The 55,162-nt window shown below is 73.1% G+C and carries 59 protein-coding genes; 33 read left to right on the forward strand and 26 right to left on the reverse strand.

Annotated features, from left to right (window positions below; genetic code table 11):
* Positions 1-45: 45 nt before the first annotated feature.
* The gene (locus IE317_RS33175; protein WP_191315320.1) at positions 46-1,320 is read right to left on the reverse strand and encodes an ATP-grasp domain-containing protein; all 1,275 of its coding nucleotides are present in this window, start codon (positions 1,318-1,320) and stop codon (positions 46-48) included.
* 84 nt (positions 1,321-1,404) lie between these two features.
* Here IE317_RS33175 and IE317_RS33180 point away from each other — a divergent pair, with 84 nt between their 5' ends.
* Positions 1,405-2,907 carry an FAD-dependent oxidoreductase gene (locus IE317_RS33180; RefSeq protein WP_191315321.1) on the forward strand — a complete coding sequence of 501 codons (1,503 nt, stop codon included), beginning with the start codon at positions 1,405-1,407 and terminating at the stop codon, positions 2,905-2,907.
* A 34-nt stretch (positions 2,908-2,941) separates the two neighbouring features.
* Here IE317_RS33180 and IE317_RS33185 read toward each other — a convergent pair whose 3' ends face one another.
* Together IE317_RS33185 and IE317_RS33190 are read right to left on the reverse strand one after the other, a co-directional pair.
* Positions 2,942-3,466: a DUF1360 domain-containing protein gene (locus tag IE317_RS33185; protein WP_191315322.1), complete on the reverse strand. Its 525-nt coding sequence runs from the start codon at positions 3,464-3,466 to the stop codon at positions 2,942-2,944.
* The gene (locus IE317_RS33190; protein WP_191315323.1) at positions 3,463-4,257 is read right to left on the reverse strand and encodes an SDR family NAD(P)-dependent oxidoreductase; all 795 of its coding nucleotides are present in this window, start codon (positions 4,255-4,257) and stop codon (positions 3,463-3,465) included. The genes IE317_RS33185 and IE317_RS33190 overlap by 4 nt, the downstream gene beginning before the upstream one ends.
* A 92-nt stretch (positions 4,258-4,349) precedes the next feature.
* Here IE317_RS33190 and IE317_RS33195 point away from each other — a divergent pair, with 92 nt between their 5' ends.
* Both IE317_RS33195 and IE317_RS33200 read left to right on the forward strand, forming a co-directional pair.
* Entirely contained in the window at positions 4,350-5,363 is a 1,014-nt protein-coding gene (locus IE317_RS33195) for a DNA topoisomerase IB (RefSeq protein WP_191315324.1), read from the forward strand.
* A gap of 81 nt (positions 5,364-5,444) precedes the next feature.
* Positions 5,445-5,774 (forward strand): hypothetical protein, encoded by a 330-nt coding sequence (locus IE317_RS33200; RefSeq protein ID WP_191315325.1) that lies wholly within the window; start codon positions 5,445-5,447, stop codon positions 5,772-5,774.
* 90 nt (positions 5,775-5,864) lie between these two features.
* On the opposite strand, the gene IE317_RS33205 is transcribed toward IE317_RS33200, so the two are convergent.
* Together IE317_RS33205 and IE317_RS33210 are read right to left on the reverse strand one after the other, a co-directional pair.
* Entirely contained in the window at positions 5,865-6,245 is a 381-nt protein-coding gene (locus tag IE317_RS33205; RefSeq protein WP_191315326.1) for a VOC family protein, read from the reverse strand.
* Positions 6,246-6,249: 4 nt separating this feature from the next.
* On the reverse strand, positions 6,250-7,263 hold the full coding sequence (locus IE317_RS33210; RefSeq protein WP_191315327.1) for a YihY/virulence factor BrkB family protein: 1,014 nt from the start codon (positions 7,261-7,263) through the stop codon (positions 6,250-6,252).
* 53 nt (positions 7,264-7,316) lie between these two features.
* On the opposite strand from IE317_RS33210, the gene IE317_RS33215 reads away from it, so the two are divergent.
* Positions 7,317-7,784 (forward strand): SRPBCC family protein, encoded by a 468-nt coding sequence (locus IE317_RS33215; protein WP_191315328.1) that lies wholly within the window; start codon positions 7,317-7,319, stop codon positions 7,782-7,784.
* 249 nt (positions 7,785-8,033) lie between these two features.
* Here IE317_RS33215 and IE317_RS33220 read toward each other — a convergent pair whose 3' ends face one another.
* From IE317_RS33220 to IE317_RS33245, 6 genes are all read right to left on the reverse strand, one after another.
* Positions 8,034-9,626: a phytoene desaturase family protein gene (locus tag IE317_RS33220; RefSeq protein ID WP_191315329.1), complete on the reverse strand. Its 1,593-nt coding sequence runs from the start codon at positions 9,624-9,626 to the stop codon at positions 8,034-8,036.
* An 18-nt stretch (positions 9,627-9,644) separates the two neighbouring features.
* Complete coding sequence (locus IE317_RS33225; RefSeq protein WP_191315330.1) at positions 9,645-10,718, reverse strand: NAD-dependent epimerase/dehydratase family protein; 1,074 nt, start codon at positions 10,716-10,718, stop codon at positions 9,645-9,647.
* Between the two features lie 76 nt (positions 10,719-10,794).
* Positions 10,795-12,819 carry a CocE/NonD family hydrolase gene (locus IE317_RS33230; protein WP_191315331.1) on the reverse strand — a complete coding sequence of 675 codons (2,025 nt, stop codon included), beginning with the start codon at positions 12,817-12,819 and terminating at the stop codon, positions 10,795-10,797.
* A 22-nt stretch (positions 12,820-12,841) separates the two neighbouring features.
* Positions 12,842-14,026: a zinc-dependent alcohol dehydrogenase gene (locus IE317_RS33235; protein WP_191315332.1), complete on the reverse strand. Its 1,185-nt coding sequence runs from the start codon at positions 14,024-14,026 to the stop codon at positions 12,842-12,844.
* 66 nt (positions 14,027-14,092) lie between these two features.
* A complete protein-coding gene (locus tag IE317_RS33240) occupies positions 14,093-15,088 on the reverse strand; it encodes an inorganic phosphate transporter (RefSeq protein ID WP_191315333.1) in 996 nt (331 codons plus the stop codon).
* Entirely contained in the window at positions 15,089-15,703 is a 615-nt protein-coding gene (locus IE317_RS33245; RefSeq protein ID WP_191315334.1) for a DUF47 domain-containing protein, read from the reverse strand. It lies immediately after the preceding gene.
* Positions 15,704-15,796: 93 nt separating this feature from the next.
* On the opposite strand from IE317_RS33245, the gene IE317_RS33250 reads away from it, so the two are divergent.
* The gene (locus tag IE317_RS33250; protein ID WP_191315335.1) at positions 15,797-16,738 is read left to right on the forward strand and encodes a glycosyltransferase; all 942 of its coding nucleotides are present in this window, start codon (positions 15,797-15,799) and stop codon (positions 16,736-16,738) included.
* Between the two features lie 23 nt (positions 16,739-16,761).
* Complete coding sequence (locus IE317_RS33255) at positions 16,762-17,970, forward strand: glycosyltransferase family 4 protein (protein WP_191315336.1); 1,209 nt, start codon at positions 16,762-16,764, stop codon at positions 17,968-17,970.
* Positions 17,971-18,024: 54 nt separating this feature from the next.
* Here IE317_RS33255 and IE317_RS33260 read toward each other — a convergent pair whose 3' ends face one another.
* From IE317_RS33260 to IE317_RS33270, 3 genes are read right to left on the reverse strand one after another with little or no spacing between them, the layout of a single operon-like run.
* Positions 18,025-18,915 carry a glycosyltransferase family 2 protein gene (locus IE317_RS33260; protein ID WP_191315337.1) on the reverse strand — a complete coding sequence of 297 codons (891 nt, stop codon included), beginning with the start codon at positions 18,913-18,915 and terminating at the stop codon, positions 18,025-18,027.
* A complete protein-coding gene (locus IE317_RS33265) occupies positions 18,894-19,760 on the reverse strand; it encodes a glycosyltransferase family 2 protein (protein WP_191315338.1) in 867 nt (288 codons plus the stop codon). The genes IE317_RS33260 and IE317_RS33265 overlap by 22 nt, the downstream gene beginning before the upstream one ends.
* Complete coding sequence (locus IE317_RS33270) at positions 19,757-20,614, reverse strand: polysaccharide pyruvyl transferase family protein (protein WP_191315339.1); 858 nt, start codon at positions 20,612-20,614, stop codon at positions 19,757-19,759. Before IE317_RS33270 ends, IE317_RS33265 begins: the two co-directional genes overlap by 4 nt.
* A 73-nt stretch (positions 20,615-20,687) precedes the next feature.
* Here IE317_RS33270 and IE317_RS33275 point away from each other — a divergent pair, with 73 nt between their 5' ends.
* From IE317_RS33275 to IE317_RS33315, 9 genes are all read left to right on the forward strand, one after another.
* Positions 20,688-21,653: a UDP-glucuronic acid decarboxylase family protein gene (locus IE317_RS33275; protein ID WP_191315340.1), complete on the forward strand. Its 966-nt coding sequence runs from the start codon at positions 20,688-20,690 to the stop codon at positions 21,651-21,653.
* Positions 21,654-21,765: 112 nt separating this feature from the next.
* On the forward strand, positions 21,766-23,439 hold the full coding sequence (locus IE317_RS33280; protein WP_191315341.1) for a carbamoyltransferase family protein: 1,674 nt from the start codon (positions 21,766-21,768) through the stop codon (positions 23,437-23,439).
* A complete protein-coding gene (locus tag IE317_RS33285) occupies positions 23,439-23,999 on the forward strand; it encodes a D-sedoheptulose-7-phosphate isomerase (RefSeq protein ID WP_191315396.1) in 561 nt (186 codons plus the stop codon). Before IE317_RS33280 ends, IE317_RS33285 begins: the two co-directional genes overlap by 1 nt.
* Positions 23,996-25,363 carry a PfkB family carbohydrate kinase gene (locus IE317_RS33290; protein ID WP_191315342.1) on the forward strand — a complete coding sequence of 456 codons (1,368 nt, stop codon included), beginning with the start codon at positions 23,996-23,998 and terminating at the stop codon, positions 25,361-25,363. Before IE317_RS33285 ends, IE317_RS33290 begins: the two co-directional genes overlap by 4 nt.
* Before the next feature lie 36 nt (positions 25,364-25,399).
* On the forward strand, positions 25,400-26,086 hold the full coding sequence (locus IE317_RS33295; protein ID WP_191315343.1) for an SDR family oxidoreductase: 687 nt from the start codon (positions 25,400-25,402) through the stop codon (positions 26,084-26,086).
* Positions 26,077-27,027, forward strand: coding sequence for a glycosyltransferase family 9 protein (locus IE317_RS33300; protein WP_191315344.1), 951 nt, complete (start codon positions 26,077-26,079; stop codon positions 27,025-27,027). Before IE317_RS33295 ends, IE317_RS33300 begins: the two co-directional genes overlap by 10 nt.
* Complete coding sequence (locus IE317_RS33305) at positions 27,020-28,330, forward strand: UDP-glucose dehydrogenase family protein (protein WP_191315345.1); 1,311 nt, start codon at positions 27,020-27,022, stop codon at positions 28,328-28,330. Before IE317_RS33300 ends, IE317_RS33305 begins: the two co-directional genes overlap by 8 nt.
* The gene (locus tag IE317_RS33310) at positions 28,327-28,932 is read left to right on the forward strand and encodes a flavodoxin family protein (RefSeq protein ID WP_191315346.1); all 606 of its coding nucleotides are present in this window, start codon (positions 28,327-28,329) and stop codon (positions 28,930-28,932) included. The genes IE317_RS33305 and IE317_RS33310 overlap by 4 nt, the downstream gene beginning before the upstream one ends.
* Positions 28,933-29,030: 98 nt before the next feature.
* Complete coding sequence (locus IE317_RS33315; protein ID WP_191315347.1) at positions 29,031-29,210, forward strand: hypothetical protein; 180 nt, start codon at positions 29,031-29,033, stop codon at positions 29,208-29,210.
* A gap of 39 nt (positions 29,211-29,249) precedes the next feature.
* Here the strand turns inward: IE317_RS33315 and IE317_RS33320 are convergent, their stop codons facing one another.
* Together IE317_RS33320 and IE317_RS33325 are read right to left on the reverse strand one after the other, a co-directional pair.
* Positions 29,250-30,590 (reverse strand): FUSC family protein, encoded by a 1,341-nt coding sequence (locus IE317_RS33320; RefSeq protein ID WP_229903042.1) that lies wholly within the window; start codon positions 30,588-30,590, stop codon positions 29,250-29,252.
* Positions 30,587-31,936 carry an aldehyde dehydrogenase family protein gene (locus tag IE317_RS33325; RefSeq protein ID WP_191315348.1) on the reverse strand — a complete coding sequence of 450 codons (1,350 nt, stop codon included), beginning with the start codon at positions 31,934-31,936 and terminating at the stop codon, positions 30,587-30,589. The genes IE317_RS33320 and IE317_RS33325 overlap by 4 nt, the downstream gene beginning before the upstream one ends.
* Before the next feature lie 90 nt (positions 31,937-32,026).
* On the opposite strand from IE317_RS33325, the gene IE317_RS33330 reads away from it, so the two are divergent.
* Both IE317_RS33330 and IE317_RS33335 read left to right on the forward strand, forming a co-directional pair.
* Positions 32,027-33,499, forward strand: coding sequence for an HAD-IIIA family hydrolase (locus IE317_RS33330; RefSeq protein WP_191315349.1), 1,473 nt, complete (start codon positions 32,027-32,029; stop codon positions 33,497-33,499).
* The gene (locus tag IE317_RS33335) at positions 33,496-34,539 is read left to right on the forward strand and encodes a glycosyltransferase family 9 protein (RefSeq protein ID WP_191315350.1); all 1,044 of its coding nucleotides are present in this window, start codon (positions 33,496-33,498) and stop codon (positions 34,537-34,539) included. The genes IE317_RS33330 and IE317_RS33335 overlap by 4 nt, the downstream gene beginning before the upstream one ends.
* A 52-nt stretch (positions 34,540-34,591) precedes the next feature.
* Here the strand turns inward: IE317_RS33335 and IE317_RS33340 are convergent, their stop codons facing one another.
* Positions 34,592-34,780 (reverse strand): DUF2795 domain-containing protein, encoded by a 189-nt coding sequence (locus tag IE317_RS33340; protein WP_043778588.1) that lies wholly within the window; start codon positions 34,778-34,780, stop codon positions 34,592-34,594.
* A gap of 188 nt (positions 34,781-34,968) precedes the next feature.
* Between IE317_RS33340 and IE317_RS33345 the strand changes: the two genes are divergently transcribed.
* From IE317_RS33345 to IE317_RS33365, 5 genes are all read left to right on the forward strand, one after another.
* Positions 34,969-35,793, forward strand: coding sequence for an SDR family oxidoreductase (locus IE317_RS33345; RefSeq protein ID WP_191315351.1), 825 nt, complete (start codon positions 34,969-34,971; stop codon positions 35,791-35,793).
* A 150-nt stretch (positions 35,794-35,943) separates the two neighbouring features.
* Positions 35,944-36,387: a DUF4383 domain-containing protein gene (locus tag IE317_RS33350; protein ID WP_191315352.1), complete on the forward strand. Its 444-nt coding sequence runs from the start codon at positions 35,944-35,946 to the stop codon at positions 36,385-36,387.
* Positions 36,388-36,451: 64 nt separating this feature from the next.
* Positions 36,452-36,619 carry a hypothetical protein gene (locus IE317_RS33355; RefSeq protein ID WP_191315353.1) on the forward strand — a complete coding sequence of 56 codons (168 nt, stop codon included), beginning with the start codon at positions 36,452-36,454 and terminating at the stop codon, positions 36,617-36,619.
* A complete protein-coding gene (locus tag IE317_RS33360) occupies positions 36,616-37,044 on the forward strand; it encodes a hypothetical protein (RefSeq protein ID WP_191315354.1) in 429 nt (142 codons plus the stop codon). Before IE317_RS33355 ends, IE317_RS33360 begins: the two co-directional genes overlap by 4 nt.
* A complete protein-coding gene (locus IE317_RS33365) occupies positions 37,041-37,403 on the forward strand; it encodes a VOC family protein (protein WP_191315355.1) in 363 nt (120 codons plus the stop codon). Before IE317_RS33360 ends, IE317_RS33365 begins: the two co-directional genes overlap by 4 nt.
* 1 nt (position 37,404) lies before the next feature.
* On the opposite strand, the gene IE317_RS33370 is transcribed toward IE317_RS33365, so the two are convergent.
* The 4 genes from IE317_RS33370 to IE317_RS33385 form a co-directional block, all read right to left on the reverse strand.
* A complete protein-coding gene (locus IE317_RS33370; RefSeq protein WP_191315356.1) occupies positions 37,405-37,827 on the reverse strand; it encodes a DUF6292 family protein in 423 nt (140 codons plus the stop codon).
* A gap of 83 nt (positions 37,828-37,910) precedes the next feature.
* Positions 37,911-38,552, reverse strand: coding sequence for a phosphoribosyltransferase (locus IE317_RS33375; protein ID WP_191315357.1), 642 nt, complete (start codon positions 38,550-38,552; stop codon positions 37,911-37,913).
* A 4-nt stretch (positions 38,553-38,556) separates the two neighbouring features.
* Positions 38,557-38,895 carry a DUF6221 family protein gene (locus tag IE317_RS33380; protein ID WP_191315358.1) on the reverse strand — a complete coding sequence of 113 codons (339 nt, stop codon included), beginning with the start codon at positions 38,893-38,895 and terminating at the stop codon, positions 38,557-38,559.
* Between the two features lie 29 nt (positions 38,896-38,924).
* The gene (locus IE317_RS33385; protein ID WP_191315359.1) at positions 38,925-39,461 is read right to left on the reverse strand and encodes a copper resistance CopC family protein; all 537 of its coding nucleotides are present in this window, start codon (positions 39,459-39,461) and stop codon (positions 38,925-38,927) included.
* A 372-nt stretch (positions 39,462-39,833) separates the two neighbouring features.
* On the opposite strand from IE317_RS33385, the gene IE317_RS33390 reads away from it, so the two are divergent.
* From IE317_RS33390 to IE317_RS33415, 6 genes are all read left to right on the forward strand, one after another.
* A complete protein-coding gene (locus IE317_RS33390; RefSeq protein ID WP_191315360.1) occupies positions 39,834-40,433 on the forward strand; it encodes a hypothetical protein in 600 nt (199 codons plus the stop codon).
* Positions 40,434-40,435: 2 nt separating this feature from the next.
* The gene (locus IE317_RS33395; RefSeq protein WP_191315398.1) at positions 40,436-41,344 is read left to right on the forward strand and encodes a CopD family protein; all 909 of its coding nucleotides are present in this window, start codon (positions 40,436-40,438) and stop codon (positions 41,342-41,344) included.
* 23 nt (positions 41,345-41,367) lie between these two features.
* Complete coding sequence (locus tag IE317_RS33400) at positions 41,368-42,366, forward strand: cupredoxin domain-containing protein (RefSeq protein ID WP_191315361.1); 999 nt, start codon at positions 41,368-41,370, stop codon at positions 42,364-42,366.
* Positions 42,367-42,425: 59 nt separating this feature from the next.
* A complete protein-coding gene (locus tag IE317_RS33405; RefSeq protein WP_191315362.1) occupies positions 42,426-42,878 on the forward strand; it encodes a hypothetical protein in 453 nt (150 codons plus the stop codon).
* The gene (locus IE317_RS33410) at positions 42,875-43,501 is read left to right on the forward strand and encodes a cupredoxin domain-containing protein (RefSeq protein WP_191315363.1); all 627 of its coding nucleotides are present in this window, start codon (positions 42,875-42,877) and stop codon (positions 43,499-43,501) included. Before IE317_RS33405 ends, IE317_RS33410 begins: the two co-directional genes overlap by 4 nt.
* Positions 43,502-43,595: 94 nt before the next feature.
* Positions 43,596-45,026, forward strand: a complete 1,431-nt coding sequence (locus tag IE317_RS33415) for a glycoside hydrolase family 76 protein (RefSeq protein ID WP_191315364.1) — start codon at positions 43,596-43,598, stop codon at positions 45,024-45,026.
* A gap of 56 nt (positions 45,027-45,082) precedes the next feature.
* Here IE317_RS33415 and htpG read toward each other — a convergent pair whose 3' ends face one another.
* On the reverse strand, positions 45,083-46,972 hold the full coding sequence (htpG, locus tag IE317_RS33420) for a molecular chaperone HtpG (protein WP_191315365.1): 1,890 nt from the start codon (positions 46,970-46,972) through the stop codon (positions 45,083-45,085).
* Between the two features lie 156 nt (positions 46,973-47,128).
* On the opposite strand from htpG, the gene IE317_RS33425 reads away from it, so the two are divergent.
* The 4 genes from IE317_RS33425 (at position 47,129) to IE317_RS33440 (ending at position 50,408) form a co-directional block, all read left to right on the forward strand.
* Positions 47,129-48,067, forward strand: a complete 939-nt coding sequence (locus IE317_RS33425) for an alpha/beta hydrolase family esterase (RefSeq protein ID WP_229903043.1) — start codon at positions 47,129-47,131, stop codon at positions 48,065-48,067.
* A gap of 63 nt (positions 48,068-48,130) precedes the next feature.
* Positions 48,131-48,592, forward strand: coding sequence for an HNH endonuclease (locus IE317_RS33430; RefSeq protein WP_191315366.1), 462 nt, complete (start codon positions 48,131-48,133; stop codon positions 48,590-48,592).
* 107 nt (positions 48,593-48,699) lie between these two features.
* Complete coding sequence (locus tag IE317_RS33435; protein WP_191315367.1) at positions 48,700-50,058, forward strand: protein kinase domain-containing protein; 1,359 nt, start codon at positions 48,700-48,702, stop codon at positions 50,056-50,058.
* Between the two features lie 14 nt (positions 50,059-50,072).
* Positions 50,073-50,408 (forward strand): hypothetical protein, encoded by a 336-nt coding sequence (locus tag IE317_RS33440; RefSeq protein ID WP_191315368.1) that lies wholly within the window; start codon positions 50,073-50,075, stop codon positions 50,406-50,408.
* On the opposite strand, the gene IE317_RS33445 is transcribed toward IE317_RS33440, so the two are convergent.
* Positions 50,365-51,291 (reverse strand): LysR family transcriptional regulator, encoded by a 927-nt coding sequence (locus IE317_RS33445; protein ID WP_191315369.1) that lies wholly within the window; start codon positions 51,289-51,291, stop codon positions 50,365-50,367. The genes IE317_RS33440 and IE317_RS33445 overlap by 44 nt on opposite strands.
* 71 nt (positions 51,292-51,362) lie before the next feature.
* Between IE317_RS33445 and IE317_RS33450 the strand changes: the two genes are divergently transcribed.
* A complete protein-coding gene (locus IE317_RS33450; protein ID WP_191315370.1) occupies positions 51,363-52,286 on the forward strand; it encodes a DMT family transporter in 924 nt (307 codons plus the stop codon).
* Between the two features lie 411 nt (positions 52,287-52,697).
* Here the strand turns inward: IE317_RS33450 and IE317_RS33455 are convergent, their stop codons facing one another.
* Genes IE317_RS33455 through IE317_RS33465 form a run of 3 tightly spaced genes read right to left on the reverse strand, consistent with a single transcriptional unit; the run spans position 52,698 to position 54,985 of the window.
* Complete coding sequence (locus IE317_RS33455) at positions 52,698-53,351, reverse strand: LuxR C-terminal-related transcriptional regulator (RefSeq protein ID WP_191315371.1); 654 nt, start codon at positions 53,349-53,351, stop codon at positions 52,698-52,700.
* Positions 53,352-53,355: 4 nt separating this feature from the next.
* The gene (locus IE317_RS33460) at positions 53,356-53,745 is read right to left on the reverse strand and encodes a hypothetical protein (protein ID WP_191315372.1); all 390 of its coding nucleotides are present in this window, start codon (positions 53,743-53,745) and stop codon (positions 53,356-53,358) included.
* Positions 53,746-53,776: 31 nt separating this feature from the next.
* The gene (locus tag IE317_RS33465) at positions 53,777-54,985 is read right to left on the reverse strand and encodes a cytochrome P450 (RefSeq protein ID WP_191315373.1); all 1,209 of its coding nucleotides are present in this window, start codon (positions 54,983-54,985) and stop codon (positions 53,777-53,779) included.
* Positions 54,986-55,162: the final 177 nt, after the last annotated feature.

Consider the following 55,162-nt stretch of genomic DNA (forward strand, 5'->3'; position numbering starts at 1 on the left):
GTTCGGACTGTCCGAACGCGACCCCCGCCTTTGCGCGCCCGCGGGTCAGTCCTGCGCGAACTCGAACGGCAGCGCGTCCACGCACGCCTGGTACTTCTGCACCATCTCGTGTTCGGTGTGCCCCGCAACGAACAAGTGCGCCAGCTCGAAGCTGTAGCTGTCCTGCTCCGGCAGGTCCGACAGCCGCTGCCCCACCTCCGGCACGATCTCGATCTGGGTGCCGTCGATGCGGTTCTGCACCGTCGCGATCTCCTCGGGCGTCGGCACGCGCGTCACCACGCCGTCCTCGAACCGGCGCAGGTACCACTTGCCGGCGATCTGGTAGGTGCCCTTGTGCGGACGGCGGCCGGGGTCCTGGCCCAGGCCGAGCTGCACCATGATCTCGTGGTTGGCGACACCGTCGACGAACTCGAACAGTTCCGCGTGCGACTGCGAGTGCCGCGGGTTGATCTCGAGCAGCGCCACCTGCCCCGACTCCGGGTCGCAGAAGAACTCGATGCTGAAGGTCGCGTTGTCGAAGCCGATCTGCTTCATCACCCGCTCGGCGACGTCCCGCATCCGCTGGATGGGCTCCTCCGGCAGCTGCGACGGGTACTGGTGGCGCAGGAACGAGGAGCTGTCCGGGTAGTTGATCGAGTCGAGGGCGCCGTAGACGGTCACTTCGCCCTGGTGGACATAGCCTTCGATGGCCGCCTGGACCCCGTGCAGCGCTTCTTCGGCCAGGCACGCCGCGCCACCCACGCGGGCGATCTCCGGCGGCAGGTCGACCTGGTCGAGCACGTAGCCGAACGGCTCCCCCACGCGACCGACCCCGGCCCGGATCTCGGCCACGGCGTCGGCGAATTCGGTGTCGTTCTCGGCCTTGAAGGCGAGTTCGGAGGAGAAGGACTTGACCGGCTTCAGCCACATCGGGTAGCCGACGCCCTCCGGCGGGGTGGGTTTCTCGTCGTCGAGGTCGACGATGCCGAAGTTCGGCAGCTCGTCGATCACCTTTCTCTGCTCCAGCCGGCTCCAGTACTTGTGCTCGCACTTCAGCACCGCCTCCAGCGAAACGCTGGGCAGGCCGTACCGGGCGCACAGGATGGGCACGAGCGACGCGGCCGGGAAGTCCCAGTAGCTGACGATCGCGCCGACCTCCCCGTCGAACGCGTCCAGTTCGTGCTGCGCCGTCTTCAGCAGCGCTTCGAAGTCGATGTCGCCGTGTTGTAGCTCTTCGGGGGTCAGGAGGCCGTGGAACCGGTAGCTCCCGGCCCACGGCAGGCGATCCAGTACGCGCTGGTTCTCCTCGTCCAGGCCGATCACGAAGATGTCGGTACTCATGCCGAAGGGCTACCCGAGGTGCCGAGCGGCCGAAACGGGGCCGGATGGCCCGTTTCGCGGCGCCCGCAGCGGGCATCCGCAGGTATGACAGCCCTGCCCGAACCACTTTCCCTGTGGGTCGAAACCGCTCCTGCCCCGGATCGCACCGGCGTCCCGGTGCCGGAGTCCGCCGACGTCGCGGTACTCGGCGCGGGCATCGCCGGGCTCACCACCGCGCTGTTGCTCGCGCGGGCCGGCCGATCGGTCGTCGTGCTGGAGGCCGAGCGGGTCGCGGCCGGGGTGTCCGGCCACACCACCGCCAAGGTCAGCGCCCAGCACGGCGCCAAGTACGCGGATCTGACCTCCCGCCACGGCGAGGGCGCCGCGAAGGTCTACGCCGGAACGCAGGCGGCGGCGTGCGAGTGGATCGCGGCCACCGCGGCCGAGCTGGGCATCGACTGCGGCTTCACCCGCGCGGACAGCTACGTCTACACGACGCAGGAAAAGACGGTGGACTCCCTCAAGCAGGAAGCGGATGCGGCCGCCGCGGCCGGCCTGCCGGCGTCGTTCACCGAGGACGTCGCGCTGGACGTGCCCGCGCTCGGCGCCGTGCGGACCACCGGGCAGGCGCACTTCCACCCGCGCCGGTGGCTGCTCGGCCTGGCCGCCGAGATCGAGCGGGCGGGCGGCACGATCGTCGAACACGCCCGGGCGACCGCGCTCAACGGGCAGACCGTCCGGACCTCGCGCGGTGACGTCGTGGCGGGTGAAGTCGTCGTGGCGACCCACTACCCGGTGCTCGACCGCGGGCTGTACTTCGCCCGGCTCGACCCGGTGCGCGACCTCGTCGTCGCGGGCCCGGCGGACGGCGGCACCGCACCGGAGGGCATGTTCCTCGACGCCGACACGCACCACTCCGTGCGCGGGTACACCGAGCAGGGCACGCCGATGGTGATCGCCGGCGGCGAGCACTACCGGGTGGGCGCGCACGTCAACGTCGAACGCCGGTACCGGCGGCTCGCGGACTGGGCGGACGAGCACGCCGGCCTGCACCGCGTCACGCACCGCTGGTCGGCCCACGACATGTCCACGCCCGACCTGATGCCCTACGTCGGCCGGTACCTGCCGGGGACGAAGAACCTGTGGGTGGCCACCGGGTTCGGCCAGTGGGGCATGACCGGCGGCACGGCCGCGGGCCACGTGCTGGCGGCGCGGATCCTCGGCGAGGCGCACCCGGCCGCGGACCTGTTCGACCCCAACCGCTTCGACGCGCGTTCCGTGCTGGAGGTGGCCCAGGACAACCTGACCGTCGCGAAGTACCTGGTCGGCGACCACGTCGCCGCGCTGTGGCGGTCCGAGAAGCTGGACGACCTGCAGCCCGGCGAGGCCGAGGTCGTCCGCGTCGGCGGGGAGCTCGTCGCGGCCCACCGCGACGAGGCCGGGAAGCTGCACACCGTCGGCGCCCACTGCACCCACCTGGGCTGCCTGGTTTCGTTCAACGACGCGGAGAAGACCTGGGACTGCCCCTGCCACGGCTCACGCTTCGGCGTCGACGGCGAAGTGGTGCAGGGCCCGGCGGTCCGCCCGCTGCGCCGCGGCCCGGAATGAGCCGGCGGGGGACGTCCCCCGCCGGCCCGCCCGGCTAACCGGAAGCCAGCTTCTTGCCCGCGTCGTAGAGCAGGTGCAGGGCGTCCGCCAGGCCCACGGCGGTCAGCACCGTGGCTGCCAGCCGGGTCGCCCGCGGGGCGATCACCAGGCCGGCGGTCAGGCCGGTGCCGATCCAGACGTTCAGGCAGAACGGGCACGACACGAGCTCACCGACCGCGTGCTCGACGTGCCCCTTGCCCGGGACGGACTCGTTCAGCTCCGTCGCACCCGCGGACTCCTCGTAGCGGGTGAACGGGGCCCGCAGGGGGCTGGTGACGGCCGCCTTGCCCAGCATGCGGCTGGCCTTGAACGTCGCCGCACCCAGCAGCGCCGTGTCGCCGGCCCCGAACCGGTCCGGCAGCCGGGCCCCGAGCGCGCGGCCGAGCACGGTGAGCCCGCCCACCAGCGCACCGTAGGCACCCATCGCGCCCAGGTAGCCGGCCAGCGGCCGATCCTCGTCACCGGCGTAGCTGCGTTGAACGTCCTTCGCCTTCTCGGTGACGTCCTCGATGACGCTCATTCGTCCGCCGATCCGGGCTGCATCATCTTGCCCTGTTGCTTCGCCTTGGCCTCGTCCGGCAGGAAACGGGAACCGGCTGCCTGGAGCTTGTTCTTCACCGCGCCGGGGACGATCTTGTCCTTCCCGGCCATCAGCGCTTCGTAGCCGGCTTCGGCGATCTCGGCCGGGGTGTCCTTGTCGCCGGCGGCGAGCTTGGTGTCCTCCATGTCGGCGCGTTCGAAGAACTCGGTGTCGACCGGGCCGGGCAGCATCGCGGTGACGGTGACGCCCTTGTCCTTCACCTCGGCGCGCAGGCCCTCGGAGAACGACGTCAGGAACGCCTTCGAAGCGGCGTAGACGGCCTGGTAGGGCGCCGGCGAGGTGCCGGCGATCGAGGAGGTGAACAGCACCCGGCCGTGGCCGCGGCCGACCATCCCGGGCACGACCCGCTTGGTGAGGTGCACCGCCGAGCGGACGTTCAGGTCGACGACCGTCAGCTGGTCCTCCAGCCGGGTGTCCCCGGCGAACTCGCCGTTGATGCCGACCCCGGCGTTGACCGCCAGCGCTTCGACCGGGCGGTCCGCGAGCCGGCGCACGAGCTCTTCCACCCCGTCCGGGGCGGCGAGGTCGGTACGGACCGCCTCGACCTGCGCGCCGCACGCGCGGACCTCGGCGGCGGCCGTGTCGAGCTCGGCGTCTTCGGCGGCCAGGACCAGGTCGAAGTCGTGCCGGGCGAACTGCTTGGCCAGCTCCAGCCCGATGCCGCTCGACGCGCCGGTGACGACGGCCAGTGGCTTGGTTGCGGTGGTCATCCATGCTCCTTCCGGTGCTCCGGTCGTCGGCTACCCACCGCCGCGGGCGGCAATCATGGTTTCCCGGTACGCGGGGTGGGTATTTCGCGGCGGTGGGACGCACCAGACTCCGGCGCAGTGACCTGCGCGGCCCGGGCATCAGGCGGATCCGCCGCGGCCGCGGGTTCTCCTATGCCATGCCCGACGGCTCGCCGGTGACCGACGAGGAGATCCTGACCCGGATCAAGGAGCTCGTCATCCCGCCGGCCTGGAAGAAGGTGTGGATCTGCCCCTACCCGAACGGGCACGTCCAGGCGGTCGGGACCGACGACGCCGGGCGGCGCCAGTACCTCTACCACGAGCAGTGGCGGCGGGACCGCGACGAGGAGAAGCACGACCGCGTGCTGCAGATGGCCCGCCGGCTGCCGCAGTGGCGCGAGTCGGTGGCGGCGGACCTGGCCGGTCGCGGCCTGACGCGCAAGCGGGTCCTCGCGGCGGCCCTGCGCATGCTCGACCGGGGCATCTTCCGCACCGGCGGCGAGGAGTACGCGGAGGAGAACGGCACCCACGGCGCCGCGACCCTGCTGCGTGAACACGTGGCCGTCCGCGGAAACGAATGCCGGTTCTGCTACATCGCCAAGGGCGGCCTGAATCGCGAGGTGGCCATCTGCGACGCGGAGCTCGCGGCGGTGATGAAGGCGCTGCTGCGCAGCCGGTCCGGCAGCGACCGCCTTCTGGTCTACCGCGAGGGCGGCACGTGGCACGAGGTGCACGCGGCCGACATCAACGAGCGGTTCAAGGAGCTCGCGGGCGAGGACTGCACGGCGAAGGACATGCGGACCTGGAACGCGACGGTCCTGGCGGCGGCCGCCTTCGCGGCCGCGGACCCGCCGACGTCGGAGACGGCCCGCAAGCGCGCGGAGGCGAAGGTGATGAAGGAGGTCTCCACGGCGCTGGGGAACACGCCGGCGGTCTGCCGGTCGTCCTATGTGGACCCCCGGCTGGTGGAGGCGTACCGGGCGGAGCGCACGATCGCCCCGGCGCTGAAGCGCGCGGCGCGGTTGGACGGTGACGAGGCCAGGGCGGTGCTGGAGAGGGCGTGCGCGCGGCTGCTGAACGCGTCGTGACGGTGTGGAGTGGGAGGAACGGTGGGATCCATCCGAACGTGTACTGGCCCGGGGCGGCTCCGGTCGGGGAACCTGGAGGGGATGACAACTTCCGCAGTCCGCTGGCGCGCGTCGATCGCCCTCACCGTGGGCGGCGACGGCCCGGTGTCGAGCATCGTCGAATCCGACCACGGGAGCGAAGGGTCGGCGCGGGAGTGGGTCGAGCGGAAGCTGCCCCGGACACGGTTCCCGGCGTGGATCCCGGCGGCCCGGCGGAGTGACGGGGTCGAGCTGTTCGGGCGGGTGGCCCGGGGCCGGGTGCTGGCCGACCAGCTCCTACCGATGTGGGAGTCGGAGGCGACCCCGGTGTGGCACGCCGACCGGGCGGGCGACCAGGTCCAGTGGCGCCGGTGCGCGGCCGGGGAGAGCTGAACTCGGTTCCGGCAGCCGGAACATGCCCCCGAAGAACTTTCGGTGCTTCGGTCCGCACTGTCCCCGACGCCCCGAGCGCCGCAGCCGGGCTCAGGCCGGGCCCACGTCCTTGCGCAGCAGGCAGAACTCGTTGCCCTCCGGATCCTGCAGGACCACCCAGGACTCCTCCCCCGTCTGCCCCACGTCCGCCGGGCGGGCGCCCAAGGCCGTCAACCGCGCCAGCTCCGTCTCCTGGTCCGTCCCCGCCGGGCTCACGTCGACGTGCAGGGGAAGCTTGCCGGCGCGCGGGTTGTCCGTCTGGGCCAGGATCAGCGTCACCGCCCCCTCGCCGAACCGGGCGCCCGCCGGACCCAGCGCGAGGCCGTCCGGCTCGTGGCCGATCACCTCGTAATCGAGGACCGCGCACCAGAACTCCGCCAGGCGGTCGGGGTCGTGGCAGTCCAGCACCAGTTCGGTGATCCGGCAGGCCATCGGCTCACTTCCGTTCGGACTCCGCCACCGCCGCGGCTTCGTCGTCGTCCATCGCCTTCGTGTCCCGCGGCGGCAGGAACGGCTCCTCCTGGTCGTCCGCGTGGCCCGCTTCGATCGTGCGGCCGCGGGCCAGCTCCGCGTCCAGCTCGGCCCCCAGCAGGATCGCGAGGTTGGAGATCCACAACCATACAAGGAACGCGATCACCCCGGCGAGCGAGCCGTAGGTCTTGTTGTACGAACCGAAATTCGCGACGTACAGCGCGAAACCGGCCGACGCCAGCACCCACAGCACCACCGCCAGCAGCCCACCCGGCGTCAGCCACTTGAACCCCGGCAGCCGCACGTTCGGGCCCACCCAGTACAGCAGCGCGAACGCCAGGCTGACGAGCAGCGCGATCACCGGCCACTTCGCGATCTCCCACACGAGCACACCCGTCGAGCCGAGACCGATCAGGTCACCGAGCCGGCGGGCCACCGAACCCGTCGCCACCACGCCCAGCGCGCACGCCGCCAGCAGCACCACGATGCCGATCGTCAACGCGATCCGCAGCGGGATCGTCTTCCACACCGGCCGCCCTTCCGGCATGCCGTAGATCGCGTTCGACGCCCGCATGAACGCGCCGATGTACCCCGACGCCGACCACAGCGCCCCCAGCAGGCCGATGATCGCCAGCGGGCCGGCCAGGCTGCGCGAACCCGCCAGCTCCTTGATCGCGCCGACGAGGATGTCCTTGCCCTGGCCGGGGACGATCTGGTTGACGTTGTCGATCACGGTCTGGATCTTGTCCGGACCGAGCAGGCCGAGGATCGCGGTGAGCACGATGATGCCGGGGAACAGCGACAGCACGCCGTAGTAGGTGAGAGCCGCCGCCCAGTCGGTGAGGTTGTCCCGGTTGAACTGCTTGAACGTCCGCTTGAGGGCCGCACCCCACGACCGCTTCGACAGCTGTCCCGGTCCTTCGGGTTCTTTTTCGTGTCTGGCCACCGCAGCCACCTCCTGCTCAGTCCCGGCGGGCATACCCCGTCCGGGAGTGGGTATGCCTGTTTCGTCACCCGAACCAGGAGGAAGCCGTGCCCGAGGTCAGCCGCGTGATCGACGTACCACCCGACGCCGTGTTCGCCGTACTGGCCGACGGCTGGCTCTACGCGGGCTGGGTGGTCGGCAGCTCCCACATCCGAGACGTCGACGAGGACTGGCCCGCGGTCGGCTCCCGGATCCACCACAGCGTGGGCCCGTGGCCCCTGCACATCCAGGACGTGACGGTGGTCCGCGCGGTCGAGCCGGGCCTGTCCCTGTCACTGGAGGCCCGCGGCTGGCCCCTGGGTGCGGCCGCGGTGGGCCTGACCCTGGTCCCCCACGGCGACGGGCAGACGCTGGTCCGGATGACCGAGCACATCATCCGCGGGCCCGGCAAGGTCCTCCCGGAGGCGGTCCAGGCGCTCATCGCCAAGCCCCGCAACACGGAGTCCCTCGCCCGCCTCGACGACCTGGCCAGCGGCAAGTACGCCCGCGCCCAGCACGGCCACCCGAACCCGTAGCCGGATCCGCGCGAGCCGGGCGGCCCGGCCGGTCGGCCCGCGTGGTTGAACGGTCGGCTTGCGTACCGGAACCGTCGGCTTGCGTACCGGAACCGTCGGCTTGCGTACCGGGAGGGTCGGCTTGCGTACCGGGAGGGTCGACTTGCGTGCCGGGAGGGTCGACTTGCGTGCCGGAACGGTCGGCTTGCGCGATGGGGTGGTCGATACCGCGCGGGCCGACGCGCCTGTGACCCGCGCTCCGGCGCGGACTCAGCCGTAGATGGCGCGATGGGCCGCTCGGATCACCGCGGCGTAGCCGCCGCCCAGCAGGCCCGCCCTGGCCAAGGCGGCGCGGGCCGCGTTCGCTCCCGGGCCGCCGTGGACCGCTCCGCCCGGGTGGGCCGAGGCGCCCGCCAGGTACAGCCGGTCGACCGGGGTGTCCGCGCGGCCCGTCCCCGGCACCGGGCGGAAGAACAGCTGCTGGTGGATCGCCGTCGTCCCCGCGTTGATCGCGCCGCCGACCAGGCCCGGGTTGTGGCCCGCCAGCTCCGCCGGCCCCTGCACGTACCGGGCCTTGATCAGCCCCGTGAACCCCGGGGCGTTCGCCTCGACCGTCTCCTCCATCCGCTTGACTCGCCGCTCCAGCGCGCCCCGGTTCTCCATCGCGCCGCGCGGTACGTGGGTGTACGCCCACGCCGCTTCCGTGCCCGCCGGCGAGCGCGAGGGGTCGCTCGTCGTCATCTGGCCCAGCAGCAGGAACGGCCGGCGCGGGGTCCGGCCGCGGGCGAGCTCGCCGCCGAACGCCGAGAGGCCGTCGAGGTCCGTTCCGAGATGGATCGTGCCCGCGCCGCGGGCCGCTTCGGCCGTCCACGGGATCGGGCCGGACAGCGCCCAGTCGACCTTCACCGTCCCGCTGTCCCATTCGAACTTGCCGAGATCGGAAACCAGCCGGGACGGCAGCCACTCCTCCCCCACCAGTTCGCGGTACAGCACCGGCGCGGGAACGTCGGCCAGCACCGCCTTGCGCGCCCGGACCGGATCGCCCGAGGCGTCGCGCACCCCGAGCGCGCGCCCGCCGCCGACGAGCACCGAACGCACCGGACGTCCACAGTGGATTCGCCCGCCCCGCGACTCCAGGCGGCGGACCAGCGCCGCGGCCAGCTCCCCCGCGCCGCCTTCGGGGACCGGGAAACCCTCGTCCTGGCCGATCATCGCCAGCAGCCAGCCGAACACCGCGCTGCCGGCGTTGTCCACGGACAGGTCGCTGTGCGCGGAATTCCCGGCCACCAGCAGCTTCGCGCCTTCGCCGGAGAACAGCTCGTCGCCGAAGCGGCGCGCGGGCAGCGTCAGCATCCGGGCCAGCCGCAGCGCGTCGCCGGTTCCGGTGCGGCGCAGCAGCTTCAGCGCCGGGCGGACCGGCGGGAACGGTGTGAACAACGCGTTCAGCAGCGGCTCGCGGATTTCGCGCCACTGCGCGAACAACTCCCGCCACGCGTCGCCGTCGCCCGGGGCGAACTCGTCGGCCGACGCCGCCGTGCGGTCGAGGTCGCGGGAGAGCACCGCGCACCGGTCGTCGGGCAGCACGTGCGCCAGCACCTCGGGCGCGTGCCGCCAGCGCAGGCCGTACTCGTCCAGCCCGAGGCCGCGGATCACCGGCGACACCGCCGAGAGTGGGTAGAAGGCGCTGAAGAGGTCGTTGCGGAAACCCGGCTCGGTGACTTCGGCGGTCCGGACCGAGCCGCCGGTGTGCTCGGTCGCCTCCAGGACCAGCACCGACCAGCCCGCGTCGGCCAGGAGGTTCGCCGCCACCAGGCCGTTGTGCCCGGCGCCGATCACCACCGCGTCGACGGCTTCCGTACTCACTGCGGCCTCCCGGCTGCCTCAGGCTTGCGACTGGTGGCTCGGCCCGACCCGGGTGAGCGAGCGGAGCCGGGCCAGGACCCCGTCGCGGCGCGGCGGGGCCAGGGGCGGGCTCGCCGCTCCCGCGCCCGACCGGAGCCCGGTGACCAGGTCGGCGAGCGCGGCCGCGGCGTCATACCGAGGTTGCCAGCCCAGCGCGGTCTCCGCCAGGCCCGGGTCGGCCAGCGCCGCGCGGTCGGCCAGTTCGAGCCAGCCGGGATGCACCGGCAGCAGCCCGCCCAGCCAGGCCGCCCGGGTGGCGAGCTGGACCACCGGCTTCGGCACCGGGACCCGGGTGCCGCCCAGGACACCGGCCAGCGCGTCGGCGTCGAGCACCTGCGGCGCCGCCAGGTTGACCGGACCGGTGAAACCCCGCTCCAGGATCAGCCGGATCGCTTCGGCGACGTCGGTGGTGTGCACCACCTGCGCCCGCAGGTCCGTCCACAGCGGAACCGGCAGCCGCCGGCCGCCGACGAGGTGGGCGGGCACCGCCGGGCCGAGCAGCCAGCGCGCGAACTCCCCCGCCGCGTCCCGGTGCAGGATCGCGCACGGCCGGATCCGCGCCACCTTGACCTGCGGATACTTGACCTCGAACCGGTCCAGCAGGGTCTCCAGCGCGGCCTTGCCGCGGCTGTAGGCGCTGCCGGCGATCCCGTCGCACGGCCAGTCCTCGGTCACCTTCTCCCAGCGCGGCGCCGGGCCGTAGGCGGCCACGGACGAGGCCACGACCACATGCGGCACGCCGGCGGCGGCCGCCGCGGCGAGCACGTGCCGGGTGCCGTGGTCGTTCGTGCGCCACATCGGCGGGTCACCGCGCACCGGCGAGATCGCCCACGCGAGGTGGACGACGGCGTCCGCACCCGCGAACACTTCCGCCAGTTCCTCCTCCGCCCCGGGCAGGCCGACGTCGAGGGCCCGCCAGCCCGCCCGGCGGTAGGGCTCGACGGCCGTGTCCGGCAGCCGCCGCGCGAGCCCGACCAGGTCGTGGCCGGGCTCGAGCGCGTGCAGCAGTGCCGTTCCGACGTTCCCGGTGGCTCCGGTGATCACGATGCGCACCCGAACGGCTTACCCCGTGTCGCCGTCGCGAAACTCAGTGACAACCGGGGCTTCGCCACCCGGACCCCCGAAAGACTCAGACCAGGTCACGGGGAATCCGCCGGTGCCAGTTCCGCGAAACGATCCGGCGGGCTCCGTCGTAGCCGTCGAGCTGCGCGTCGATGACGAACTCGGTGTCCGTGCACGACACGCGGGTGCGGGTCTCGCTGCGCGCCACCCAGTCCCCGCGCGCGAAGGTGACGTCCCACGCGGCTTCCGCCACCGGCGAGCAGAAGTCGTCGGCGACCCAGGTGTACCGCTCGCGGACGTCCCGGGTGACCTCGAGGTCAAGGTCGTCGTACCGGACGGTCCCCGCGTCCTTCACGATGTCCAACGCCGACTGGTAGTCGACCAGGTCCCGTGAGACGGTCCAGCGCTGCTCCCCCGGCGTCAGCGCCGTCACCGACATCGGCGGCGCGCCTTCGGGTTCGCCGAACGGCCGGGCCGGCAGCTCGTCCGGCTCGGCGACCGGGCGCACCGGCAGCTCCAGCGCGCTCTGTGCGGTGTGGACACTCAGCAGCACCGGTGTCGGCGGCGGCCAGGCCAGCGGCCAGTACGACGTGGACAGCGAAAGCCGGATCCGGTGCCCGGCCGGGAAGGCCTGGGCCACGGCGTTCAGCTCGATCTCCACCGGGCACCGCTGCCCCGGCTCCATCGGCGCCGGCTCGTCGTGGCCGTCGCGGTGGGTCAGGTTGAGCAGGCCGTAGGTGACGCGGGTGGCCCGCCCGTCCGGCGCGACGTCGGAGATCCTCGCCGCGATCATCGCGACCGGCTGGTCGGCCGAGACCTCCAGCCGCACCTTCGGGGAGCCGAGGATCTCGCAGCGCTCGGTCAGCACGTCGGTGTCGAAGACCAGCGACCCGCCGTCCTCTTCGCGCTGGTCGTAGGGCAGGTCCGGCGGGGCGCTGTAGGACGCCCACTTCCCGGAGAACTGCCCGACCGACAGCGGCGACGACACGGTCAGGGCTTCGTCGGCGACGTCCTCGCCGGGCCGCGCGAGGCGGTGCGGGGCCAGCGGCAGCTCCTGGGGCTTGACGTGCGGCGACGGCCAGGTCGCCTCGCCGACCCAGCGGCCGGGGCGGTCTTCGTACGACGTCGACGGCGGGACGCTCTCCTGCATCCAGGTGCGCAGCATCGGCCCGTCCATCGCGCCGTTCTCCTCGCCGCGCAGCCAGTGGTCCCACCACTGCACGACCTCCTGGAGGTAGCCGATCGCCGGGCCCGGCTCGCCGAGGTGCGGGTACTTGTGCGACCACGGCCCGATCAGCCCGCGCCGGGGGACGTCGAGGTGGGCCAGCAGCCGGATGACCGCGTTGGAGTAGCCGTCGGCCCAGCCGCTCGAAGCCAGCACCGGGACCTGGACGTCGCTGTAGTTCTCCGACACCGACGCGTGCCGCCAGTAGTCGTCGCGGCGCTGGTGACCGAGCCAGTTCTCGATCCACAGGCTGCAGTTGTCCAGCCGCTCCCGCCACATCTCTCGCCACCGCTCCCCGACAACGGCCGGGTCGGGTGGCAGCGTGGCGTAGGCGAACATCGTGCCGGACTCGGCGACGTTGTCCGACAGCAGGCAGCCGCCCATGTAGTGCATGTCGTCGGCGAAGCGGTCGTCGGTGAACGACGAGATCACGATCGCACGCAGGCTCGGCGGTTTCCGGGCCGCGACCTGCAACGCGGCGAACGCGCCCCAGGAGATCCCCATCATCCCGGTGTCGCCGGTGCACCACGGCTGCGCCGCGATCCACTCGAGGACCTCTTCGGCGTCGAGCTGTTCGCGTTCGAGGTACTCGTCGGCCAGGACGCCCTCGGACTCGCCGGTGCCGCGGATGTCCACGCGCACGCAGGCGTACCCGTGCCCGGCGAGGTAGGGGTGGTGGATGGAGTCGCGGGGCGCGGTGAGATCGCGCTTGCGGTAGGGGATGTATTCGAGGATCGCCGGCACCGGATCGGTGTCCGACGAGACCGGCCGCCAGATACGGGCGGACAGCACGGTCCCGTCGGACATCGGGATCCGGACGTGGTCGGATTCGGTGATTTCGTACGGCAGCGAGGTGACAGCTCGCAAGAGTCGGTTCCCTCCCAGGGGGTCAGGGCTGCAGCAGGATCTTCTGGGCGCCGTCGAGCTTCTTCTGGAAGATCTCGTACGCGCGGGGCGCCTCTTCGAGCGGCAGCTTGTGCGTGGCGAAGCCTTCGACGCCGAGCGGGTCGCCGTCGGCGGTGAGCACCGGCATGATGTCGTCGAGCCAATGCCGGACGTTGGCCTGGCCCATCCGCAGCTGGATCTGCTTGTCGAACAGCTCCATCATCGGCATCGGGTCGACCATCCCGCCGTAGACACCGGACAGCGAGATCGTGCCGCCGCGGCGGACGCTGTCGATGGCCGCGTAGAGCACGCTGAGCCGGTCGATCCCGGCCTTCTCGGTGATCTTCTCGCCGAGCGGCTGCGGCAGCAACCCGACGAGCGTGTGCGCCAGCTTGCCGACCGGGGCGCCGTGCGCCTCCATGCCGACCGCGTCGATCACCGAGTCCGCGCCGCGCCCGTTGGTCAGCTGGCGGATCGAGTCGCCGATTTCCTTGTGGTCGCGGGTGTCCAGCGCGGTGGCGCCGTGTTCGCGGGCCCGGGCGAGGCGCTCGGGCACCAGGTCGACGCCGATCACCTGGCCGGCCCCGCGGTGCCGGGCGATCCGGCAGCACATCTGCCCGATCGGGCCGAGGCCGAAGACCACGACCGTGCCGCCGTCGGGGACGTTCGCGTACTCGACGGCCTGCCACGAGGTCGGGACCACGTCGGAGAGGTAGACGAACCGCTCGTCCGGCGGGCCGTCCGGGACCTTGATCGGCCCGTAGTGGGCCTGCGGCACGCGCAGGAACTCGGCCTGGCCGCCGGGGACCTGGCCGTAGAGCTTGGTGTAGCCCAGCAGCGCGGCGCCCTTGCCCTGCTCTCTGACCTGCGTCGTTTCGCACTGCGACTGCAGGCCGCGCTCGCACATCCAGCAGTGGCCGCAGGAGATGTTGAACGGGATGACCACGCGGTCACCGGGCTTGAGGTTCGTGACCTCCGGCCCGACCTCCTCGACCACGCCCATCGGCTCGTGGCCGAGGATGTCGCCCTCGGTCATGAACGCGCCCAGCACCTCGTACAGGTGCAGGTCGGAGCCACAGATCCCGGTCGAGGTGATCCGCACGACCGCGTCGGTCGCCTCCTCGATCTTCGGGTCCGGCACCTCTTCGACGCGGACGTCGCGTTTGCCGTGCCAGGTCACTGCCTTCATGGCTCTCCCTTTCCGCGGGCGGGGGGTTTCTCCGCCCCGGCTTCCCGCCCGCGGCGAGGGACAAACTCAGGTCAGCAGATCGGCGACCAGGTACACCGCCGCAGCCACCGCGGCGGCGGCCGGGAAGGTGAGCACCCAGCCCAGCACGATGTCCCGCGCGATCCCCCACCGCACCGCCGACAGCCGCCGGGTCGCGCCGACGCCCATGATCGCCGCCGTGATGACGTGGGTGGTCGAGATCGGCGCCTTCACCGCGAACGCCGTCACGTACAACACCGACGACGCCACCGATTCCGCGACGAACCCGTGCGGCGGGTCGAGGGGGAACACCCGCCTGCCGAGCGTGCGCATGATCCGCAGGCCACCCGAATAGGTGCCCAGCGACAAGGCCCCGGCGCAGGCGAGGGTCACCCACAACGGCACCGAGAACGTCGACTGCTGCCCGGCCGCCACCAGCGCCAGCACGATCACGCCCATGCCCTTCTGGGCGTCCTGCAGGCCGTGGCCGAGGGCGAGCGCCGAGGCGGAGACGATCTGGAAGCGGCGGAACACGCGGCCGCTGCGGTGCGGGTTCGCCCTCCGCAGCAGCCACAACGCGGCGACCATCGCGAAGTACCCCAGTGCCAGCCCGAGCAACGGCGAGGCCACCATCGGGATCAGCACCTTTTCGGCGATCCCCGCCCAGTGCACGGTGCTCGCGGCGGCCAGCGCCGCGCCGACCATGCCGCCGATCAGCGAGTGCGAGGACGACGACGGGAGCCCGAAGTACCAGGTGATCAGGTTCCAGGTGATGGCCCCGGCCAGCGCCGCGAACACCACGGTGAGCGCGTCGGGTCCGGCCGGGACGTCGATGATGCCCTTGGCCACCGTCGCGGCGATGCCGGTGGACAGCAGCGCGCCCGCCAGGTTCATCACCGCCGCCAGCACGAGGGCGGCGCGCAGGGTCAGCGCCCGGGTCGACACCGCGCTGGCGATGGCGTTGGCCGCGTCGTGGAACCCGTTGGTGTAATCGAAGACCAGTGTCAGCACGATCACGGTGACCAGGGCGGCGGTCCCCGTCACTCAGGACTCCTTGACGGCGATGGTCTGCACCACGTCGGCCAGGTGCTCGAACGCGTCGGCGGCCAGCTCGAACTGCTCGACGACCTCCTTGGTCTTCAGCACCTCGAGGGCGTCCCCGCCCGGCTCGAACAGGTGGGCCAGGATCCGCCGGTAGACCCGGTCGGCCTCGTTCTCCAGCTCGTTGATCTCGATCCAGAAAGGCTCGAGGTCACCCACCTTGGCCAGGCCGGGCATCGACGACGCCGTCAGCTCGGCGGCCCGGCAGAGCACCCGCATCAGCACGTCGGTGCCCGGCGGGAAGGTGCCGATGCGGTAGAGCACGGCCAGGTCCGCCGCGGTGTCCATGAAGTCCAGCACGTCGTCGATCTTGGCCGCGAGGGCCTGGATGTCTTCGCGGTCGAACGGCGTGACGAACGAGCTGTTGAGCTCCACCATGATCGTGTGGGTCAGCTCGTCGCCCTGGTGCTCGACCTCGTGCAGGCGTTTCGCGAGCGGTTCCCGCTCGGCCGGATCGGCGGCCACGAGTTCCCTGAGCAGCGCGGTCGCGGAGACGAGATTCTTCGCCGCGTCGGCGAGCAAGTCGAAGAACCGGGTGCCCCGTGGGGTGAAGCGCATGGATGGATGTCCCTTCTTCGCGCACGCCCGTCCGGGGCCGAGTACCCCGTCCGGCCGCACGTTTAACAGCCGATCTCCGGGAAATCAGGAGGCATGACCGATCCCGGATCCCGGCGCCTGAGAGTACTGCTCTGGCACGTGCACGGCTCGTGGACCGACGCTTTCGTCCGCGGCCGCCACGACTACCTGCTGCCGGTGTCCCCCGAGGGGGCGCCCTGGGGGCTCGGCAAGGCGGGGCGGAACTGGCCGTCGGTGACCGAAGTGCCGCTCGACCGGCTGGCCGAGGCCGAGCCCGACGTCGTCGTGCTGCAACGCCCGGAGGAGCTGGACTTCGCCGCCCGCCTGGGCGTGCCGGCCGTCTACGTGGAACACAACGCGCCCCGGCCGTACGCGGCCTCCAGCGAACACCCGCTCGCCGGCCGCTCCGACATCACCGTCGCGCACGTGACCCACTTCAACGCGGCGACGTGGGACTGCGGCCGCGCGCCGGTCACCGTCGTGCCGCATGGCATCCCCGATCCGGGGCCGCGCTACACCGGGGAGCTCGCCGCCGGCGTGTCGATGATCAACGAGCCGGTGCGGCGGGAGCGCGTCACCGGCGCCGACCTGCTCGGCACGCTCGCCGAGGCGGCTCCGGTCGACGTCTTCGGCATGGGGACCGAGGAGCTCGGCGCGCCGCTGCGCGGCCTGGGCGACGTCCCGGCGCCGAAGCTGCACGACGAAATCGCCCGCCGCCGCGTCTACCTGCACACCGCCCGGTGGACGTCGCTGGGACTGTCCCTTTTGGAGGCCATGCACCTGGCCATGCCGGTCGTCGTCTTCGCCGCCACCGAGGCGGTCGAGGCGGTGCCGGACGACGCGGGCGTGCTCTCCACCGACGTCTCGGTGCTGGCGCGGGGTTTCCGCGAATTGCTGCATGAGCCGGACTTCGCCGCGCTCGCCGGCAAGAACGCCCGCGAACACGCCCTGAAGCACTACGGGCTGGACGCCTTCCTGACCGCTTGGGACCACCTCCTCGCCGAGACGGCCCGTTGACCTGTGAAGGGAACGCCTCACCGATGAAGATCGCGATGGTGTCCGAGCACGCCAACCCCCTCGCCGCGTTGGGCGAAGCCGACGCCGGCGGCCAGAACGTGCACGTCGCGGAGCTGTCGGCCGCACTGGCGCGCGCCGGCCACGACGTGTCCGTCTACACGCGCCGGGAGAGCCGCGACGAGCCGCCGGAGGTCCGGACGCCGCAGGGCTACCGCGTCGTGCACGTGCCCGCCGGCCCACCGCGCAAGCTGCCGAAGGACGACCTCCTGCCCCACATGGGCGAGTTTGGCAGCTTCCTGCGTGACCAGTGGGCGCTCGAGCGGCCGGACGTCGCGCACGCGCACTTCTGGATGTCCGGGCTCGCGACCTCGCTGGCCGCGAGCGCGACCGGGACGCCGGTGGCCCAGACCTTTCACGCCCTCGGCGTGGTCAAGAGGCGCTACCAGGGCGACAAGGACACCAGCCCGGCCGACCGCATCCGGCTGGAGCGGATCATCGGACGGCAGGCCGGGCGGGTGATCGCCACCTGCTCCGACGAGGTCTTCGAGCTGTCCCGGCTCGGCGTGCCGCGGTCGCGGATCTCGGTCGTCCCCTGCGGTGTCGACCTCGACCGGTTCTCCCCCGACGGGCCGATCGCCCGCCGCCGGCTGCCGCACCGGCTGGTCGCCGTCGGCCGGCTGGTCCCGCGCAAGGGGTTCGACATCGCGATCACCGCGCTTGCGCAGCTGCCGGACACCGAGCTCGTCATCGCGGGCGGCCCGGAGCGGGGCCGGCTGTCCCAGGACCCGGAGGCCGGACGGCTGCGGCAGCTGGCCGAGCGGCTCGGCGTCGGCGACCGCGTCCGCTGGCCCGGCCAGGTGTCCCGGGAGAGCATGCCGGCGCTGCTGCGCTCGGCCGACGCCGTCGTGTGCACGCCGTGGTACGAGCCGTTCGGGATCGTGCCCCTGGAGGCGATGGCCTGTGGCGTTCCGGTGGTCGCGGCCGCGGTGGGCGGCCTGACCGACACCGTCGTCGACGGCGTCACCGGGCTGCTGGTCCGCCCGCACCAGCCGAAGGAACTCGCGTCCCGGGTCCGGCGGCTGATCGACGACCCGGCACTCTGCCACGCCTACGGCACCGCGGGCCACGACCGCGCGGTCGCCCGCTACTCGTGGGACCGCGTCGCCGCCGACACGCTGCGCGCCTACCACAAGCTCGTCCCCCAGGCCGCGGCCACCGCCGAAGCCCGCTGACCCCCTCGTGAGTGGTAAGGCGGGTTGGAACCCGCCTTACCACTCACGAGCGCGTCAACCCACGTAGCGGCGGGCCTTGGACTCGCGTTGCGGGGCTTCCAGCAGGCGCAGGCCGTGTTCGACGTGCTCCGGGACCACGCGGCGGTCCGCGAGGACCCACGGCAGGCCGCGGAGCACGTCCAGGAGGGCCGCCGCGGTGGCGGCATCGCGCGGGGCGGTGCGCAGGACGTCGCGGCCGCGGCGGAAGACCGCCGGCCAGGGGCGGCGCAGCAGGAGCGTCCACAGTGTGTTGCGGATGCCCAGCCGACGGCGGTGGCGCGGGTCGCGCAGCTTCGAGGGCGCGTGGTGGATCACGACGTCCTCCGCCCAGCACATCCACCACCCGCGCGCGGCGAGGTCCAGGGCGAACAGCTCCTCCTCGCCGCCGAGCCACATCCGCGTCGAGAAGCCGCCGACCTCGCGGAACGCGCTGACGCGCACCGCGGTCAGGCCCGCCATGATGCCGAGCAGCGCCGGTCCCGGCAGCCAGTCCGGGCCGGGCACCGGCGATTCGCGCAGCTCCGGCGTGATCGGGTCCTCGGCCAGGCCGGGTTCGACCAGGCAGCGCCCGGTCACCGACCCGAGACCCGGATACGCGTCCAGCAGGTCGGCGGCCCGGGTGAGCGCGCCGGGCTGCCACGTCGTGTCGTCGTCGCAGAAGGCCACATACGGCGAAGTCACCTCCTCGACGGCGACGTTGCGGGCCACCGCGCCGAGGTTCTCCGCCAGCCGGAACAGGCGGACACCCGGGAACTCCCGGGCGACCATGTCGGCCGTGCCGTCCGCGGAACCGTTGTCGGCGACGAATACCGGCGCCGCGTCCGGTAAGGACGTCATGTGCGCCAGGGTTTCGCGCAACTGCTCGCGGCGGTTGCAGGTGATGATCACGACCGAGATTCGCGCCATTCGGCGGTCCTTTCCAGAGTCCGGGCCTGGTGTTCGACGTGGGCGGGCAGGACGCGCCGGGAGCTCAGCGCGCGCGGCAGCCGCGGGACCGCCCCGAGGACGGCGCCGGGCGCCCGCACCAGCGTCCGCGCCACCTCGCGGCGGCACACCCGCGGTGGGCGGCGCAGGACGGCGATGAGCAGCCGGTTGCGCAGTTCGGCCCGGCGGCGCCACGACGACGGCGGCCGCGACCGCGACGGGTGGTGGTGGGCGCGCAGGTGCCCGACGTAGCAGACCTCCCAGCCGCGCGCGGCCAGGTCGTAGGCCAGCAGCTGTTCCTCCGCGCCGAAGTGCAGCAGCGGGCTGAACCCGCCCACCTGCAGGTACGCCGTGCGGCGCACGATCGCCGAGCAGGCCAGGAAGCCGAGCACCAGTGGCCCGGGCGCGCCGTCCGGGTGCCCCAGCGGGCTGCGCTCCATCTCGGGCGTCACCGGGTCGTCGCGGCATTCCGGGCCGACGAGGGTCCGCGCGGCCAGCAGGCCGGTCCGCGGGTGTTGGTCGAAGATCCGCTCCGCCTCGGCCAGCGCGTCCGGCGCCCACCACGAGTCGTCGTCGCTGAAGGCGACATACGGCGTGTCGGCCACGATGACGCCGAGGGTGCGCGCGGCGGCGCCGAGGTTCTGCGGCAGGCGGATCACGCGGACCCATCCGTGCCGCCCGGCGACCTCGGCCGTGTCGTCCTCGGACGCGTTGTCCAGCACGATGACCGGCGGCCGTGGCTCCAAAGAGGACAGTCGGCCGAGGGTGCGGGCCAGCTCGGCGGCGCGGTTGCGGGTCGCGATGACGACGGTCGTGCGCGCGCTCACCGCGGCCCCACCAGCTCGTCGACCAGCGCGGCCAGGGACGCGGGGTGCGCGGGCGGGCGCACCGGCGCGGGCAGGCACCACTTCAGGCGGGCGTCGAGCAGCGCGGTGTCGTGGACGTCTTCGGCGGCCACCACCGGCCAGTCCAGGGCCTTCCCCTGCGCGGTCACCTTCCCGCCGCCGGCCACCGGGTCGACGGCGAGCACCGGCACGCCGGTCTTGAGCCCGAAGACCAGCCCGTGCAACCGGGTGGTCACCACGGCGTCCATTTTGGACACCAGCGCGGCGAACTGGTCCGGCGTGGCGCACCGCTCCCAGTCCTCGTGCGCCAGCCGGGTGTCCAGCGGGACGCGGGCACAGTCCAAACCGGCGAGCCAGCCGGTCAGTGCCTCGTGGACGTCGCCGTGGCGCCCCGCACCACCGTATTCCGGCTGGTGCGGCGCGAGGATCACGCCGAGCACCGGAGTGGGCGAGACCGGTGCCCCCAGCGCGAGGTCGAGTTCGGCGGTGGCGCCGTCGTCGCGCGGGAGCACCCGGTGGAAGCCCGTCACCGCCGGGTCCTCGGCGTCCGGGACGGACACGCCGACCGCGATCCGGCGGCACGCGGCGTAGCGTTCGTGCAGCGAACGCACCTGCGGCCCGTGAACCGGGCCGCAGACGAAGACGACGTGCGTGTAGTCATCGGGTGGCGCGTCGGGCAGGTGCAGGGTGCCGGGCCGGAAGCCGGGACTCCACGCGACCCGGTGGTCGATCCCCGCCTCCGCCAGCGCGGTCCCGGCCGCGCGCAGGCTCAGGACGTCACCCGCCGTGGCTTCTCCGTGCAGAAAACTGGCCCAACCGGTGAGCAGAACTCGCATGGTACGAACGCTTACCCGCTCTTCACCCCGTTACACGGTTTTGCGGTCACCGGAGCCGGGTAGCCGCCACGGCATGACGAATCCGGGAGTGACCAGGCGGTTCGAGCGTGCGGTGGTGACCGGGGGTGCCGGCTTCGTCGGCGCCCACCTGTGCGAGCTGCTGCTCGAAGAGGACATCGAAGTGATCGCCGTGGACAACCTCGCGACGTCCTCGGCGGACTCCCTGGACCACCTGCGCCGCCACGACGGGTTCCGGTTCGTGCGCCACGACGTCACGCAGCCGCTGCCGCCGGGCTGCGAGGCCGACGTCGTGTTCCACCTGGCGTCGGCCGCCTCGCCCCGCGACTACCTGGCCTTGCCGCTGGAAACCCTGCGCGCCGGCTCGTACGGCACCGAGAACGCGCTCGAGCTGGCCCGCCGCTCTCGTGCCCGGTTCGTGCTCGCCTCGACCAGCGAAGTCTACGGCGATCCCTTGGAACACCCGCAGCGTGAAGGGTATTGGGGCAACGTCAACCCGATCGGCCCGCGCAGTGTCTACGACGAAGCCAAGCGTTACGCCGAAGCGCTGACCTCGGCCTACCGCCGCGAGTTCGGCGTCGACACCGGCATCGCGCGGATCTTCAACACCTACGGCCCCGGCATGCGCGCCCACGACGGCCGGATGATCCCCGCGTTCCTGGACCAGGCCCTCAAGAACGAGCCGATCACCGTCACCGGCACCGGCGAACAGACCCGGTCGATCTGCTACGTCGAGGACACCGTCCGCGGCCTGCTGCACCTCGCGCGGTCGGGCCACGCCGGGCCGGTCAACATCGGCAACCCGCACGAGCTGACCGTCCGCCAGGTGGCGGAGCTCATCAAGGACCTCACCGGCTCCGGTTCGCCCATCGAGTACATCGACGCGGTGGTCGACGACCCGCAGCGCCGCTGCCCCGACATCACCCTCGCCCGCGAAGCCCTCGGCTGGGAACCGAAGGTCGACGCCGACGACGGCCTCCGTCGCACAGCGGCGTGGTTCCGGCGTGCGCCGTCGCGCTGAGTAGCGACGCCCAGGGCTTTTGCTCGCGATCGTTTATCAACGACTTCACCGGGTAGCGCTATAGGTGAGAGCGGGCCTCACGAGTCCGCGCCGAAACGCCAGAGGCAGGTCGATGCGCATACTCGGGATCAACGCCGTCTTCCACGACCCCGCCGCAGCGCTGGTGGTGGACGGGGAGATCGTCGCCGCGGCGGAGGAAGAACGCTTCAGCCGCCGCAAGCACGGCAAACAGGCAGTGCCGTTCTCCACGTGGGAACAGCCCGCGCAGGCGGCCGCCTGGTGTCTGGCCCAGGCGGGCTTGTCCGCGAAGGACCTCGACGCCGTCGGGTACTCCTACGACCCCGCGCTGGTCGAGCCGGGACTGGCCGGCCACGACCCGAGCGGCGAGGAGCTGCGGACGGAGTTCGCCAAGCGGGCGCCCCTGTTCCTGAAGTCCGCTTTGCCCGGACTCGACCCGGGCATCGTCAAGTTCGTCCGGCACCACGTCGCGCACGCCGCGTCGGCCGCGCTCGCCGCGCCGTTCGGCGACTGCGCCGTGCTCGTCGCCGACGGACGCGGCGAGAGCACGTCCTACCTGGCCGGCGAGTACCGCGACGGGCGGTTCAAGGAACTGGCGGCGCAGAAGCTGCCGCACTCGCTCGGCCTTCTCTACGAAGACCTCACCGAGCACTGCGGCTTCGCGCGGTCCAGTGACGAGTACAAGGTCATGGCGCTCGCCTCCTACGGCAAGCCGGAGTTCCTCGACGAACTCTGCGAGCACGTCCACGTCACCGGCGACGGCGGCTTCCGCGCCGCCGGCGTCGACCTGGAGGCGCTGGCCCCGCGCCGTAAACCCGGCGAAGAACTCACCCGGCGGCACGCCGATCTAGCCGCGAGTGTCCAGAAAGTCCTCGAAGACATCCTGCTCGAATTGACGGACTGGCTGCACGAGGCCACCGGCCAGCGCGACCTGGCGCTGGCGGGCGGGATCGCGCTCAATTGCGTCGCCAACACGCGGCTGCACGCCGAAGGGCCGTTCGAGCGGATCTGGGTGCAGCCCGCCGCGGGTGACGCGGGCACCGCGCTCGGCGCGGCCCTGCAGCTGGCGGCCGACGCCGGGGAACGCGGTGCCCCGATGGGAGACGCGGGTCTGGGTCGCGGGTGGACCGACGACGAGCTCGAGGAAATCCTCATCAAGGCGAAGCTGCCGTACGAACGGCCGGACGACCTCGCCGAGACCGTCGCCGAAGCGCTCGCGAACGACGAAGTGATCGCCTGGTTCCAGGGCCGGGCCGAGTTCGGCCCGCGGGCGCTCGGGCACCGGTCGTTGCTGGCCCACCCCGGCCGCAAGGCGAACCTCGAGCGGCTCAACGACGTCAAGGGCCGCGAGCAGTTCCGTCCGGTGGCGCCGATGGTGCGCGCCGAGCGGGCGGCCGAGATCTTCACCCGTGGCCCGCTGCCCAGCCCGTACATGCTGTTCGTGCACGACGTCGCCGAAGCCTGGCGCGACCGGATCCCGGCCGTCACCCACGTCGACGGCACGGCTCGCGTGCAGACCGTCGAAGAACGCGAAAACCCGGTGCTGGCGCGGATGCTGGCCGGTTTCGAGCGCCGGACCGGCCTGCCGGTCGTGATCAACACCAGCCTCAACACCGCGGGCCGTCCGATGGTCGACTCGCCGCGGGACGCGCTGGAGTGCTTCGGCTCGGCCCCGATCGACCTGCTGGCGCTGGGGCCGTTCGTGCTCCGGCGGCCCCGATCCACCCGAACCGGCGCGGCGTCGCCGGAGGAGAAGGAGGTGCCGTGATGGAAGACCATCTCGCCGCGTTGGCCCAAGCCGCCGAGCGGACCCGCGAATCCGCCCCCAAGATAACCGCGTGGGGACGGCACCTCGCCGGCGTGTTCGAGGCCGGCGGCAAGCTGCTCGCCTGCGGCAACGGCGGCAGCGCGGCCGAGGCCCAGCACCTGACCGGCGAGCTCGTCGGCCGGTTCCGCCACGAACGCCGACCCCTCTCGGCCATCGCGCTGCACGCGGACACGTCCGCCACCACCGCGATCGTCAACGACTACGGGGACCACGAGGTCTTCGCCCGCCAGGTGCACGCGCACGGGCGCCCGGGCGACGTGCTGGTGTGCCTGTCCACCAGCGGCGGCAGCCAGAACGTCGTCGCCGCGGCGAAGGCCGCGCACGAGCTGGGCGTGACGACGTGGGCCTTGACCGGCCCGGCGCCCAACCCGCTCGCCGCCCTGTGCGACGACGCCGTGACGGTCGAAGCGCCGACCGTCGCGACCGTGCAGGAAATGCATCTGGTGCTGGTCCACGGCCTCTGCGCGGCGCTCGACGACGCGCTCGGGGTGACCGCGTGAAGCCGCTGGTCGTCCTCGGCGACACGCTGCTGGACGTCGACGCCGAAGGCACCGCCGAACGGCTGTGCCCGGAGGCGCCGGTCCCGGTGGTCGACCTGACGGCCCGGCGCCGGCGTCCCGGCGGGGCCGGCCTGGCCGCGCTGCTGGCGGCGCGGTCGGCGGCCGAGGTCGTGCTGGTCACGCCGCTCGGCGCCGACGAGGGCGGCCACGCGCTCACCGGGCTGCTGGAACCGGACGTCACCGTGCTGCCGCTGCCGCAGCGCGGCACGACGGTGTGCAAGACCCGCGTCCGCGCGGGCGGCCAGTCGTTGCTGCGCCTGGATTCCGGCGACGGCACGGCGACCACCGACCCGCTGCCCGCCCGGGTGCACGAAGTCCTCGAAGACGCCGGCGCGATCCTCGTCGCCGACTACGGCCGTGGCCTCACGCGCCATTCCGACGTCCGGCGGCTGCTGCGGGAGCTGGCCGAGCGGATCCCGATCGTGTGGGACCCGCACCCCCGCGGTGCCCAGCCGGTGCCCGGCACGCGGCTGGTCACCCCGAACCTCGCCGAGGCGCGCGCGGTGCTGGCCGGCCACGACGAACCGGCCGAGCTCGCCAAGCTGCTGCGCGGCCACTGGCACGCCGACGCGGTCGCGGTGACCGTCGGGTCCCGCGGTGCGGTGCTCGCCGACGGCCTCGGCGAGACGACCGTCCCGGTCCCGGTCGCGGCGCGGACACCGGGCCACACCGCACCCGACACGTGCGGGGCGGGCGACCGGTTCGCCGCCGCGGCCACCGCGGCCCTGCTGGGCGGCGCGGACACGACCGAAGCCGTGGTGACCGCGGTCGAGGCGGCCGCCCGGTTCGTCGCCGCGGGTGGCGCGACCGCGCTGTCCACCGACGACGGCCCGGTGCCCGACCCGCAGCCGGCGACCGATGCCTTCGGCCTCGCCGAGCGGATCCGCGAAACCGGCGGCCGGCTGATCGCCACCGGCGGGTGCTTCGACCTGCTGCACCCCGGGCACGTGAGCCTGCTGCGGCAGGCGCGCGCCCTCGGCGACGCACTCGTCGTCTGCCTCAATTCCGACGCTTCGGTGCGGGGCCTGAAGGGCCCCGGCCGCCCGCTGGTCCGCGACCGCGACCGCGCCCGGCTGCTCACCGCGTTGTCCTTCGTGGACGCCGTCGCCGTCTTCGACGAGCCCTCGCCCACCGCCGTCCTGGAGAAGCTGCGCCCGGACGTGTGGGTGAAGGGCGGCGACTACGCGGACGCGGACCTGCCCGAACGCGAAGTGGTCGAACGGCACGGCGGCGAGGTCGTGCTCGTCCCGACCGTGCCCGGCTACTCGACCTCCCGGCTGGTCGCCGCGGCGGCCAGTGCCTGACCCCAGCGCCTGATCCTCTGCCCGCGAAGGAGAGCGATGCGACCCCTCGGCAACATCCTGATCACCGGTGGCGCGTCCGGTCTCGGCGCCGCCACCGTCGACGCCGTCCGCAAGGCGGGCGGCACCCCGTACATCCTCGACCGCGTCCGTCCCGAGGACCCGGCGGAGTACGTCGAAGCCGACCTGACCGACACCGCCGCCACCGAGGCCGCGGTGCGTGAGCTCGCCGAACGCGCGGGCGGCCTCGACGGCGTCTTCACCGCCGCCGGCACCGACGCCTGCGGGCCACTCGGCGAAGTGTCCACAGAGGACTGGGAGCGGGTCGTCAAGGTGAACCTGTTCGGCACGGCCGCGGTGATCCGCGCCGCGCTCCCCTTCCTCGAGCGCTCGCACGGCACGGTCGTCACCGTCGCGTCCACCCTGGGCATCAAGGCGGTGAGCGACGCGACCGCCTACTGCGCCTCGAAGTTCGGCGTCGTCGGCTTCACCCGGGCGCTGGCCGCCGAGCTGGCCGGGCGGGTCGGCGTCACCCTGCTCATCCCGGGCGGGATGTGGACGCACTTCTTCGACGACCGCACCGACCAGTACAAGCCGCCGCCGGACGCGAAGCTCAACCAGCCCGAGCACGTCGCGAACACGGTGGTCTTCGCGTTGCAGCAGCCGCCCGGCGCCGAGGTGCGCGAGCTGGTCGTGTGCGCGTCCGAGGAGGGGTCGTGGCCGTGAGCTCCGCGGTCCTCGTCCTGCGCGCGCTCGGCGTCGGGGACCTGCTGACGGCGGTCCCCGCGCTGCGCGCCCTGCGGGCGGCGTACCCGGGCGAACGGCTGGTGCTGGCCGCGCCGGAGCAGCTGCGCGACCTGGTCGGGCTGATCGACGCGGTCGACGAGCTGCTGCCCACGCCCGGGCTCGGCGAACTCGCCTGGCCCGGCCCGCCGCCGCGGCTCGCGGTGAACCTGCACGGCAGCGGCCCCGAGAGCATCCACGACCTCCTGGACACCGACCCGGCGGAGCTGCTGACCCACCGCCACCCGGACTTCCCCGACGTCCCCGGGCTCGACTGGCGCGACGACGTGCACGAAGTCGACCGCTGGTGCCGGCTCGTCGAGTACCACCACGTGGAGGCCGACCGCTCCGCCCTGCACCTGCCGGTGCCGCCGGGCCCGAGCCCGGCACCGGACGCCGTCGTGGTGCACCCCGGCGCGGCGTTCCCGGCCCGGCGCTGGCCGCCCGAGCGGTTCGCGACCGTCGTCCGGGACCTCGCCGCCCGCGGGCACCGCGTCGTGCTCACCGGCAGCGCCGCCGAACGCGACCTGGCCGTTTCGATCGCCGAAGCAGCCGGGCTCGGCGAAGACGCCGTGCTGGCGGGACGCACGGGCCTGGCGGAACTGGCCGCGCTGGTGGCCGGGGCGGCGCTGGTCGTCTGCGGCGACACCGGCGTCGGGCACCTCGCCACCGCGTTCGGCACGCCGTCGGTGCTGCTGTTCGGCCCGACCCCGCCCCGGTTGTGGGGCCCACCGCCGTCGGCGCGGCAGCACGTCGTGCTGTGGGCCGGAAACGTCGGCGACCCCCACGGCACGGAACCCGACGGCGGGTTGCTGCTGCTCGGCGAAGAGCGCGTGCTGGCCGCGACGCGGTCGGCCCTGGAGATGCGGGTGGCCCATGGGTGAGCACATCGGGATCGTCGGCGCGGGTTACGTCGGCCTGACCAGTGCCGCCTGTTTCTCGCGTCTCGGGCACCGCGTCACCTGCGTGGACGCCGACGTGTCCAAAGTGGACGAACTGGGCCGGGGCGTGGTGTCGATCGCCGAGCCCGGCCTGGCCGAGCTGGTCGGCCAGGGACTCGCCGATCGGACGCTGAGCTTCACCACCGCGCAGGCCGAACTCTACGGCGCGGACCTCGTCTTCCTGTGCCTGCCGACGCCGCCCGCCGAAGACGGGCGCCCCGACCTCGGCGTGCTCGAACAGGTCGTGCCCCAGCTCGGGCGGCTGCTGCGGCCCGGCTGCGTGCTGGTCACCAAGTCGACCGTGCCGGTCGGCACCGCGGCCCGGCTGCCCCGCCTGCTGGGCCGGGACGACCTGCCGGTGGTGGCCAACCCGGAGTTCCTCCGCGAAGGTCACGCCGTCGAAGACTTCCTGCACCCGGACCGGGTCGTCGTCGGCACCGACCCGGCGGATTCCCCGGCGGCGCGGCGGGTCGCGCGGCTGTACGAGCCGACCGGCGCGCCGGTGGTGGCCACCGACTCGGCCAGCGCCGAACTCGCGAAGTACGCGAGCAACGCCTTCCTGGCCGTGAAGCTGTCCTATGTGAACGTCCTGGCCGAGCTGTGCGAGCGGTTCGGCGCGGACGTCCGCGAGGTCTCGCGCACGATGGGCCTCGACGCGCGGATCGGCCCCGAGTTCCTCGCGCCGGGCCCCGGCTGGGGCGGGTCGTGCCTGCCGAAGGACACCTCGGCGCTGCTGCACGCGGCCGAATCGGCGGGCGTCGACTTCGGCATCCTGCGCGACGCGGTCCGCGTCAACGCCCGGCAGCGCGCCCGGGTGGTACGGGCCGTGCGGCAGGCCGTCACCGGTTCGCCCGCCGGATCCCTCGCCGGGGTCCGCCTCGGCCTGCTGGGCCTGGCGTTCAAGGCGGGCACCGGCGACCTGCGCGACTCCCCCGCCCTCGCGGTGGCCGACGACCTGGCCCGCGCCGGTGCGGAGCTGACCGCGCACGACCCCGCCGTCGCCTGTGTGCCCGGCACGAGCTCGGTCCAGGTCGTCGACGACCCGTACCTGGTGGCCAAGGACGCCGCGGCGATCGTCGTGCTCACCGAGTGGCCCGAATTCCGGGACCTCGACTGGGCGCGGCTGGCCGCGTCGGCGGACCGGGCGGTCGTCGTCGACACCCGCAACCTGCTCGATCCCGACGTCCTCGCCGAGGCGGGGTTCGCCCACCTCGGCGTCGGCACCCATCCCCGGAGGCAGTCATGACCCTGCGCGTCCTCGCGCTGACCTGCACGCTCAAGCCGTCGCCCGCCAAGTCGAGCAGCGACCTCATCGCCCGGCAGCTGCTGGAGGGGTTCGCCGAACGCGGCGCCACCGGCGAGCTGGTGCGGGTGGTCGACCACGACGTCCGCCCCGGCGTGGAGGCCGACATGGGCAACGGGGACGCGTGGCCGGACATCCGGCGGAAGATCGCCGCGGCCGACATCCTGCTGATCGCCACCCCGACGTGGGTCGGCCACATGTCGAGCGTCGCGCAGCGGGTCCTGGAGCGCCTCGACGCGGAGCTGTCCGAAACGGACGACGAAGGCCGGCCGGCGATGTTCGGCAAGGTCGGCGTGGCCGCGGTCGTCGGCAACGAGGACGGCGCACACAAGATCATCGCGGACCTGTTTCAGGCGCTGAACGACGTCGGGTTCACGGTGCCGGCCCAGGGCGCGACCTACTGGAACGGCGAAGCCATGCAGGGCGGCGACTACCAGGACCTCGAGGAGACGCCCGAAGCCGTGGCCTCGACGAACGCGACCTTGGTCCGCAACGCCGTCCACCTCGCCGAGCTGTTGCGCGCGCAGCAGTACCCGGCCAAGTGATTACGCCGTTCGAGTGACATCACTGCGCCGGACGAGTGTGGTGCAGGACACGTGGGTAACCCAGCGGGACCTTCCATCCGCGTCAGGGGGCTCCACCCATGTCGAACCGAGTCATGATCAGCCGTGACAGCAAGCCGATTCCCTGCGAGGAGTGCGGCCTGCCCACGTTGCACGTCGCGCGCCTGGTGTCCGGGGACGGCACGCTGCTGGGCCAGACGATGGTGTGCACGGCCTGCCGCCGGCACCGCTCGGAAGCCGAAGCCGTCGCGATCCAGTAGCTTTTGCCCGGGTGAAGGCCGCCTCTCCGGAGGCGGCCTTCACCGTTTTTCCAGCTGCTCCAGGAGCAGGCGGGCGGGCAGGGTCAAGGTGCCGAGGCCGAGCCGCGCCGGGACGCCGTCTTCCTCCGCCGTCACCAGCCGCTTCTCGAGCTCTCCGAGCAGCGCGCGGCATTCGTCCAGTTCGACCGGCTCCCCGGCCACCGCGACCGCCTGCACGGCCCCGGCCAGGTGGTGCATCAGGTCCGCCAGCGACTCGCGCGCGTCCGGCCAGGGGTACTCGAACGGGTGCTCCCGCCGTCCGGCCGTCGTCCGCACGGCGGCGACCAGCTGCGACGTCGCGGGCCACAGCCCGATGAGCGTCCGCAGGGGACGTTCGTGGTGCGCCCCGGCGCCGGGGCGCCCGCGGCGGAGGTTCAGCATCCGCCCTTCCCGCGTCAGGCCGACGGCTTCTTCGGCCGCCAGGACCTGGCTGCGCGTGTCCCGTTCCTGCGACAGCAGGCCGTCGAGGTCGTCCGGCGGTTCTTCCCGGCGGATCACGTCGGACAGCGACTCCAGCAGGTCCGCCAGGGCTTTCCCGAGCCGCCCGGCGGCCGCGGCGAGCCGTTCGCCGTAGAGGGGCGGGAAGATCAGGGTGTTGACCGCGACGCCGATGGCCGCGCCGAGCGCCGTTTCGAGGAGGCGGTCGCCGAGCAGGACGGGCTCGCGCGCGGTGCCGTAGGAGATGACGAGCATGCCGGTGACCCCGACCCAGACACCGGCGTCGCCGAACCGCCGCCAGCTCCCGGCGAGCAAGCCGACGAAGACGACGGTGGCGAGCGCAACGGCCTGCCACGGGATCAACTGCCCCGCGACGGCGGCGAGGAGGACCCCGCCGGCGACCGAGCCGACCTGCTGCAGCCAGCCGCGCAGCGACCGGTACACGGTGGCCTCGACGAGGAACACGGCCGCATAGGGAGCGAGAAAGGGTTGCGGCAGCCGGAGAACGAGGGTGGCGAGCAACCAGGCGGCGGTCGCGGCGAGGGTGGCTTTGGCGCTTTGGACGAGGATGCGGCGCTCGCGGCCGGGGACGCGGACCGCGCGGGCGAACCAGCCGATCGGCGTGCGGTCACGCCGTCCCTCGTCGGGGACGGCTTCGTCGGTGCGCCGGAACAGGCGGGCGAACCGGCTCGCCGAGCGCGTGTCCCGCGAGGAGCCGCCATCCCGCCGCTCGGACGAGCGCGCGGACCGGCCCGCCGAATCGCCACCCCTCCCGTCACCGCCCTGCTGAGAGCCCTCGCTTGGCCGCCCGGACCGGCCCGCCGGGGCACTTTCACGTGAAAGTGCCCCGGCGGTGGGATCCAGCTCGGCCGGCGAGTCCCCTTTTTCGCGCTGTTCCGTCATGCCGGTGGGGCGATGTGCACGAGCTTCGTCTGGGTCATCTCGTCGAGCAGCTCCGGCCCGTACCCGTACCCGCTGCCACTCCGGCCGCGCGGGTGCGCCGCTCCGCCCGGGGCGCCGCCGAACACGTTGTTGACCTTGACCGTTCCGGCGGGCAGCTCGCGCCACGCTCGCTGTGCGTTCGCCATCGATCCCGTCAGCACCGTCGCGGCCAGGCCGTAGTCGCCCTTGGCCGCTTCGGCCAGGCCTTCGTCGAAGCTGGAGACCACCCGGACCGGCGCGACCGGGCCGAACGTCTCTTCGGTCATCACGCGCAGCTCGGCCCCGCAGTCCGTGAGGACCGTGGCCGGGTAGTGCGCGCCCGGCCCGTCCGGGACCGCGCCGCCGGTCAGCAGCCGGGCGCCCCGCTCCACGGCGTCCGCCACGTGGGAGTGCACGTGGTCGCGGTGGCGCCGGTCCACCAGCGGGGCCAGCGTGCGCGTCTCGGCCTCCTTGACCAGCGCCGCCAGGAACGGCTCGGCGACCGCCGAGCACACGTAGATCCGTTCGACCGCCACGCAGATCTGCCCCGAGTTGGCGAACGACCCCAGCGCCGCCTGACCGGCCGCCCACACCGGGTCGACGTCCTCGTCGATCACCAGCGGGTCGTTGCCGCCGTTCTCCAGCAACGTCTTCGCGCCCGTCGCGGCCGCGCTCGCCGCGATCGACCGCCCGGTCGCCGTGCTGCCCACGTGGGCGATGACGTCGACGTCCGCGCGCATCGCCAGCAGCGCGCCGACCCCGCCATCGCCGTGCAGCGTCTGCAGCACACCGTCCGGGAAGACGTCGCCGAGCACCTCGCCGAGCAGCTGCCCGGTGTGCGGCGCGCGCTCGCTCGGCTTGTGCACCACCACGTTCCCGGTGGCCAGCGCCGCGCCCAGGAGCCCGCAGGCCACCGCCACCGGGTCGTTCCACGGCGTGAGCGCCACGACGACGCCGTACGGCTCGGGGACCATCAGGTCCGTCGCGCCGACGTCGCCGAGCAGGCTGCGGCCGCGGTGCACCGGGCCCAGTTCGGCGTACTGGTCCAAGGTGCCCGCCCCGGCGAGCACGCCTTCGCGGGCTTCGTCGCGGGGCTTGCCCGTCTCGGCTTCGTTGGCCTTCGCCAGCTCGTCCGCGCGCGCCCGCAGCCGTTCCGCCGCGGTGTGCAGCAGCGCGCCGCGCTCGGCGGCCGGGGTCCGGGCCCACTGCGCCGCGCTCCGGCGAGCCAGCGCGAGTGCCGCGTCGATCGCGTCTTCGCCTGCGGCCGGCACCGTGCCGACCACGCTGCCGTCGGCCGGGTTCCGGATTTCGATCGTCCCCGCGGTCATCCGCACCTCCTTGTCGTCGCTCGCCGGTTACCCGGGCGCGGGGACTTCGACACGCCGTTTGATCACCCCCGGCCGGGGTATCCGTGGCCGGTGACGCTCGACTACACCGTGGTGATCCCCACGACCGGCCGGGACACGCTTCGGCCACTCCTGGAAACCCTGCTCGGCGGGCCCGATCCGCGGCCGGCGGAGATCCTCGTCGTCGACGACCGCCCGGACGGGGCCGAGCTGGACGTCCCCGACGGTGTCCGCGTGCTCCGCTCCGGCGGGCGCGGACCGGCGGCGGCGCGGAACCTCGGCTGGCGCACGGCGAAGAGCGAGTGGATCGCGTTCGTCGACGACGACGTCGTGCTCGCCCCCGACTGGGCGCGGCAGCTCGCGGCCGACCTCGGCTCGCTGCCGCCGGACGTGGCCGCGTCCCAGGGCCGGATCACCGTCCCGCTCCCCGCGGACCGGCGGCCCACCGACGACGAACGTTCCACCGCCGGGCTCGAGCAGGCGCGGTGGATCACCGCGGACATGGCCTACCGCCGCCGCGCGCTCGTCGAGGTGGGCGGCTTCGACGAGCGGTTCCCCCGCGCCTTCCGCGAGGACTCCGACCTCGCGCTGCGCGTCGCCGAGGCCGGACACCGGATCGACCAGGGCGAACGGCTCACCACGCACCCGGCCCGGCGCGCGGGGTTCTTCTACAGCCTCAAAGCCCAGCGCGGCAACGCCGACAACGCGTTGATGCGGGCCAAGCACGGCGTGCTCTGGCGGCAGCGGACCGGCGCCGGGCACGGACGGCTCGGCCTCCACGCACTGTCCACAGTGGCCGGTCTGGCCGCGCTCACGCTGCCACTGTTCAGGCAACGCGGAAAGGCCCTGCTCGCGGCCGGTGTCTGGGCCGGGCTGACGGCGGAGTTCGCCACCCGCCGGATCCAGCCCGGTCCGCGGACCCCCGGCGAGGTGGCGCGGATGGCCGTCACCAGTGTCCTGATCCCGCCCGCCGCGTGCTACCACCGGCTGCGCGGGGAGATCGCGGCCCGGCGGCCCCGGCCCCCGGTCGCGGTGCTGTTCGACCGGGACGACACGCTCATCGTCGACGTCCCCTACCTGAACGACCCCGACGGCGTCCGTCCGGTGCCCGGCGCGGTCGAGCTCGTCCGCGGGCTGCGGGAGCGCGGGATCCCGGTCGGGGTGGTGAGCAACCAGTCCGGTGTCGCGAAAGGACTGATCTCCCCCGAGCAGCTCGACGCGGTGAACGCCCGCGTCCAGGAGCTGTTCGGGCCGTTCGGCACCTGGCAGGTCTGCGTCCACGACGACGGCGACGGCTGCGCGTGCCGCAAACCGGCGCCCGGCATGGTGCTGCGGGCCGCCGGCGAGCTCGGCGTCGACCCGGCGTCCTGCGTGGTCATCGGCGACACCGGCGCCGACGTCGACGCGGCTCTCGCCGCCGGCGCCCGCGCGGTGCTGGTGCCGACCGACCGCACGCTCGAACCGGAGATCGCCCGGGCCCGCCGGGACGCCGCCGTCGCCCGGGACCTGTCCGAGGCGCTGCGGCTCGCCGGGGTCGCCGGATGACCCGGGTGCTCGTCGCCCGCCAGGACAACCTCGGGGACGTCCTGCTCGCCGGGCCGTGCGTGCGCGCGGTCGCCGCGTCCGGGGCGCAGGTGACCCTGCTGGCGGGCCCGCACGGCCGCGCCGCCGGCGACCTGCTGCCGGGCGTGGCCGACGTGCTCACCTGGACCGCACCCTGGATCGACCCCGAGCCGCCGCCGGTGACCGCCGAGGACACCGGCGCGTTCGTCGCGCTGATGCGCGAGAAGTCGTTCGACCGCGCGCTCATCCTGACGTCGTTCCACCAATCGCCGCTGCCGCTCGCGCTGCTGCTGCGCCAGGCCGGCGTGCCGTGGATCGGCGCGATCTCCGAGGACTACCCGGGCAGCCTGCTCGACCTGCGCCACCGCGTCGACGGCGATCCGCCGGAGCCGGTCCGGATGCTGTCGCTCGCCGAAGCGGCGGGGTTCTCGCTGCCGCCGGACGACCACGGCGCCCTCGCGCTGCGGCGTCCCCTGCCGAACACCGCCCAGCTGACCGGCGGCGGGGCGTACGTCGTGGTGCACCCCGCGGCCTCGGTGCCCGCCCGCCAGCCGTCGGCGGCCTGGAGCCGCGAGACGGTGCGGGCCCTCGCCGCGGACGGGCACCGGGTGTTCGTCACGGGTGCGCCGTCGGAGCGCACCCTGACCCGCGAAGTGGCCGGGACGTCGGCGGTCGACCTCGGCGGCCGGACGTCCCTGGCCGAACTGGCGGCGGTGCTGTCCGGCGCCCGGGTCGTGGTGGCGCCCAACACCGGCCCCGCGCACCTCGCCGCGGCGGCGGGCACCCCGGTCGTGTCGCTGTTCGCCCCGGTGGTGCCGCAGGAGCGGTGGGCGCCCTACGGCGTCCCCACGGTCGTGCTCGGGGACCAGCAGGCGCCCTGCCGCGCCAGCCGCGCGCGGGTGTGCCCGGTCCCGGGCCACCCCTGTCTCGACACGATCGATTCCGCGGACGTCTGCCGCGCGGTGACGGCGCTCGCCCAGCCGGGTGTCACCTCGCCGGTCCCGGCGGCGGCCACGTCCTGAATGACTCATTCCTGGCGTGCGACGCCAGGAATGAGTCATTCACGACGCCGGGTCAGCCGCCGATCTCCTTGCTCACGCCGCTGGGCCCCTCGTAGGTCCGGTCCGGCAGGCCGCGCACGATGTCCAAAGTGTCGGAGTCGGCACCGTTCTTCTCGGCCGCCTGCACCAGGTCGTCACGCTTCGCCGGGTAGTCGACGCCGGACAGGTACTTCTGCAGTTCGATCGGGTTCGGCTTGCTCACGGGAGCTCTCCTTCCGTTCGGGGAACGGCGCGGTTACCCCGCTCGCCGGCCGACACACGCTCTGGACGGCACCGGCTGCGCCTCCGCCGGGTGAAGCCGGCGGAGGTGACCGCCGCGGCCACGGCCCGGCGCACCGCGTTTAGTCCCCCGTGGCGGTGGTAGCCGAACGCAAAGGAAAGGAGCTGCCCGTGTCGCTCCCGGCACCCCTGCCCGCCGACGCCGCTTCGCCGCGGCGCGCTGTCGTCACCGGTGCCGACTCCGGCATCGGCCGGGCGGTCGTCGCCGCCCTCGCCGGCGGTGGCCTCGACGTCGGCATCACCTACCACTCGGACGCCGACGGCGCGGAGGAAACCGCCGCCGAGGCCCGCTCGCACGGCGTGGCCGCGCACGTCCGGCAGCTCGACCTGACCGAGCTGCCGGGAGCCGCCGACGTCGTCGACGCGTTCGCCGAGGACCTCGGCGGCATCGACGTCCTCGTCAACTGTTCCGGAACCGGCAGCAGCCAGCGGGCGATGGACCTCGACTACGAGAAGTGGCGCCAGGTCCTGGACGTCGACCTCGACGGGGTCTTCCTGCTTTCGCAGCGCGCGGCCCGGCACATGATCGACGCCGGGCACGGCGGGCGGATCATCACGATCACCAGCGTCCACGAGCACGTGCCGCGCGTCGGCGCCGCGCCCTACTGCGCCGCGAAGGCCGGCGCGGGGGCGCTGACCCAGGTGCTCGCCCTCGAGCTGGCCGAGCACGGCATCACCGTGAACTCCGTGGCCCCGGGCGAAATCTCGACGCCGATGACGGGACAGACCGACGCCGACCCGCGCGAACAGGACCGGCCAGGCATCCCGCTCGGCCGCCCCGGCCACGCGGCCGAGGTGGCGGCCGCGGTCGCGTTCCTGGCGACCCCGGCCGCCGGCTACATCACCGGGACGTCGCTGGTCGTCGACGGCGGGCTGCTGCTGATGGGTGCCCAGCACGGGACCGCGTACCGCGATCACGACTGGCGTTCTCCCTGAGACCAGGGGCCCGCGTCCTGGCTGCAGGACCGGCGCGGGTCCCGGCCGCGGGCCGGGCGGCGGCACCCCAGCCCGCCGCCCGGCCCCTTCCACTTGTCCGTTTTCCGCACGCATGGCGGGGTATCCGGCCGCGGAGAGAAGGAGAATCCCATGTCTTCCGCAGAACCCCGCTCCCGCGCGGGAGCGTCCTGGCTCCGCCCGGTCGTCGCCGTCCTCGGGCTGCTCTACCTCGCGCTGGGCATCGCCGGGTTCCTGACCCCGGAGACCGCCGCGGTCGGCCACGAAACCAGCCGGGCCGTCTGGATCTTCAGCGTGACCCCGCTGCTCAACCTCGTCCACACGGCGGTCGGGGTGCTCGGGTTGCTCGCCGCGCTCCGGCGCACCGGGTCGATCATCTACTGCTGGGTGCTGTTCGTCGGGTTCACCGGGATGACCGCGTACGGCATCCTCGCCACCTCGCTCGTCAACCCCGAGGACCCGATCAACCTCAACTGGGCGGACAACTGGCTGCACGGGCTGACCGCGGTGGCCGGGCTCGTGCTCGGCATCGTCGCCGCACGGGCGGTCAACCGGACGGCCGCGCGCTCGCGGTGATCTTGGCGTTTCGGTGGCCACCCGCCGGGTAGCCGGGAAAGGACACCGCGTGAAGGAGGCTCCCATGCATCGCGAAAGCGACCAGCACTCGCCGCGTGAAGACGACGCGCAGAAGGCCGAGCTGCGCGGGACCCTGCAGGGCAACGGCCCCTCCCGCGCCGAGGAGTGGCGGGACCCCGAACTCCCGGCCGACGACGACTCGGACGTCCCCCCGCTGGGCGGCGGCGCATGACCACGAGTGAAGCGGCGGCGGTGGGCGAACCCGCCGTCGTCGTCCACTACCGGCTTCACGCCGACTTCGCCGGACCCGGCTGGCTGCGCCGGATCGCGGGTCCGCGGGCCGGCCTGGAACTGGACGCGGCCGGCCTGCGCGTCCGGTTCGGACCGTGGCTGGTCGAGACCCCGCTGAGCAACCTCGCCGGAGCGGAGGCCACCGGGCCCTACAACGCTCTTCGCGCCTTCGGCGTCCGGCTTTCGCTCGCCGACCGAGGGCTGACTTTCGGGACGACGACGGCGGGGGGCGTCTGTCTCCGGTTCCGGGAGCCCGTCCGGGGGATCGACCCGTGGGGGCTGGTCCGCCACCCGGGGTTGACGGTGACGGTGTCCGAACCGGATCTGGTCGCCGAGGCCATCAACCGGATCGTGGCGGGCTCGTGACGGCGGCCCGCATCCTCGCCGTGGCGGTCGACTGCCGTCAGCCGGACCTGCTGGCCGAGTTCTGGGCGGCGGCGCTCGGCGGCGGGAAGACCCGCACGTGGACCGACTCCCACGGGCTCACCTACCGCCAGGTGGACTTCGACGACGGCCCGGCGGTGCTGTTCCAGCAGGTGCCGGAAGAAAAGACCGTCAAGAACCGGCTGCACCTGGATCTCGCGCCGGTGGCCGGCGATCAGCGGGCGGAGGTCGAGCGCCTGGTGATGCTCGGGGCCAAGGTCCTCGACGACCCGGCCGACGACCCGTGGATCGTGCTCGCCGACCCGGAGGGCAACGAGTTCTGCGTGCTGCCTCCGCGGTGATTCAGGCCCGGCCCACCGGATTCCCGGCGTAGGCGGCCAGCCGTTCGTCGAAGCCGTCCCCGGTGCCGGGTCTGCGGAAGTCCGGGGGATCCGGCCGGCCGGGGTACTTCTCGCCGTACAGGCCGGTCACGAACTCCACGACGGCTTCCGGGGCCGGCAGGACGTCCTCACCCAGGTACGCCAGCACGATGACTTCGTCCCCGGTCGACGACTCGACCGCCGCGGACCAGCCGTCGCGTTCGTCCCAGAGGAGGGCCACCTCGTGCTCGGGGAACCGCGCGAGCCGCCGCTCCAGCGCGACATACGCCCCGGCGGGGACGTCCACCTCGCAGAACCAGGCGGGAGCGTCCAGCTTGGCCGCGACGGCCAGCAGGTACTGCCGCAGCCCGCGCGCCGCCGCGCCGAGCCCGTCCCGTTCGCTCATCCCGCTCCCGCCTCTTCGGTCGGTGCCCCCATCGGGTGATACCCCGTCACCCACCCGGTCAACCCGGGGGTGACCCTGGTGTGTCACGGGCCGAGCAGGGCGAGGACGTCGTCGTCCTCCAGCTGGCGGAAATCGGCGTACCACTGGCCGACCGCGCGAAAATCCGGCGGTTCGGCGACGCAGACGACGTCATCGGCTTCGTGCCGCATCCGGGTGACAGCGCCAGGAGCCGCGACGGGCGCGGCGAAGACGAGCGTCCGCGGACTTGCCGCGCGGAGGTCACGCAAGGCCGCCGTCGCGGTGACACCGGTCGCGAGCCCGTCGTCGACGAGGAGAACGTCACGGTGGGTGAGGACGGCGGGCGGCCGGCCGGCGCGGTAGCGCTCCAGCCGGCGGCGCGCCTCCGCTCGTTCGCGGGTTTCGGTCCGGGCCATCCGCGCGGCGGTCAGGTCCAGCGTGCGCAGGGCGGCCGCGTCGTAGATCGCCGGGCCGTGCGGGGTGACCGCGCCGACGCCGAACTCGCGATGGCCCGGCGCGCCGATCTTGCGGGCGACCGCGACGTCCAGTTCTGCGCCGAGCCGCCGCGCGACGACGGCGGCCACCGGCACCCCGCCGCGGGCGAGCCCGAGCACGACCGGGTCGGCCCAGTCCCGGTGCCGCAGCTCGCCCGCGAGGCAGCGGCCGCCGTGCTCCCGGTCGGCGAAGATCCGCGGCCGCACGGGCATCAGGTCACGGGCGCCACTCGTCGCGCCAGTCGGGGTGGGCTTCGTACACGGACGCGATGAGCTTGACGGACACGTCGTCGTGCGTGTCGCGGACCTCGCGGCGCAGGAACTCGGCCTTTTCGGCGAACGGCACCGGGTGCCGGTCCTCCATCGCCTCGACCGGCCCGCCGGCGAGGATCAGCCCGTCGCCGTCGTCGGCGTACATGATCCGCAGCCGCCCGCGCCGCTCGGCCTCGTCGATCAGCGGCAGCTCCCCCGCCCGGACGCGCTCTTCGTCCTCCGCGAGCCGGGCGAGCACGAATTCGTCGAGCTTCGCGGTCGTGGTGTCGTCGAGATTGGTCATGGGGCCGGGATACCCGCGCGGCCCCGCCCTCAAGCGTCGGCCCGGCTCAGCCGCCGGGCCACCGCGAACCCGGTGCCGAGCAGGACGGCGCCCCCGGTGAGCCACGGCCACAGCGGCACCGGGCCGTCGCCGTCCGGGCGCGTCACCGCCGCGGCGGCCGGCACCGCCGCTCCCGGCCCCGCCACGGTGAGCCGGAACGCGACGGTGCCCGAGACCGGGTGGCCGTCGGCGGAGGTGACGCGGTACCGGATGGTGTAGGCGCCGGCCGGGCCGAGGGGACGCAGCGGCGCGGACACCCGGGCGTCCACAACGGACGCCGGCCCGGCCTCCCAGTGCGAAGTGCCGTCGGGCCCGAGCACCGCCAGTTCGGTGAACCGGTTCTCCACCGGCTCGTTGAACTCGAGCACGGCCTCGGCCGGGGCCGTGGCGAGCGAGGCGTCCGCGGCCGGGGAGCTGGACACCAGCACGCTGTGCGCGGCCGCCGCGGGCGCGTCCAGCAGGACCGCGCACCCGGCGGCCGCCAGCGCGGCGGCGATGCGGACCGGGAAAGACCAGCGGGAAGTCATGGTTTCTCGCCTTCTCGGGAATTAGAGCGATGGGCCGAACGTAACGAGCGGATCCGGGGCCGCGGCGGAAGACCGTGAAACGGCTGTGTTAAGCAATTCTCACCGGCCCGCTCGCGCAATCGGGCAAATCGGACCACTGCTCCGATGGATCGTGCAGCCGATCACCCGAACAGCGCAGCAGATGCGGCTTTCGGTCCAGATCCTCACCGCTTCGCGCCACCAAGAGGCCGGTCAACGTTACGCGGCCTTCACGTGAACATCACCCCGCGTAACGCGCCGGCTGGTTTATTGCTCGCACATCCCGTTCTTTCCCACTATCCCGGAATTGCCGGTCGGACCGGGAACGAATTCCCTTCTTTGGAGGACGAAACCGTGCGAGGACCCGCCCTGCGCCGTGACCACGTCATCGCCGCGAGTCTCGCCGGCGCGGTCGTGGTCGTCGTCGGCTACGCGTCCGGCATCGGGCTGCGCCCGGGCACCACCACCGCCGCCGCCCCGCCCGCGGTGGCGGACGGCGGGAACCCCGTCACCCCGGAAACACCCGGCACACCACCACTTCCGGCCGGCCCGCTCCCCACCGGCGGTCCGCAATCCCCGCTGCCCGCGTTGCCGGTGGACGCCCCGTCGGCGGTCACGATGCCTTCGATGCCCCCGATGCCCGGCGACATCGGCGCGGCCCCGGTCCCGGACCCGGGCTCTCCCGATCCCGGCGCCGCACCTCCCCCGGCCTCCCCCGAGCCGACGACGACGGTGCCACCCCCACCGCCCGGAACCGACGTGCCCGCGTGCCAACCCGGTGTGGCGCAACAGCTCCTGGAGACCGTCGGCGGGCTGCCGCTGCTCGGCACCGTCACCACCGGGCTCGGCATGACCGGGCCCGACGGGGCCGGTGCGCTCATCCTCGGCTACTGCCGCACGGCCGACGGCGGTCTCGAACCCGCCATGGTGCCCACCGTCCCGAGTGGACGGTGAACGTGGACCCCGTCAAGGCGTGGTACGTGCTCGCCCGCACCGTCGACTACGCCGGTCTCACCCTGTTCGCCGGCGGGCTGCTGTTCCTCGCCGTGCTCTGGCCCGCGGGCGCCGGCCACCGCGGGGCGCGTTCGGTGCTGATCACCGGCTGGGTGCTCGGCCTGCTCGGCACCCTCTCCGGCCTCGGCCTGCAGGCGGCGTGGGCCGCGCAGCGCCCGCCCGGCGACTTCCTGGCCTGGGACCTGCTCAGCCAGGCGGTGGACAGCCAGTTCGGGCGGATCTGGTTCGCCAGGGCCCTGCTGTGGCTGCTCGGCGGGGTGGTGCTGGCCTGGTTGCTGCAACGCGGCCGGGACGCGGCCACGGCGGTGCCCTGGCGCGTCGGGGCCGGAGCGATTCTGCTCGGCCTGCTCCGCACGACCGGGCTCACCGGCCACGCGGTGGAGAGCACCCGGCCGTGGTTGACGCAGCTGGCGGACTTCGCGCACCTGGCGGGCGCTTCGGCCTGGATCGGGGGGCTGGCCGTGCTGCTGTTCGGCGTCCTGGCCCGCCGTGATCCCGGGGAACTCGCCTCGGTGATCCCCCGCTACTCGAAGCTGGCGATGACGTCGGTCGGCGTCGTGGTCGCCGCGGGGGTCGTACTCGCGTGGCAGACCGTCGGCAGCGTCGGCCGCTTGTTCGGCACGACCTACGGGAAGACGCTGCTGGTCAAGCTGGCCGTGCTCGCCGCCGTGCTGCTGGCCGCGCAGTTCAGCCGCCGCTGGGTGGGCCGCCGCCTCGACTTCGCCGTCGTCCTGCGCGGGGACGCCGCCACCGTCCGCCCCTTCGTCCATTCCGTCGCCGCCGAGACCACGCTCGTGCTCGTGGTCCTGCTCGCGGCGAGCTTCCTCGTCACGGCCAGTCCCGGCCGCTGATCGACCTGCGAAAGGAGTCCTCGATGGACAACCCCACCCCCACCGCCCCCGAGCAGCCGGAGGTGGTGCGACGACGGCGGACCTGGCCGGTCGCCGTGGCGATCCTGGCACTGGCGACGGCGTTGTTCAGCCTCGCCACGCTGCGCGGCGGCCGGACCGAGCAGGCCGCACCGAGCCAGGCCGCGAACGTCGACCTGGCCGCACTGGCCCAGCAGGGGCCGCTGGCCGTCCCGCTGTACCAGGGACTCGTCCATGACCAGGCCGGCGGGGCCGCCGCTCCGGCCGCCGCTCCGGCCGCCGCTCCGGCCGCGGCGCCGTCCGGCAAGTCGGTCGAGGCCATGGGCTACAAGTTCTCGCCTGCCGACCTGACGATCGCCGTCGGCGACACCGTGACGTGGACCAACCACGACACCGCGCCGCACAACATCGTCGTCACCGACGGGCCGGAGAAGTTCACGTCGCCGACCCTGCAGACCGGCCAGACCTTCAGCCACACCTTCACCAAGGCGGGCAAGTACTCGTACTACTGCTCGATCCACCCCGACATGAAGGCGACGGTCACCGTGACCGGCGCGGCGCCCACCAGCGCCCCGCCGTCCTCGACCCCGACGTCCGCTCCGACCTCGGCACCGAGCCACTCGATGCCGGCGCCGTCCACCCCGGCCGGCGGCGGCTCCTGCGTGCCGAAGGCGGTCCTGCAGCCGATCCTCGACCACGTCAAGAGCGCGCACCTGGAGACCTCACCGGGCCAGCAGGTGCAGGACATCCTCAACCTGGACCAGTACATCAAGACCCACACGGTGTGGCTGGAAACCGTGCTCGCCCCGGCGTTCGACGGCTCGGCGAGCCAGGTCGTCACCGACACGCTCGCGCCGATCATCGCGCACATCAAGAGCGCGCACCTCGAGGAGTCGCCGGTTCAGCAGGTGACCGACCTGCTGAACCTGGACCAGTACATCAAGACGCACACCGTGTGGCTCGAGAACGTGCTCACGCCGCTGCTCGGCCAGGCGAGCTGCTGATCCCGGCGGGTGGCCCGGCCGTCCGGGCCACCCGCCCCCCTTCTCCGGAGGCCATCCCCATGTCCGACACCGCCTTCCTGCCCACCGCGACCGGCTACGCCCTGCGCCGCGACCGGTGCGTCATCGAGGTTTCCCCGCGCCCACCGCTGTTCCGCGGCCGCCTGACCGCGACCGGCGGGCACTGGGCACCCGGCGCCGCGCTCACCGTCACCCTCGACCCCGGCTCGCTGCGGACTCCGCTTCCGTTCCTCGGCCGGGCGTTCCGCGGCGAGGACCTCACCTTCACCGCCGGCGAAGTCGCCGAAGACCCGTTCGTCGTCGAAGGCAGCGTGGCCGGGCGGGCCGTGCGGCTGCGCGGCGACGTCCGGCACCGGGACTCCGGGAGCGTCGTCGTCTGGGCCGCGGGGGTCGTCCTCCCGGCCCGCCGGAAGCCCGCGCACGCCGGACGGCTGGTCCGGCTGCTGGCCCGGCGCCGGCTGCGCGTCGAGATCGCGATCGAGTTCCGCCGATGAGGCGCGCCGCCCTGGCCGTCGCCGGTCTCCTGGTGTTCCTGAACCTGCCGTTCGCGGGCCCGGCCGCCGCGGCGGCGCAGCAGGTGATGATGCAGGGCTACGCCTTCTCCCCCGCCGCGCTCACCGTGCGCGTCGGCGACACGGTCACGTGGATGCAGCACGACGAGGCTCCGCACGACGTCGTCACGACGAGCGCGCCGGTCGCGTTCCGCAGCCCGCAGCTGTCGGCCGGGCAAAGCTGGAGCTACACCTTCCGGCAGCCGGGCACCTACCAGTACTACTGCTCGGTGCACCCCGATATGCGGGCCTCGGTGACGGTGCTGCCCGCGCCCACGACGGCACCGCCGCAGCCCGCGAGCTCGGCCCCGCGGACCACGCCGTCGCGGACGGCGGCCGCCGCGGTGCCGGTGACCACAGCTCCGGCCACGAGTGCCCCGGCCACCACGTCCGCGGCCGCCGCCGCTCCGGCCGCTCCCGCCGCTCCGGCCACCGAGCCGCCGCCCGCGGTCCAGCAGGCCACCGCGGCCACCCCGCCCACCTTGGACCCGATGCTGCTGGTCGCCGGGCTCGTCACCGGGATCGCGGTGCTGTGCCTGCTCCTGCTGAGCTCGCGGCGGGCGTGATTTTCTGTCCGCAACCTGTCCCGGAAAAGGACTGGACCAATAATATCGGCACCGGAAAATGAGGAGGATCGCCCTTCAGCGCGGAAGGTGACCGATGAACCTCCTCATTCCCCTGTTGACCGCTGTCCTGGCGGCCGCTCCGACGCCGACGCCGTCGGCCACACCATTCGCGGCCATCTGCAACAAGTACTGCGACGCGCGAGATCCCGCGTCGTCGCCGGGCGATCGCGAAGGCCCGTCGGCCGGCGTCGGCGGCCGGCGGATCTCCCTGCACCTCGACGACGGCGACGCCATGGGCTGGGCGGCGATCACCGGCGGCGCCGCCGGGGACCACGTCTGGCTGGACCGCTCGTTCGACGCCGGGCGCACGTGGGCGTCGGGCAGCAAACTGGGCGACACCGCCACGCCGTCCGGGGCGACGGGCTGGCGGACGCTGATGTACAACGCCGACGACTGGGCGAACAAGGGCGTCGGCCTGCTGCGCGCGTGCGGTCAGCCCGCGGGGTCGGGCACGATCGCCTGCACCGGCTGGGCGCGTCCGACCTGGAACGCCTGGGACCGCCGCACCGCCGCGGCCACCGCGCTGATGGAGCGGTACAACCTCGGCACCGGCCTGTTCGACACGACCGGGTGGTGGAACTCGGCCAACGCGCTCACCGCGATCATCGGCAACATCCGCGTCAGCGGCATGAACAGCTACCGCTACGCGATCGACACGACGTACACGAAGAACCTCGCCGCCCAGGGCGGCCAGTTCCGCAACGACTACCTCGACGACACCGGCTGGTGGGGCCTCGCCTGGGTCGCCGCCTACGACCTGACCGGTGACGGCAAGTACCTGAACACCGCCCGCGCCGACGCGGACCACATGTACGCCTATTGGGACGGCGTCTGCGGCGGCGGGGTCTGGTGGAGCACGAGCCGCACCTACAAGAACGCCATCCCGAACTCCCTGTACATCCAGCTGAACGCGGCCCTGCACAACCGCATCCCGGGCGACACGGCGTACCTCGCGCGGGCCCGGGCGGGCTGGACCTGGTTCGCCGGCAGCGGGATGATCAACGGCTCGAACCTGGTCAACGACGGCCTGACCTCGACGTGCGCCAACAACGGCCAGGCGGTGTGGTCGTACAACCAGGGCGTGCCACTGGCGGCGCTGGCCGAGCTGAACCGAGCCACCGGCGACGCGAGCCTGCTGACGAAGGCCCGTGCGATGGCGAACGCGTCGACGACGAACGGCTCGCTGAACCCGGGCGGCATCCTCCGCGACCCGGGCGAGACGGCGGGCGGCGGCGGCGCGGACGGCCCGACGTTCAAGGGCGTGTACGCCCGGGATCTGGCGGTGCTGAACGCGGCCCTCCCGGACCACCCGTACACGGCGTACTTGCAGCGCCAGGCGAACTCGGCGTATGCCAACGACCGCACCAGCGCGGACGCCTACGGGCTGATGTGGGCAGGCCCGTTCGACCTGTCCGACGCGGCCCGCCAGCAGAGCGCCCTCGACCTGATGAACGCCGCCCCCTGACCGCGTCGTGAGTGGTAAAGCGGGTTAGAACCCGCCTTACCACTCACGAGCGTGGGTCAGAGGGTTTTCTCCAAGCGGCCGGACAGGAGCTTGATGAAGCGGGACGGGTCGGCCAGCTCGCCGCCCTCGGCCAGGAGGGCCATGCCGTAGAGGAGCTCGGCCGTTTCGGCCAGGCCTTCGTCGTCCGGCCGGGCCGCGTGGGCCTCGCGCAGCCCGGTCACCAGCGCGTGGTCCGGGTTGAGCTCGAGGATGCGCTTGATCGGCGGCAGCTCCTGGCCCATCGCGCGGTACATCTTCTCCAGCGTCGGGGTCAGGTCGTGCGTGTCGCCGACGATGCAGGCGGGTGACGTCGTCAGCCGCGACGACAGCCGGACCTCCTTGACCGTGTCGCCCAGGGCCGTGCCCATCCAGGTCAGCAGGCTCTCGAAGTCCTTGTTCCGCTGTTCGCGGGCGACCTCGGTGGCCTTCTTGTCCTCCTCCGACTCGAGGTCGACCTGGCCCTTGGCGATGGACTGGAACTGCTTGCCGTCGAAGCCCGGCACCGCGTCGACCCACATCTCGTCGATCGGGTCGGTCAGCACCAGCACCTCGTAGCCCTTGGCGCGGAACGCCTCCATGTGCGGCGAGTTCTCGATCGCCGAGCGCGATTCGCCGGTCATGAAGTAGATGTGCTCCTGGCCCTCCTTCATCCGCGAGACGTAGTCGCGCAGCGAAGTCGGCTTATCCGCGTCGTGCGTCGAGGCGAACGACGAGATCTCGAGGATGGCTTCGCGGTTCTCGAAGTCGTCGAGCAGGCCCTCCTTGACCGCGCGGCCGAACTCGCGCCAGAACGTCGCGTACTTCTCGGCGTCGGCGGTCATCATCGTCTTGACCGTCGAGAGCACCTTCTTCACCAGGCGACGGCGGATCAGCTGGATCTGCCGGTCCTGCTGCAGGATCTCCCGCGAGACGTTCAGCGAGAGGTCCTGCGCGTCGACGACGCCCTTGACGAACCGCAGGTACTCGGGGACGAGCGACTCGCAGTCGTCCATGATGAAGACGCGCTTGACGTAGAGCTGCACGCCGCGCTTGCGCTCCCGCAGGAACAGGTCCATCGGCGCGTGCGAGGGCAGGAACAGCAGCGCCTGGTACTCGAACGTCCCCTCGGCCTGCAGCCGGATCGTCTCGAGGGGGTCCTGCCAGTCGTGGCTGACGTGCTTGTAGAACTCGTGGTACTCGTCCTCGGTGACCTCGCTCGACGAGCGCGCCCACAGCGCCTTCATCGAGTTGACGGTCTCGGGCTCCTCGCCCTCGCCCTTCATCCGGATGGGCCAGGTGATGAAGTCGGAGTACTTCTTCACGATCTCGCGGATCTTCGCCGCGGACGTGTAGTCGTAGAGGTGGTCCTCGGTGTCCTCGGGCTTGAGGTGCAGCGTGACCGCGGTGCCCTGCGGCGCGTCCTCGACCGGCTGGATCGTGTACGTGCCTTCGCCGGTCGACTCCCAGCGGACGCCCTCGGCGCCGCCCGCGCGGCGCGTCACGAGGGTGACCTTGTCCGCGACCATGAAGCTCGCGTAGAACCCGACGCCGAACTGCCCGATCAGGTCCTGCGACGCCGCCGCGTCCTTCGCCTCCTTGAGCTTGGTCAGGAAGTCGGCGGTGCCGGACTTGGCGATCGTCCCGATCAGGGCGACGACCTCGTCGCGGGTCATGCCGATGCCGTTGTCGCGCACCGTGAGGGTGCGCGCCTCCGGATCGGTCTCGATCGCGATGTGCAGGTCGGACGTGTCCGCCTCGAGGTCCTTGTCGCGGTACGACTCCAGCCTCAGCTTGTCGAGGGCGTCGGAGGCGTTGGACACGAGCTCCCGCAGGAAGGTGTCCTTGTTCGAATAGATCGAATGGATCATCAGCTGGAGCAGCTGACGCGCTTCCGACTGGAACTCCAGCGTCTCGATCGGGGCAGTCACTTCCATTCCTTTCCGCGTGTCCGGCGGCCGTTGTTGGGTCGATCCTACCGAGCGGGTCCGACAGTTCGGGACCGCGCACTTTATGAACGCAATCTGGGTCCCGGCGGCTCCCGGTGTGATGCTGGCCACGCCCCGCTGTCGATCAAGGAGGATCGAGTGCCCGGACGTCTACCCCGGTGGCTGGCCGCGTTCACCGCGGCCGCTGCCCTGACCACCGCGTTCGCCGCGCCCGCCGCCGCGGCCGGCGTCGCCGACCACCCCGTCCGCACCACCGGCTGCGGGCGGCCCGCCGGGTTCCCGGCCGGGGTGACGACGACCCGGCACGTCACCTCGGGCGGCCTCGAGCGCGAGTACACCGTCCACCTGCCCGCGCACTACAACCCGCGCCGGCCCTACCCGCTGGTGCTGTCGTTCCACGGGCACAAACGGACGTCGCAGTACCAGGAGGAGCTGTCCGGCTTCTCGGCGCTGGACGCGATCGCGGTCTACCCGCAGGGCCTGATCGGCACCGACGGCGAGTCCGCCTGGACCGGCGCGCCCTATTCGGCCGCCGCGGATGACGTCCTGTTCACCGGCGACCTGCTGGACGCGCTGCAGCGCACGCTGTGCGTCGACGCCGGCCGGATCTTCGCGGCCGGGAAGTCCAACGGCGGCGGGTTCGTCGGCGTGCTGGCCTGCCGGCTGGCGAGCCGGATCGCGGCGTTCGCGCCGGTGTCCGGCGCGTTCTACCCGCAGGGCGGCGCCTGCCACCCGAGCCGGCCGGTGCCGATCCTCGACTTCCACGGGACGGCGGACACGACGATCCCCTACACCGGCAACCCCGCGAAGGGCCTGCCCGCGATCCCGGACTGGCTGGCGGCCTGGTCCACAAGGGACGGTTGCCGGCCCGATCCGGTGTCGTGGACCCCGGTCGACGGCGTCGTCGCCGAGAAGTGGCTCGGCTGCGACGGTCGCGCAGCCCTGGAGCACTACCGCGTCGAAGGTGCCGGGCACGTCTGGCCCAGCACGCGGCCGAACAACGATTCCGCGACGCCCACGGTGATCGACGCGACGCCGGTCGTCTGGCGGTTCTTCTGCACGCATCCCCTGCGGTGAAACACGATTGACGCACCTCTTTCCTCTCGGCGACCATTTTCGCCGAGAGGAAAGAGGTGCGTTGTGAAGGTCCTGGTCCTGAACGCCGGTTACGAGCCGCTGCAGACCGTTTCGGTCCCGCACGCGATCCGGATGCTCGTGCGCCACGTCGCCGAGATCCACGAGGCCGAGGAGGGCCTCGCCTACGGGCTGTTCCCGCGCCCGAAGATCGTGCGGTTGCTGCGTTATGTCGTCATGAAGTGGCGATATACGCAGCCGCCGCGCTGGTCCCGGCGCGGCGTGCTGGTCCGTGACGGCCATCGCTGCGCCTACTGCGGGCAGCGCGCCACCACGATCGACCACGTGACGCCGCTGAGCCGCGGCGGCGCCCGGACCGACTGGCTCAACACGGTCGCCGCGTGCGGCGGCTCGGCCCGCAGCTGCAACGCCCGCAAGGCGGACAAGCTGCCGGCCGAGGCCGGGATGAAGCTGCGCTTCACCCCGTACGTCCCGGCGTGGGACCAGCTGCACCGGCTCGGCGCCTGAGCCCGGCCTGTCCGTCGGCACACCGGCGGGCAGGCCGTTAGGCTCGAACCGATCGCCACCCGCATCCGTGTGTTCCGTGTGCGCTGGGGAAGGGCCGGGAGGTCGCCGTGACCGACGCAGGAGAGCTGATCGCCGGGCGCTACCGGCTGGCCGAGCGGATCGGCCAGGGATCGATGGGCGTCGTCCGGCGCGCCCGCGACGAGCGGCTCGACCGGGTCGTCGCGATCAAGCAGCTGGACTACGACGCGGCCATCGGGCCGGCCGCGAGCGACCAGGCGAGCCAGCGTGCCCTGCGCGAAGCGCGCCTGACCGCGCGCCTGCGGCACCCGCACGCGATCACGGTGCACGACGTCGTCGAGGCGCCGGGCGGGCCCTACCTGGTGATGGAGTACCTGCCCTCGCGCAGCCTGGCGGAGATCCTGCTCGACCGGGAAACCTTGCCCGCCGAGGAGGTGGCGCGCATCGGCGCGCCGATCGCGTCGGCGCTCGCCGCCGCGCACGCCGAAGGGGTCGTGCACCGGGACGTCACCCCCGGCAACGTCCTGCTCGGGGAGGCCGGCGTCGTCAAGATCGCCGACTTCGGCATCTCCCGCGCCACCGGCGAAGGCACCGTGACCGGTGGCGGCTTCATCGCGGGTACCCCGGCCTACCTGGCCCCCGAAGTCGCCGGCGGCCACGAAGCCGGCTTCCCGGCCGACGTCTTCTCCCTCGGCGCCACGCTCTACCGCGCGCTGGAGGGCACTCCCCCGTTCGGCAACGACGACAACGCGATCACGCTATTGCTGCGCATCGCCAAGGAGGAGGCCATCCCGCCGCGGCACGGCGGGCCGCTGGCCGAGGTGCTCACCCGCATGCTGCAGCGGGACCCCGGGGCGCGCCCGTCGATGGCGGAGGTCCAGGAGCTGCTGGAAGCGGTCACCGGCGGCCGTCCCCTGCCGCCGCCCCGGCCCCGGCCTCGGGCCGGAACCCGGCTCTTGAGCGTCCGCCGTCCGCGACGCCGGCTCGTCCTGGCGGGCGCGGCGGGGGCGGTCCTGCTCGCCCTCGGCGTGGTGATCGGGACGGCCATCGTCCCGGACGGCACGCCGGTGGCCGCACCGGTCTCCTCCGCTCCGGCGGCGCCGGTGAGCTCCACCCCGGCGCCGACGACGCCGGCCGACCTGGGCTGCGCCGCCCGTTACGAGGTGACGAACTCCTGGCCCGGCGGCTACCAGGTGGAGGTGACGGTCCGCAACGACCGGACCGCGGGCCTGACCGGCTGGCGCGTCCGCTGGCAGCTGCCCGCCGGTCACCGCATCAGCGGCTTGTGGAACGGCACCTTCACGGTCGATGGTTCCACGGTGACGGTCGAAAACGCCGCCTGGAACGCGAAGCTCGACGCGGACAAGACCACGACGTTCGGCCTGATCGCCCTGACGCAGAACGGAAGTGCCGCCGCCCGTCCGGCGCTCACCTGCCGGACGCTCTGACCACGGGAGGCACCGTGAGCACCGTACGCGTGGACGCCAGGCGGAGATCGATCCGGTTCGACGGGCGGACCGTCACCCTCCGGATCGACACGAAGTCCATGGGCATCGTCCCCGACCGGGCCGACCACAGGTTCCCGGTCGCCGGGATCACCGGGATCCGGCACCGCGCGGCGACCGCGTGGAAACGCGGTCAAGTCGTCTTCGAGAGCCCGGATGCGCCCACGGAGGTCGTCACCAACGTGCCGCTCTTCGCCGACAAGCTGCCCGGCAACGTCTTCGAATACGAGTACTCGAAGCTCGCCAAGGTCAAGGAGTTCCTGGAAGCCGTGGAGAAAGCCCGGAAGAAGTGAGCTCGCGCGCCGCCCGCTCGAGCCGGTCCAGCACCGCCGAGACGTCCGGCCGCCGCGCCAGGCCCGCCCGGGTCACCGCGAACACCTTGCGCGTCAACGGTTCCCGCAGGGGGTGCAGACTGACGCCGGGTGTCCCGGCGGGCAACGCCATGGCCGGGACGAGCGCGACGCCCGCGCCGGCCGCCGCCAGGGCGACGAGGACGGCGAAGTCGGCGGACTCCGCGGCGATCTCCGGCACGAAACCGGCCGCACCGCAGGCCCGCTGGATCATCGCGTAACACGAGAGATCGGCCGTCGGCACCAGCCACGGCCGGTCGGCGAACGCGGCCAGGTCCACCGGTTCGCCGTCGGCCGGCCCCGGCGAGCCCGGCGCACGCACCAGCAGGACCGGGTCTTCGAGCAGGGCCCGCTCCGCGCACCGGGCCGGGACCTCCCGCGGCAGGAGCGAATAGCTGTGCACCACCGCGACGTCGGCGTCTTGGCGCAGCAGCGCCTCGAGGGCGGCGTCGGGCTCCTGCTCGACCAGGCGCAGGGAAACCGGCCCGGCCCACGCCCGCGGCAGCAGCTGCCGGGCCGCGGAGGCGAACGCGGCCACGCGGACCGTGCCGGTGCCGCCGTTCCCGGCCACCGCGGCCAGCGCCGATTCCGCGGCGGCGAGGTCATCGAGGATGACCTCGGCGTGCGAGAGCAACAGCCGTCCGGCCGGGGTGAAAGCCAGCGTGCGGCCCTGTTTCTCCAGCAGCGGGACGCCGGCCTCGCGTTCGAGCGCCGCCAGGTGCTGCGAGACGGCGGGCCCGGTCAGGTGCAGGGCCGCCGCCGTCGCGGCGACGGTCCGGTGCTGAGCGAGTCCGTGCAGGACACGCAGGCGACGCAGCTCCAACATGAAGTCCGGCTTCCTGATTGGGCAAGAAAGAGTAACTGGTACTTCTGCATCCTACTGCCGACGATGGTGGGGTGAAGCTGAAAGCGACCGCGGCACTGGCCGTCACCGTCGTCCTGTGGGCCTCGGCGTTCCCCGCGATCAAGGTCGGCCTCGACGGCTACGGCGTCGCCGGGTTGTCGTTCGCCCGGCTCGCGGTGGCGTCGGCCGTGCTGCTGCTCGCGGCGCCCGTGCTGGGTGTCCGCCGTCCGCGCCGCGCCGACCTAGCGACGATCGCGGGGTGCGGGCTGACCGGGATGAGCGCCTATCAGCTGCTGCTCAACTGGGGTGAGGTGCACGTACCGGCGGGGACGGCGAGCCTGCTCGTGTCGGTGGCGCCGGTGTTCAGCGCGCTGCTCGCGGCCGCGTTCCTCGGTGAGCGGCTGACCGCGGCGAAACTGCTGGGCAGCGCGGTGGCGCTCGGCGGCAGCGCGCTCATCGCCACGGGCGGCGGCCTGGGTTACTCGGGCGCCGCGTGGGTCGTGCTGGCCGCGGCGGCGGTGCAGGCGGTGTACCACCTCGGGAGCAAGCCGTTGCTGCGGCACTACACCGGGCTCGAAGTCGCCTGCTACGCGATGTGGGCCGGAACGCTGTTCCTCACGCCGCTCGCTCCGCAGGCCGTGCACGCCTTCGCGACCGCACCGCCGCAGGCGACGGTGTCCGTGGTGTTCCTCGGCGTGTTCCCGTCGGCGGCCGGGTTCGTCGCGTGGGGGTACGCGGTGGCCCGGCACTCGCTCACGGTCGCGACGGCCGCTCTCTACCTCGTCCCCGCGGTGGCCCTGGCGGTGGCGTTCGGCTGGCTCGGCGAACGGCCCACCTGGGTGGATCTCGCGGGTGGCGCACTCAGTGTCGCCGGAGTCGTCCTGATCAACGCGACGTTCCGTCGTTGGGCCGGTCAGGGTAATTCGCGGAAGATCGAGATCCGGGCTCAACGGTCCGGGCGGCCGGCTCGTCGGTAGTGGTGATCGATCACCACACGGAGGTGCCAGTGCGAAGAACATTTTTCGGTGCTCGCGGTCCTGCTCGCCGGTTCGGCGGGCCTGGCCGGGCTCGCCCCGCCGGCCGCGACGGCCGCGGTCGCGGCGGATCCGCCGTCGACCGTCACGCTGCCCACCGGGGACCGGGTCACCGTCCGGACCACCCCGGACGGCCGGGACACCTTCGCCGTGCAGCCCGCCGCGGACAAGGGCATGGCCCGGGCGCTGGTGCACCTGCGGCTCGGCGGCCGCGACTACGAAGTGCCCGGCACCGGGCTGCCCTATCTGGGGCGCGGGCTCGACGGCGCCGCGCTGGCCCGGCAGTTCAAAGAGGACAGTGCCCGCGGCCGGTTCGGCGGGCACAGCCCGCGGCACCGGTACCCGCCAGCGCCCTCAGGCCCGGCCGTCCCCCGGACGGCACAGCCCGCGCTCGTACGCCAGCAACCCCGCGCCCGTCCGGTGCGCGCACCCCAGCTTCCGCACCACCCTCGCCACCTGCTCCCGCACGACCGGCTCCGGCAGCTCCAGCCGCTCGGCGATCTCCGCGTTCGTCAGCGCCGCCCCCACCGCCGCGAGCACCCGGGTCTCCTGGGCCGTCAGGCGGTCGACCGCCGCCATCCGGTCGTCGCGGGGGCCCGACAGGCGGCTCGCCGCCGACACCAGCCTGCGGTTGGCGTCCGGGGACAGCACCAGGTGGCCGTCCGCGGCCAGGCGTACCACCTTGATCAGGTCCCGGGGCGGGGCCGACCGTAGCAGGAACCCCGCCGCGCCGTCGCGGAGGGCGCGCAGGATGCCCGCGTCCGAGTCGAACGTCGCCAGGGCCACCACCGCCGGGCGGCGGGGGAACTCCTCCGGCGGGCTCAGGCGCAGGTCGAGCAGCAGCACGTCCGGCAGCCGGCGGCGGAGGGTGATCCGGGCCGCCGTCGCGTCGGGGACCGCCCCGGCCAGCTCGACGCCGTCCGCTCCGTCGAGGATCGTGCTCAGGCGCGCTCGCACCGCCGGATCGCGTTCGGCCACCAGGACGCGGACCGGTGGCGGCGCGAGCACCGCGTCAGTCCTTGGGTCGCAGGCGGATCAGCGGCAGGTCGGTCTTCGACGCCCCGACCAGGTCCCGGCCGCCCGGGCCGCGCAGCCGCACCTCCCGGAACCGCACCGACGACAGCTGCGCGGCTTCGATCGGGTAGACGTCGCCGTAGCGCTTGATCTTCGCCACCAGCTCCTTGCCGAGCAGTTCGACGAGCCCGGCGTGCCGGGTCGCGCCCCCGCCCAGCGGCACGTCCAGCTGCTTGCGGACCTCGGGGAACCGCTGGTCCAGCTCGACGGCCAGCTGGTGGATCGTGACGTAGGCCGGCCCGAACTCGGAGGCGTCGGGACCCGGCGGGATCTCCTTGAGCACCTTGATGAGCTTGTCGTCCATCCCGAGCTTGTCCCACAACGTCACGTCTTTTCCTCCGCTCCCGACCGCCGTTGGTCTACCAGAGGACCGGCACGCGGTCCACTCCCCCGGTCACACGGTTGGTCCGGACCCGGAGTTCATCGACGCCGACGGCCAGGCGCAGCCCCGGGAACCGCCGGAACAGCGACCCGAACACGACGCGCAGCTCGGTGCGGGCCAGGCTGGCGCCGATGCAGAACCAGCCACCGTGGGCGAAGGCGACGTGCGAGTTCGGCTTGCGGTCGGGATCGAACGTCTCCGCGGCCGGGAACACGGTTTCGTCCCGGTTGGCCGCGGCGATCGACAGCACGACCGCGTCGCCGCGGGCGATCGTGACGCCGCCGAGCTCGACGTCGTCGTGCGCGTACCGCAGGACGCCGAGCCCGCTCGGGGCGGACAGCCGCAGGATCTCCTCCACCACGCCGTGCACCCGGTTTTCGGGGTCGGCGGCCAGCGCGTCCCGGCGGGCGAGGTCGGTGAGCAGGTAGAGCACGCCGAGGTCGATCCGGTTGGAGGTCGTCTCGTGCCCGGCGAACAGCAGGCCGGCGGCGAGCCGGGCGAGGTCGTCGTCACCGAACGAAGGATCGTCGGCCTGCGCGCGGACCATGTCCGAGACGACGTCCTGGCCCGGAGCGCGCCGCTTGGCGGCGGCAAGCCGGCTCATGTACTCGGTGAACTCGTCGAGCGCGGCGTCCGCGCCGGCGCCGATGTCCATCCGGCCCATCCGGTCCGACAGCACCCGGAAGGTCCCGCGGTCGGAGTACGGAACGCCGAGCAGCTCGCAGATCACCAGCACCGGCAGCGGGAACGACAGGTGTTCGTGCAGGTCGACCGGGCCGTCACCGTGGCGAGCCTGCTCCATGGCGGCGAAGCAGCCGTCGGCGAACTCCTGGACGTGCCCGGCGAGCCGCCGGATCCGGTTGGCGGAGAAGGCGGGCACGAGCATCCGCCGCATCCGCGCGTGCTCGGCGTGCTCGGTCTCGTGGTCCCCTTGCGGGCGGCTGAGGATCGCGGCGTCCGAAAGCGCCGACGCCTCCTCCGGCGCCGGGTGCGAACGCCCGAACCGCGGATCGGTGAAGGCGGCGCGCACCTGCTCGAAGCCGGTGACCAGCCAGGCCGGGTCCCCCGCGGGCGTGGTCACGGCCACCACCGGCCCCTGCCGGCGCAGCACCCCGAACAGCGGCGCGATCTCCAGGACGTTCGGCCGTTCGAACGGCAGGCGCGGGGTGTCCGTGGTGGCGGTCATGGGTTTCTCCTCCCGGGTGCGCGGCCGATTCGTGCGCCGACGCGGGCGAGCCGGTCACCGGCCGCTCCCCCGGTCCCCCCGCGATCCACGGTACCCACGAACACCGCCACCGGGCCCCGGACGGGAGTTGCCCCGCCCGATCGGGCGAGCGCTTCGGCGTGCAACCGGGCGACCGGG

It is taken from the genome of Amycolatopsis bullii (assembly GCF_014654205.1).
In the GTDB taxonomy this organism is placed as follows: domain Bacteria; phylum Actinomycetota; class Actinomycetes; order Mycobacteriales; family Pseudonocardiaceae; genus Amycolatopsis; species Amycolatopsis plumensis.

What these genes read in the sequence shown, in the direction of transcription:
- IE317_RS33175 (WP_191315320.1), bottom strand. Translation starts at nt 1,320, where the DNA reads ATGAGTACCGACATCTTCGTGATCGGCCTGGACGAGGAGAACCAGCGC.
- IE317_RS33180 (WP_191315321.1), top strand. Translation starts at nt 1,405, where the DNA reads ATGACAGCCCTGCCCGAACCACTTTCCCTGTGGGTCGAAACCGCTCCT.
- IE317_RS33185 (WP_191315322.1), bottom strand. Translation starts at nt 3,466, where the DNA reads ATGAGCGTCATCGAGGACGTCACCGAGAAGGCGAAGGACGTTCAACGC.
- IE317_RS33190 (WP_191315323.1), bottom strand. Translation starts at nt 4,257, where the DNA reads ATGACCACCGCAACCAAGCCACTGGCCGTCGTCACCGGCGCGTCGAGC.
- IE317_RS33200 (WP_191315325.1), top strand. Translation starts at nt 5,445, where the DNA reads ATGACAACTTCCGCAGTCCGCTGGCGCGCGTCGATCGCCCTCACCGTG.
- IE317_RS33205 (WP_191315326.1), bottom strand. Translation starts at nt 6,245, where the DNA reads ATGGCCTGCCGGATCACCGAACTGGTGCTGGACTGCCACGACCCCGAC.
- IE317_RS33210 (WP_191315327.1), bottom strand. Translation starts at nt 7,263, where the DNA reads ATGCCCGCCGGGACTGAGCAGGAGGTGGCTGCGGTGGCCAGACACGAA.
- IE317_RS33235 (WP_191315332.1), bottom strand. Translation starts at nt 14,026, where the DNA reads ATGAAGGCAGTGACCTGGCACGGCAAACGCGACGTCCGCGTCGAAGAG.
- IE317_RS33245 (WP_191315334.1), bottom strand. Translation starts at nt 15,703, where the DNA reads ATGCGCTTCACCCCACGGGGCACCCGGTTCTTCGACTTGCTCGCCGAC.
- IE317_RS33250 (WP_191315335.1), top strand. Translation starts at nt 15,797, where the DNA reads ATGACCGATCCCGGATCCCGGCGCCTGAGAGTACTGCTCTGGCACGTG.
- IE317_RS33255 (WP_191315336.1), top strand. Translation starts at nt 16,762, where the DNA reads ATGAAGATCGCGATGGTGTCCGAGCACGCCAACCCCCTCGCCGCGTTG.
- IE317_RS33260 (WP_191315337.1), bottom strand. Translation starts at nt 18,915, where the DNA reads ATGGCGCGAATCTCGGTCGTGATCATCACCTGCAACCGCCGCGAGCAG.
- IE317_RS33270 (WP_191315339.1), bottom strand. Translation starts at nt 20,614, where the DNA reads ATGCGAGTTCTGCTCACCGGTTGGGCCAGTTTTCTGCACGGAGAAGCC.
- IE317_RS33275 (WP_191315340.1), top strand. Translation starts at nt 20,688, where the DNA reads ATGACGAATCCGGGAGTGACCAGGCGGTTCGAGCGTGCGGTGGTGACC.
- IE317_RS33280 (WP_191315341.1), top strand. Translation starts at nt 21,766, where the DNA reads ATGCGCATACTCGGGATCAACGCCGTCTTCCACGACCCCGCCGCAGCG.
- IE317_RS33285 (WP_191315396.1), top strand. Translation starts at nt 23,439, where the DNA reads ATGGAAGACCATCTCGCCGCGTTGGCCCAAGCCGCCGAGCGGACCCGC.
- IE317_RS33295 (WP_191315343.1), top strand. Translation starts at nt 25,400, where the DNA reads ATGCGACCCCTCGGCAACATCCTGATCACCGGTGGCGCGTCCGGTCTC.
- IE317_RS33305 (WP_191315345.1), top strand. Translation starts at nt 27,020, where the DNA reads ATGGGTGAGCACATCGGGATCGTCGGCGCGGGTTACGTCGGCCTGACC.
- IE317_RS33310 (WP_191315346.1), top strand. Translation starts at nt 28,327, where the DNA reads ATGACCCTGCGCGTCCTCGCGCTGACCTGCACGCTCAAGCCGTCGCCC.
- IE317_RS33315 (WP_191315347.1), top strand. Translation starts at nt 29,031, where the DNA reads ATGTCGAACCGAGTCATGATCAGCCGTGACAGCAAGCCGATTCCCTGC.
- IE317_RS33320 (WP_229903042.1), bottom strand. Translation starts at nt 30,590, where the DNA reads ATGACGGAACAGCGCGAAAAAGGGGACTCGCCGGCCGAGCTGGATCCC.
- IE317_RS33325 (WP_191315348.1), bottom strand. Translation starts at nt 31,936, where the DNA reads ATGACCGCGGGGACGATCGAAATCCGGAACCCGGCCGACGGCAGCGTG.
- IE317_RS33335 (WP_191315350.1), top strand. Translation starts at nt 33,496, where the DNA reads ATGACCCGGGTGCTCGTCGCCCGCCAGGACAACCTCGGGGACGTCCTG.
- IE317_RS33350 (WP_191315352.1), top strand. Translation starts at nt 35,944, where the DNA reads ATGTCTTCCGCAGAACCCCGCTCCCGCGCGGGAGCGTCCTGGCTCCGC.
- IE317_RS33355 (WP_191315353.1), top strand. Translation starts at nt 36,452, where the DNA reads ATGCATCGCGAAAGCGACCAGCACTCGCCGCGTGAAGACGACGCGCAG.
- IE317_RS33360 (WP_191315354.1), top strand. Translation starts at nt 36,616, where the DNA reads ATGACCACGAGTGAAGCGGCGGCGGTGGGCGAACCCGCCGTCGTCGTC.
- IE317_RS33370 (WP_191315356.1), bottom strand. Translation starts at nt 37,827, where the DNA reads ATGAGCGAACGGGACGGGCTCGGCGCGGCGGCGCGCGGGCTGCGGCAG.
- IE317_RS33375 (WP_191315357.1), bottom strand. Translation starts at nt 38,552, where the DNA reads ATGCCCGTGCGGCCGCGGATCTTCGCCGACCGGGAGCACGGCGGCCGC.
- IE317_RS33380 (WP_191315358.1), bottom strand. Translation starts at nt 38,895, where the DNA reads ATGACCAATCTCGACGACACCACGACCGCGAAGCTCGACGAATTCGTG.
- IE317_RS33385 (WP_191315359.1), bottom strand. Translation starts at nt 39,461, where the DNA reads ATGACTTCCCGCTGGTCTTTCCCGGTCCGCATCGCCGCCGCGCTGGCG.
- IE317_RS33400 (WP_191315361.1), top strand. Translation starts at nt 41,368, where the DNA reads ATGGACAACCCCACCCCCACCGCCCCCGAGCAGCCGGAGGTGGTGCGA.
- IE317_RS33405 (WP_191315362.1), top strand. Translation starts at nt 42,426, where the DNA reads ATGTCCGACACCGCCTTCCTGCCCACCGCGACCGGCTACGCCCTGCGC.
- IE317_RS33410 (WP_191315363.1), top strand. Translation starts at nt 42,875, where the DNA reads ATGAGGCGCGCCGCCCTGGCCGTCGCCGGTCTCCTGGTGTTCCTGAAC.
- IE317_RS33415 (WP_191315364.1), top strand. Translation starts at nt 43,596, where the DNA reads ATGAACCTCCTCATTCCCCTGTTGACCGCTGTCCTGGCGGCCGCTCCG.
- IE317_RS33445 (WP_191315369.1), bottom strand. Translation starts at nt 51,291, where the DNA reads ATGTTGGAGCTGCGTCGCCTGCGTGTCCTGCACGGACTCGCTCAGCAC.
- IE317_RS33465 (WP_191315373.1), bottom strand. Translation starts at nt 54,985, where the DNA reads ATGACCGCCACCACGGACACCCCGCGCCTGCCGTTCGAACGGCCGAAC.